Source organism: Nonomuraea sp. NPDC048881 (assembly GCF_040649795.1).
GTDB lineage: Bacteria > Actinomycetota > Actinomycetes > Streptosporangiales > Streptosporangiaceae > Nonomuraea.
In genome coordinates this window covers 167962-225393 of sequence record NZ_JBEZGC010000003.1, presented here as the reverse complement: position 1 = coordinate 225393, position 57432 = coordinate 167962, and the positions used below count along the sequence as shown (strand labels likewise).

Genomic DNA, 57432 nt, shown 5'->3' with positions numbered 1-57432 from the left:
GCAACCCGCCCCCGCCCCCGCCGAGCAGCGAGCCGCCGAGCGACAACCCGACCGAGACGGACAGAAGCGGTTCGTGGCTCTTGGCGGGCGGCTTCGCGGAGGGCTCCGGGGCGGGGGCGCTCGTGGCGGGCGGCTTGGGAACCGGGCCGCCGGTGGCGGACTGCCGGGTGGACGTCGGCGACGACCGCGTGGGCGGCCCCGAAGGCGCCCCGGACTTCGGCAGCTCGGATTTCTGGGGCCCGGACTCCGACGGCCCGCTGGTCGGCCTCGGCGGCCGGCTGTTCGGGGCCCTCGTGGCGGGCGGCGCGGACGACGCGGGCCCGGCGGTCGGCACGCCGGGCACAGTCGGCATGGCCGGCACAGTCGGCTGCCCGCTGGCCCCGGCGGTGGCCGTCACAGGCGGCGAGACCGTCCCTGACCCGCTCGGCACGGGCAGCTCCGGATCCGGCGAGACGGGCGGCGTCACGAACGAGCTCTCCGCGGACTCCGGCGGCATCGCGATGCCGCTGTCCGGCGAGGGCGAGCCGCTCCAGATCACGAACGTCGAGGCCACCGCCGCCGCCGTCGCCAGCACCAGTCCGCCGGTCACCCCCAGCTTGGCCGGCGGCCCCAGCGAACTGCGCACCACGCTGGTGCCCGTCGCGACGCCGTGCTCCGGACCGCTCCTCCCGCTGATCCCTCCGCCGAGGCCCTCGCCCATCCCCCCGCCGGTCCCGGCCGACGGCAGCAGCGCGGCGAACGGCATCGCCAGCACGGCCAGGCCGGACCGCCCGCGCAGCTCCCACCCCGCGCCGTACGTCCCGCGCGCCACCTCCTCCAGCTCGGCCAGGAACGCCTCGGCCGAGGCGGGCCGGTGGGCGGGGTCCTTGGCCAGGCCGTGCTCGACGAGTCCGCGCAGGCGTCCGTCCACGTGCTCCAGCGGGGGCGGCATGTGCTGGTGCTGGAAGGCCAGGGCGGCCAGGTTCGCGGCGGTGAACGGGCGGCGGCCGGTGAGGCATTCGTAGAACACCAGAGCGGCGGCGTACACGTCGCAGGCCGGGCCGGCCGGGGCGTCCTCCCACTGCTCGGGGGACATGTAGGCGGGGGTGCCGGCCAGGGCGCCGGTCTCGCCGAACCGGGCCGCGACGCCGAAGTCGACCAGCTTGCTGTCGCCGTCCGGGGTGACGATGACGTTCTCGGGCTTGAAGTCGCGGTGGGCCACCCCGCGCCGGTGTGCCTCGGCGAGGCCGAGCAGGGCCCCCTTCAGCAGGGTGAGCGCGGCCTCCACGCCGGTGCCGCCCTCGGCGGCGATCAGGCGGCGCAGCGTGACGCCGTCGACCAGCTCCATCACGATCGCGGACGTGCCCCCGGCCTCGACGTAGTCCAGCAGGCGGGCGGTGTGGGGGCTGTCGATCTCGCCGATGACCCCGGCCTCGGCGTGGAACCGGGCGGCGAACTCGCCGTCCGCGCGCAGGGCCTCGGACAGGTGCTTGATCGCGACCGGTAAGCCGTCGGAGTCGCGGACGGCGAGCACGACGCGGCCGGTTCCTCCGTGACCGAGTTCCCGGATCTCCGTGTAACCGGGAACAGCCATGTCGGGCCCTCCTGACCGGATAAAGATCCTTATGTCAGGACGCTAGCCGAAGGTAACACGGCGTGTCGAGCCCCTTCGCGGGAGTAACCGACCCCCTGTCGCAATCGGTATTTTTCCTACTTCCTATAGTAGGTCCGTGGCTCTCACCGATCATCTGCGCGAATGGCTCGGGGCCTGGCCGCCCACGGGAAACCTCGACGTCACGGGCTCGCCGCTGCGTACGCTGCCCGCCTGGGACGGCCGCGTGCACCCGGCCGTCGGCGTCGGCAGTCCGGAGGGGGCGATGTTGTCGGTGCCGCCCGAGCACGTCGCCCGGGTGCGCGCCGCGCGGACGCTCCGGGAGATCCCCGAGCTGATCGGATATGGGGATCGCGGCTGGTTCGACGCCGTCTTCCGGTGGACCACCGAGCCCACGCCCCTGCCCGACGCCGGCGAGTGGGTCCCGGCGACGGACGACGCCGTCCCCGGATGGCTGCGCGTGTTCGGCGGCGAGGTGCTGGTGGCCGTGGACCCCGAGACCGGCCAGCACCTGGCCGGGGTGGGCATCAAACGGCACGACCGGTTCGGCCGGGAGCTGTCGGTGGTGACCGCGCCCGAGGCCCGCGGGCGCGGTCTGGCCAGACGGCTGGTGGCGCAGGCGGCGCGGCGGGTGCTGGACGAGGGGGCGGTGCCGACGTACATGCACGCGGTCAGCAACACCGCCTCGGCCGCCGTCGCCAAAGCGGCGGGCTTCCCCGACCTCGGCTGGACCGCCTTCGGCGTCGCCGAGAACTGACCCCCTGCGCCAAGCCGCGCGCGAAGTAAGGGCAAAGCCACGCAAAGCCACGCAAAGCCACGCGGCCCAAAGCACCGGAAACGAGATCAGGCCCTGGCGCGCGGCCGGGTGGCCGGAATCGCCGGGCGCGAGACCAGACGACCGGGATAGCCGGGCGCGAGGCCAGACGGCCCGAAGCGCCGGACGCGAGGTCAGGCCGCGGGTAGGGGCTGGCGCGGGTCAGGCGGCTGGGACGGCTGGGCGTGGGGTCAGGAGGGCGCGGATGTTGCGGGCGGCGGTGCGGCCCGCGCGGTTGGCGCCGACCGTGCTGGCCGAGGGCCCGTAGCCGACGAGTTGCAGCCGCGGCTCCCGGACGACCCGCGTCCCGTCCACTTTGATGCCGCCGCCCGGCTCCCGCAGGTGCAGCGGCGCGAGGTGGTCGAGCGCCGACCGGAAGCCGGTGGCCCACACGACGACGTCCGCCGCGGTCTGCCGCCCGTCCGCCCACTCCACGCCGTACGGGGTGAGGCGGCGGAACATCGGCAGCCGCTCCAGCGCCCCCTTCGCCATCGCCTCCCGCACGACGACGCTGTAGCCGAGCCCGGTGACGCTGACCACGCTCTGCGGCGGCAACCCGTCCCGCACCCGTGCCTCCACCAGGGCGACGGCCTCGCGCCGGGCGTCCTCGCCGAAGTCGTCGCCCCTGAAGACGGGCGGACGCCGGGTGACCCAGACGGTGCCGGCGGCCACCCCGGCCACCTCCGACAACACGTGCATCGCCGAGGCCCCGCCCCCGACCACGACCACCCGCCGACCGGCGAACGCCGCCGGCCCGCGATAACTTGCGTAGTGCAGCTGCTCGCCCAGGAAGTCGCCGGCCCCCGGGTAGTACGGCCAGTACGGACGCGTCCAGGTGCCGGTCGCGTTGACCACGGCCTTGGCCGCCCACTCCCCCGCGTCCGCCGCCACGACCAGCCGCCCGTCCTCCCCCTCCCGGACGGCCGTCACCTTGACCGGCCGCAGGACCTCCAGCCCCACGCGCCGCTCGTAGTCGCCGTAGTACTCCGGGACGACCTCCGCCGCGGGCCGGTCACCGGCCGCCGCCACCCCGTCCGGCACGCCGGGCAGGTCGAAGATGCCGTGCACCTTGTCCATGGTCAGCGACGGCGACCGGTGCCGCCACGCGCCCCCGGGCCCTGCGGCCGCGTCGAGCACGACCGTCCCGATGCCGAACCGCCGCAGGAAGTACGCGCTGGACAGCCCCGCCTGCCCGGCACCGATCACCACAACCTCGGTCGTCTCCACGGTCGAGTGCAACCCCGCACACCCGCCCGCTCTTCCCACCCTGCCATTCCTGCGGCGACACCCGCCCCGCCCCGCAACGGCGCCGAGCCATTCCCGCGGCGGCGCCCGGCCGGATCAGGCAGCGGCGCCCGGCCGGGTCAGGCGGGGGGGCGGCTCTGTCAGCGCCGTGGCGAACAGGGCGCGGTGGCGCAGGACGTGCTCGCGGTCGGCGCCGTACAACAGGTCGTCGCCGCGGACGATGTGCGCGGCGAAGGCCCGGTCCCCCGCCGCCGCGCGGTCGCGCATGTGCCGTACGAGGTGCGCCAGCCGGTCGGCGACGGTGACGGGCAGCGCCGACCGGTCACCTTCGGCCAGGCCATAGGCGTCGGTGAACAACCGCAGCCTGCGTGCCTGCTCCCCCACCGGATCGGCCCCGTCGTGGCGGGGATCGCTCAGCGGGACGAACCGGTAGGCGGCGTAGGCGACGTCCCACACGCGCGGCCCCGGATGGGCGGTGTCGAAGTCGATCAAAGCCACCGGCCGCCCGTCGCGGAACACGCAGTTGTACGGCGCGACGTCCCCATGGCAGATGACCTCGGCGGGTTCGCGCGGCGGGAAGTACCAGGCGGCCCCGGCGGCGGGCCGGAAACCCTCGGTGGCGTCGTGGTAGCGGCGCAGCAGCCGGGCTACGTCGCCGAGAGCCTGGTCGGAGCGGGCGTAGTCGGGCAACGGATGACCGGGCACCTCGCCGGGGACGAAGTCCAGCACCTCCCGGCCCTGGACGTCGATCCCGTGCCCGGCCGGCGCGCCCGTGAAGCCGCGGGCGGCCAGGTGGGCGAGCAGCGCGTGCACGGCCGGCGTCCACGGGCCGGTCGGGCGGCGCACGGTGGCGCCGACCCGCACCACCTGGTTGACACCGCCCCCGGTCAGCAGCTCCTCAGCACACCCGCCCCCGCTGAGCAGCCCTTCGTCAGGGCCGCCACCGATCACCCGCTCCAAGCCGCCGCCACCACCGGCGAGCACCCCCTCGTCAGGGCCGCCACCGGTCAGCAGTTCCCGGTCACCGCCACCGGTCAGCGACTTGCCGTCACAACAACCGGTCAGCAGTTCCTCGTCATGCTCGGACACGTCCGCCATCCTCGCATCACGCCGCGCACCGGCCGCCGCCGTCGAGCCCGGACCCCGCCGGGAGGCGTCAGCGGGCCCTGAACGCGACCGCGGTCGTGGAGGCGATCGCCGTCACCAGGACCACCATGACCAGGACCGTGCCGAGCGGGTTCTTGCGCCGCGGCGGCGCCTGGAGCTGCTTGACCCGCTTGTGCATCGCGACCGTCGGGGTGGGCTTGGGCGTCGGCGTGACCTCCTGGACGGGCACCCGCACCGGAGGCGCCACGCGCACCGGCCGGGGCGTGGGGTGGTGCACCGGCCTCGGCGTGTGCGGCGGAGTGGATGGCGGCGTGGGACGCGGTGTCGGCCGCGGCGACGAGCGAGGCGGCGGAGGCGGCGGAGGGGACGGGCGGACGTGGCAGTCGCCCACCTCGACGCTGCCGCTCGGCCCGTACACGCACACCGACCCGGGGCCGATCGACACGCGCGGCACAGGGGCGCCGGTCCGTGGCGCCCGCCCGCCGGGCCGCGTCGACACCGACGCGTGGGGCTCCGGGGCGTCCCAGATCTGCGCACCCGGAACCGACACCACCGGCTCCGGATCGTCCCAGATCTGCGCACCCGGAACCGACACCACCGGCCCGGTGCGGCCGTCGCGCCCCCGCCCGCCGTGGATCGTGATCCCCGGGCTCGGGAGCTGCGACGGACGCACGCGCACGGTGCCGGGCACCGGGGATTGCAGGTCGGCCGCCGCCGGGCCGGCCGCGCTCGCGGCGAGCAGAGCGGCGGCCAGCAGCAGCGGCGCACGCCTGACGCCCACGGTCACATTCCCCCGGCGATGCGGGAGAACTCCTGCAGTGCGCCCTGGAACGCCTGCGGCCCGACCGCCAGCGGCCCGGCGAAGGCGTGGGAGATGTCCCAGGTCAGATAGGTGCCGAAGCCGAGCATCGCGGCCATCGCGAGCAGCGGCAGGACGGCCAGGCCGCGTGGCCGCGCGCCGGCCAGGTAGGGGAAGACGACGACCAGCAGGCCGGTGAGCACGGTCAGCAGCAGCAGCCCCTGGGGCGGGGTGGCGGCGGCGTCCATCGAGCGCTGGGAACGGGCGGCGGCGATCGCGGCGACGCGTTCGAGCACGGCGTCGCGGGCGTCCTTGTCGTCGTCGGTCTTGGCGTCGACGGCGCTCACCCGGCTGCGCATGGCGTCGAGCCGGGCGGCGCCGACCGGGTCCATCCGGCCCTCGGCCATCAGCGGCCACTCGTCTCTGACCACGAAGGTGACGTAGTCGCGCAGCGCGGTGCGGACCGTCTGCTGAGCGGTGCCGGGCAGGTCGGCCGCGGCCCAGTAGGCGTCGATCGCGGCCTGGCTCTCGGCCTGGGCGTTCTGGCGGGCGGCGTCGGCGGTGGTCCACGGCACGATGATCGCGATCGCGAACACCAGCAGGAACAGGGCCGACAACATCGACCCGGAGTGACCGGCCGAGACCCCGTCGGGCTCGGCGTCCTCGCTGCCCTTCTTCGTGAGCCGGAACACCAGCGCGGTGAGCGCCACCACGCCCACGGCCGCCACGATCGAGAGCGTGTACGCCAGCATGAAGATCTCCCAAATCTTCTCGAATACACAGTGTTACATGACTATCACACTATGCAACGCTGGTGTCAGCTACCGGCAAGTAAAGTCGCGGCAAGCGTGTCGGCCGCCGAGGGAGCGGCGCCGGGCGGCACCGGAGACGTCGAGAACCTGCTCGCGCAGGGATCCGGGGCGGCGCCGTCGCTGGACGGATCGTTGATCATGACCGGGTGTTCTGACCAAACGTCCAGCCGGTCGGTGATGATCCAGAAAAATGGTGACTATGGACGGCGTGAATCTCAACGGCCGTAAATTCGTGATGGTGAGCTCGACGGCGAGCGCGGTGGACCCCGACAGCCCGACGGAGTTCCTGTACTGGGAGGCCGACGGCGTGGTGTGGGGCAGCTACACGGGCGACACCGTGACCCACGGCCGCTTCGTCGGGACGCGCGACGGCGCAGACGTCTCCATCTCCTACGCCCACGCGCTCAAGGCGGGCGGCAAGGCGGGCGGCCAGAGCAGCAGCCGCGTCGAGCAGGGCGAGGACGGGCTGCTGCGCCTGGTCGAGGAGTTCCGGTTCGACGGCGACGACACGCTGCACGTCAGCGTGTGCGCCGAGGTCCCGGCCTCCTGACCGGCCCTCCGACGGGAAGCCGGAAGGGCGGGAGGCCGATCGGCCGGGAGCGGGCGACACACCGGCCGCCCGGCCGCCCGGCCGCCCGGCCGCTCTCGGCCCAGGGGGCGACGCCCAACCCTGCTCACGGAGGGCGGCGCCCCACCCTCCTCGCGGAGGGACGGCGCCCGACCATGCCGAGGGCGGCGCCCGGCCGTCCTTACGCAGAGCGGTGGCTAGCCGTCCTCGCGCAGAGCGGTGGCTAGCCGTCCTTGCGGAGGGCGGCGCGTCCCTCGGCCGCGCCGACGAAGCGCATCATGCCGAGCGGCACGTCCCCTTGCGTCTCCTGGGGTGTCCGCCGCGCGGGACGGGAGGCGTCCCGGTCGGACGGCAGCACGTACGGCCGCCTGAGCACCTCGTCCAGGATGAACACGGTCTCGGTGGCCTTGACCGCCGGGATGTTGGCCAGGCGGTCGGTCACCATGGCGTGCACGGCGGCCACGTCGGAGACCCGTACCTGGATCATGGCGTCGTGCTGGCCGGTGGTGATCGCGCAGTACTCGACCTCGGGCATCCGGGCCAGTTCGGCCCTGAACTGCTTCCACATCTGCTGGCGCACCGTCACGAAGATCAGCGCGGTGATGCCGAGCCCGGCCCGCACGTGGTCGATCTCCGCGGTGAAGCGCTTGATCGCGCCGTCGGCGCGCAGCGCCTCGAAGCGCGTATAGGCGTTCGCGCGGGAGATGCCCACCCGTTCGGCCAGCGCGGCGACCGAGATCCTGCCGTTCTCGCGCAGGACCTCAAGGATCTTCATATGGACGTCGTCCAGTTCGAGACCGATGCCGATCCGTCCAGGCTGACCGCCGCCGCTGGCACCATTTCTGGAAATATCACTCATCATTACACCTCGACCATTTATATCCGTCTCGTGGACCGCACATGACCTGGACGTTCTGCCGGACAATCCTCGACATCCTTCTCCCGAACGTCCAATTTGGAGGACCCCATGGCGACCCGCTCGCAGACGGCGGCAGTGCTGCTCGCCGGTGCGCTCGCCCTCGCCGCCTGCGGAAGCGGCGGCACCTCGCAGACCCCGGCGGCCTCCGGTGGCGGTGGGAAGACGCTCGTCATCGACACGTCGTTCGACCTCAAGACGGCCGACCCCGGCCGCACCTACGAGCCGACCGGGCTCATCGTCGGCAAGGCCGTCTACGAGACGCTGCTGACCTTCGACGGTTCCGACGTGACCAAGCCGGTCCCGGCGCTGGCCGAGTCCTACGAGCTGAGCGAGGACGGCAAGACGCTGACGCTCAAGCTCAAGAAGGGCCCCACCTTCGCCGATGGCTCGCCGATCACCGCCGACGACGTGGTGTTCTCGCTCAACCGCGTGCGCGACATGAAGGGCACCCCGTCGTTCCTGCTGGACGGCGTCGAGGTGGCCAAGACCGACGACTCGACGATCACGCTGACGTCGAAGGCGCCGAACCCGGCGCTGCCCTACATCCTGCCGAACCCGGCGCTGGGCATCCTCAACAGCAAGGTCGCCAAGGAGCACGGCGCGACGGCCGACGCCCAGGACAAGGCCGAGCAGTACCTGAACGCCTCCTCGGCGGGGTCAGGGCCGTACACGATCGAGTCGTTCAACGTGAGCAGCCAGGTCACGCTCAAGGCGAACCCGAAGTACTACGGCACCAAGCCGGCCTACGACAAGGTCGTCATCCGCAACGTCGAGGCCGCCACGCAGAAGCTCAACGTGCAGCGCGGCGACAGCCAGGTGGCGCTGAACCTGTCCGGTGACCAGGTCACCAACATGCCCTCCACCCTGCAGGTGAAGAAGACCGCCTCGGCGAACGTCATCTTCCTGCTGGCCAACCAGGACTCGGGCGTCAGCAAGACCACGCCGAACGCCAAGTTCGTCGAGGCCGTGCGCAAGGGCGTCGACTACGCGGGCCTGCTGGAGCTGGCCGGCGAGGGCTCGACGCAGGCGCCGGGCGTGATCCCGTCGCAGCTGCTCGGCGCGCTGCCGCCGGAGCAGGCTCCCAAGCGGGACGTCGAGGGCGCCAAGGCGGCCCTGGCGGCCAGCGGCGTGTCGAACCCGACCGTCAAGCTGGAGTTCCCGAGCGAGCTGACCGTCAACGGCCTGTCGTTCCAGCCGCTGGCCGAGCGCATCCAGGCCAACCTCAAGGAGGTCGGCATCACGGTGGACCTCCAGCCCGCGCCGGTGACGACCGCGCTGGACAACTACCGCAACGGCAAGGAGGAGATGGGCCTGTGGTACTGGGGCCCGGACTACCCGGACCCGAGCGACTACCTGGCCTTCGCCCCCGGCAAGACCGTGGGCCTGCGGGCCGGCTGGAAGGAAGGCGCGGCCAAGGAGATCGAGGCGGCCGCTGACAAGGCCGCGACCGCGATCGGCGACGAGGCCCGCAAGACGGCCTACGCCGACCTGCAGACCAAGCTCAACACCTCCGGCCCGTTCGTGCCGCTGATCCAGCCGAGCCAGAACATCGTGTCGGCCGCGTCCGTGACGGGCCTGGAGTACCACCCGGTCTGGACCGTGGACGTCGCCGACCTCGGCGCGAAGTAAGGAGACCGTCAGGTGTCCGACAACCCGGGCGCGGCGGGCTCGCCGCCGCGCCCCGGCGCCGGCTCCCCGGTCGAGGCGGCCGCCGCGGGCACGCGGCGGCGGGGTGTGCACCCGCTGGCGCGCTTCCTCATCCGGCGCATCCTCATCGCCGTGCTGCTGGCCTGGGGCATCACGCTCGTCACGTTCCTGCTGACGAACCTGGTGCCCGGCGACCCGGTGGCCGCCAACCTGGGCCAGCGGGCCCTGGGCGACCCGGCCATCGTGGCGCAGTGGCGCTCCGAGCACGGCCTGGACAAGCCACTGTGGCAGCAGTACGGGATCTATCTGCAGGGCCTGGTCCAGGGGGACCTGGGCATGAGCCAGCAGAGCCACCGCCCGGTCAGCCAGGACCTGGCCGAGTTCGTCCCGGCGACGCTGGAGCTGGCGGGCGCGGCGATCCTGATCTCGCTGGTGCTGGGCGTGGCCTTCGGCGTGGTCGCCGCGCTGCGCAGGGACCGGCTGTCCGACCACGTGCTGCGGCTGGTCAGCCTGATCGGCATCTCGGTGCCGACGTTCTGGCTGGCGCTGGTGGCGTTCTACGTGTTCTTCTTCCGGTTGCAGATCACGCCGGGCAGCGGTCGCGTGGACGCGGCGCTCGGCTCGGCGCCGGCGGTGACCGGGCTGCAGACGGTCGACGCGCTGCTGGCGGGCCGGTGGGACATCTTCACCTCCGCCGTCGGCCATCTGATCACGCCCGCGCTGGTGCTGGCGCTGTACACGATCGGCCTGCTGACCCGCTTCACCCGTTCGGCGGTGCTGGAGGTGCTGGGCCAGGACTACGTCCGGGCGGCCCGCGCCAAGGGGCTGCCGGGCCGGGTGATCCTGTTCAGGTACGTGCTGCGTTCGGCGCTGGTCCCGATCATCACCGTGGCCGGTCTGGCCTTCGGCAGCCTGCTGTCCGGCACCGTCCTGGTCGAGGCGATCTTCGCCTGGCCCGGCGTCGGCCAGTACGCCTACAAGAGCGCCACCAGCCTCGACCTGCCCGCCGTGATGGGCGTCGGCCTGGTCGTGGGCGTGGTCTACCTGGTCATCAACCTGATCGTGGACGTGCTGTACGGCGTCATCGATCCCCGAGTGAGGCTGCAATGAGAGGCAAGGGTCTGCTGGGCAGGCTGCCCGAGGCGTGGCGGCAGCCGCTGGCCGTCGCGGGCGCCGTCCTGGCCGTGGCCTGGCTGGTGATCGCGCTGGCCGCGCCGTGGCTGGCGCCGCACGACCCGCTGGCCCAGGACCTGCCGCGGCTGGCGCCCCCGGGGCCCGGCCACTGGTTCGGCACCGACCAGCTCGGACGCGACATCCTGAGCCGCGTCATGTACGGCGCGCGGGTGTCGATCCCGCTGACGTTGCTGCTGGTCGTGCTGTCGGTGCTGGTCGGCGGCCTGCTGGGGGCGTGCGCCGGGTACTTCGGCAAGTGGGTCGGCGAGACGATCATGCGGATCGCGGACCTGGTGTTCGCGTTCCCGACCGTGATCCTGGCCATGGTGGTGGCCGCGGCGCTGGGCGCGAGCCTGGGCAACGCCGTGCTGGCCGTGCTGGTGGTGGCCTGGCCCGCCTACGCCCGCGTCACCCGCGGGCTGGTGCTGGGCGTGCGCGAGCGGGAGTTCGTGCTGAGCGGGCGGCTGCTGGGCTTCTCGGTGTGGCGCTCGCTGCGGGTGGACGTGCTGCCGAACGTGACCGGCCCGATCCTGGTGCTTGCCACGCTCGACATCGGCACGGCGCTGCTGCTGCTGTCCGGCCTGTCGTTCCTGGGCCTGGGCGCCAAGCCGCCGTCCCCCGAGTGGGGCGCGATGGTGGCCTCCGGCGTGGAGGTCTTCGACAGCTGGTGGGTGGCGACCTTCCCCGGCCTGGCGATCCTGACCGTGGTGCTGGCGTTCAACTTCCTCGGCGACACGCTGCGGGACGCGCTCGACCCGCGGACGGCCCGCGCGATCAAGGAGCGTGCGTTGTGACGCTGGACATCACCGGCCTGAAGGTGTCGATCCACGGCAAGGAGATCCTGCGCGGCGTCGACCTGAAGCTGGCCGCCGGGCGCGTGCACGGCCTGGCCGGCGAGAGCGGGTCGGGCAAGACGATGACCGGCCTGGCCGTGCTGGGGTTGCTGCCGCACGGCGCGCGCGTCTCGGGCCGGATCGGGCTCGGCGAGCGGGACCTGCTCACGCTGCCGCCCAAGGAGCTCAACCAGGTGCGCGGCGGCGAGGTCGCCATGGTCTTCCAGGACCCGGCGACCAGCCTGCACCCGATGCTCACCATCGGCCGGCAGCTCACCGAGCACATGCGCCACCACCTGGGCCTGGGCAAGGCCGAGGCGAAGGCGCGGGCGGTCGAGCTGCTGGGCAAGGTACGCATCCCGGGCGCCGAGGAGGCGTACGGGCGCTTCCCGCACCAGTTCTCCGGCGGCATGCGCCAGCGCATCGCGATCGCCGTCGCGCTGGCCTGCTCGCCCAAGGTGCTGATCGCCGACGAGCCGACCACGGCGCTGGACGTGACCGTGCAGGCGGGCGTGCTGCGGCTGCTGCGCGGGCTCTGCGACGAGCTGGGCCTGGCCGTGCTGCTGGTCACGCACGACCTGGGCGTCATGTCGGCGGTCGCGGACGAGGTGAGCGTGATGAAGGACGGCCTGGTCGTGGAGACCGGGCCGCGCGGACGGGTGCTGCGCGACCCCGAGCACCCCTACACCCGCGCGCTGCTGGACTCGCTGCCTGATTCTTCTGTGCCTGATTCTTCTGTGCCTGATTCTGCTTCGGACGTGGAGGGCTGATGCTGGACATCGAGGACCTGGTCGTCGAGCACCGCTCCCCCGGGCGTCCGGTGGTGCGGGCGGTGGCGGGGGCCAGCCTGACCGTACGGGCGGGCGAGGTCGTGGGCCTGGTCGGCGAGTCGGGGTGCGGCAAGTCCACCCTGGCGCGGGCGGTCTGCGGGCTGAACCCGGTCACCCACGGGTCGATCGCGTTCGAGGGGCAGCAGGTCACGCCGCTCGGCCTGCGGCGCAGGAAGCTCACGGGCATCCAGATGGTGTTCCAGGACCCGTACGCGTCGCTGAACCCGCGGCGCCGGGTGGGCGACCAGATCGCCGACGGCCTGCGCACCGCGGGCGACACCCGTACCGACCCGGCCGACCTGCTGGAGCGGGTGGGCCTGCCGCGCGAGTTCGCCGGACGGCACCCCCACGAGTTCTCCGGCGGCCAGCGGCAGCGCATCGCGATCGCCAGGGCGCTGGCGGCCCGGCCGCGGCTGCTCATCGGCGACGAGCCGATCTCCGCGCTGGACGCCTCCGCCCAGGCCCAGGTGGCCCGGCTGATGCGCGACCTCGCGGTGGACTCCGGGGCCGGGCTGCTGTTCATCAGCCACGACCTGTCGGTGGTGCGGCTGATCGCCGACCGGATCGCCGTCATGTACCTCGGCAAGATCGTCGAGGTGGGCGAGACGGCCGAGGTGTGGGACGACCCGAAACATCCGTACACGAAGGCGTTGCTGGGGGCCATCCCCAAGCCGGACGGCATGGGCGTGCTGCCCGCCGAGCTGGCCGGGGACGTGCCCGATCCGGCGAACCCGCCGGGCGGGTGCCGGTTCAACCCGCGTTGCCCGCTGGTGATGGAGGTGTGCCGCGAGAAGGAGCCGGACTTCGGGCCGGTCGCCTGCTGGCTGCACGAGCCGGCGTGAGCCGGCGGCACGCCGCGCGGGTGGCGGCCGTGCGGCGGGCGATGGCCCAGGAGGGCATCGACGTGCTGGTGTTGCGGCCCTCGCCCGACTTCCGGTTCCTGAGCGCCTCCCCCGAAACCACCTTCCCTGAGGGCGCCGAACCGGAGGACGGCTCGCCGGACGGCGGCGCCGGGCCGGGCGTGTTCCTCGTGGTGACGGCCGACGCGATCGTCGAGACCCGCGACCCGGCGGGCCTGGTGCCCGCCTCCGCGCGCCGGGTCGGGGTGGACCCGGAGATGCGGGCGAGCGAGCTGTTCCGGCTGGCGATCGCCGCCGAGCTGGTGCCCGCCTCCGCGGTGCTGGCGCCGTTGCGGCTGCGCAAGGACCCGGCCGAGCTGACGGCGCTCGGCCGGGCGGTCGCGGCGGCGGAGGCGGTGCTGGCGCAGGCGGCCGAGCTGGCCTGGTTCGGCGCGACCGAGCGGGCGATGGCGCGCCGGCTGCGGCTGCTGGCCGTGGAGTCGGGCTGCGAGGAGGTGATCTCGCTGCGCGTGTCGGCGGGCGAGCACACCGCGCGGCCCGAGCACGTGCCCGGCGGGCGCGTGATCAACCCGGGCGACGCGCTGCTGGTGTCGGTGTGCGGCCGCTGGGACGGCTACTGCGCCGAGGCGGGCCGGGTGTTCGCCGTCGCCGAGCCGCCGGAGGACTACGAGGCGATGTACTCGGTGGTGCTGGCCGCCCACCGCGCGGCGCTGGCGGCGCTGCGGCCGTCCGTGCCGTTCGCGGAGCTGGCCAGGACGGTGCACGAGGTCATCGACGCCAGCGGGTACGGCCGCTTCGCCGCCCCGCACGTGGGCCGCGGCGTGGGCCTCGGCCACGACGAGGGGCCGCGGGCCGGCGAGGACGCGGTGTTCGCCCCCGGGATGACGGTCTGCCTGGAGCCGGCCATCTACGTGCCCGACCTGTTCGGCGCCCGGGTGGCCGATGTGGTGGCGTGCACGGCCGCCGAGCCGGTGCCGCTGGGCACGCGGCCGCACACCCTGCACGTCCTCGACCGCTGAGGCGGCCTGCGCTTACGCTGGGTGACGACGATCACCGGGGGGCGTCGTGGACCAGTTCGTGCTGCTCATGCTGGTGCTGCTGGGCGCGCTGGTCACAGTTCCGCTGGGTGAGCGGCTGGGGCTGCCCGCGCCGGTGCTGATGACGCTGCTGGGCATCCTGCTGGCGGTGCTGCCGTTCGTGCCGAACGTGGACATCCCGCCGGCCATCGTGCTGCCGCTGCTGCTGCCGCCGTTGTTGTACGCGGCGGCGCGGCGTACGTCCTGGCGGCAGTTCGCGGCGAACTGGCAGCCGATCTTCCTGCTCGCGGTGGCGCTGGTGTTCGTGACGACGGCGGCCGTGGCGGCCACGGCGCACGCGCTCGTCCCCGGCCTGCCGCTGGCGGCGGCGGTGGCGCTGGGCGCGCTGGTAGCGCCGCCCGACCCGGTGGCGGCCACGGCGGTGGCCGGGCGGCTGGGCCTGCCGCGGCGCATGGTGTCGCTGCTGGAGGGCGAGGGCCTGTTCAACGACGTGACCGCGATCGTGCTCTACCACGTGGCGGTCGCGGCGGTCGTCACCGGCGTGTTCTCCTGGCCGGGAGCGCTGGGCGAGTTCGTGTTGTCGGCCGGGGTGGCCGTGGCGGCGGGGTTCGCGCTGGGCTGGGCGGCCGGGAAGCTGATGGCGCTGCTGGGCGACGCGACGCTGCAGGTGGGCCTGTCGCTGGTGGTGCCGTTCGTGAGCTACGCGGTGGCCGACGAGCTGCGCGGGTCCGGCGTGCTGGCCGTGCTGACCACCGCCTTCTACCTCAGCGACCGCATGTGGGACGCCGACGACGTGTTCGGCAGGTTCGCCTCGTCCACGTTCTGGCAGGTGGTGGACACGCTGGTGACCGGGGTCGCGTTCGGGCTGATCGGGCTGGAGCTGCACACGGTGTTCGGCACGGTCCACGGGCGGTTCGGCGAGGTGCTGTGGTGGAGCGCCGCCGTGGTGGGCGTCGTCGTGGTCGTGCGGCTGCTGTGGCTGCTGCCGGCCGCGTGGCTGGCCAAGAAGGGGCGGCGCGAGGACACCGAGGTGCCGATGAGCTGGCGCGAGACCGTCGTCATGTGGTGGGCGGGCATGCGCGGCGTGGCGTCCGTGGCGCTGGCGCTGGCCATCCCGCTGCGCATCCACGACGGGCGGCCGTTCCCGCAGCGGCCGGTGATCGTGTTCATAGCGTTCGCGGTCATCCTGGTGACGCTGGTGGTGCAGGGGCTGACGCTGCCGTGGCTGGTGGCGCGGCTCGGCGTCAAGGCCGACACGGCGGCCGAGCGCGACCTGGAGAAGCGCCTGGCGATCCGGGCCGCCCACGCGGCCAAGCGGCGGCTGCGGGAGATCGACGAGGCCGAGGACCTGCCCGAGGAGGTGGTCGAGCTGCTGGGCCGGCGCATGATGGACCTCGGGCTGCGGATCAGCCCCGAGGCCGCCGACGACGAGCGGCGCGAGGCGTTCGAGCAGCGGGCGCGGCGGGCCCGGCTGGTGCGGCGGGTGCAGGAGGAGATGATGTCGGCCGCCCGGCAGGCCGTGCTGGACGCCCGCCGCGACCCGCGGGCCGACCCCCAGGTGGTCTCCCGGGTGCTGCGCGCCCTCGACGCCCGGAGCATGCGCTGACCAGCCCGGATCCGCCGTCCGGAGGGTTGACGGTGTGTGACCGGGGGCCGCAGAGGGTAGTCATTTCCTTATGCTGCGGATCGGCACGCTGGGCGCCGCCCCGTCGGTCGGCGTCGTGGCCTGTGGCTGGCACGACAGCGGTCCGGGCCCCTTCACCACCGGCATCAAGCTGATCTACACGCTCGGCGGGCCGCTGCCCGAGCTGCCCGGCCTGCGGATCGGGTCCGGGGCGCTCAGGGGCGCCGAACAGATCGCCGCCGCGCTGCTCCAGGGGCTCGACGTGGTGATCACCGAGCCCGCCTGCCCGGCCGCGCCCGTGGTGGCGGCCGGCATGTGGCACTACGGCTGGACCAGGCGCGACGTGTCCGCCCTGGCCGGGGCGACGGTGGCCGGTCTGGCGCTGGCCACGCAGCCGGGCGCGTGCGTGGCGGAGATCGGGCGCGACGGCGCCGGCTCCATCGACGGGCAGATGCCGGCCGAGTCGGTACGGGCCCGCGTGGCGGCGGCGTTCTCCGGCGGCCGGTACCGCACGCCGGAGGTGACGGTGCCGCTGGAGGCGGTGCGGTTCAGCCAGGACACGCCGTGCCGGATCCGGATCGCCCGCACCCCCGGCCTCGTCGTCTGAGGCCGTCCTGGCTATGGGCCTCGGCGACGAAGAACCGCCGGCCTTTGGTCGCCTGGCACGAACCCCTGATGTCACCCCATGTCGTACGGTCGCCAGGGAGCACCTGCGCGCCGACCGAGTTGGAGAGAGTGTGAAGATCACAGGAGTAGAGCTGCGCCGGATCGCGATGCCGTTGGTGGCGCCGTTCCGCACGTCGTTCGGCACCGAGACCGCCCGGGACGTCCTGCTGGTCAGGGTGGTGGCCCCCGACGCCGAGGGGTGGGGCGAGTGCGTGGCCATGTCCGAGCCGCTCTACTCCAGCGAGTACGTCGACGGCGCCGCCGAGGTGATCCGCCGGTTCCTGCTGCCCTCCCTGCCGGCGACCCTGGACGCGTACGGCGTCGGCCGCGCGCTCGAACCGATCAAGGGCCACCGCATGGCCAAGGCCGCGCTGGAGACCGCCGTGCTGGACGCGCAGCTGCGGGCCTCCGGCGAGTCGTTCGGCCATTTCCTGGGCGCGGCCCGCGACCGGGTGCCCTGCGGGGTGTCGGTGGGCATCATGGACTCGATCCCGCAGCTCCTCGACGCCGTGGCGGGCTATGTCGAGGAGGGGTACGTCCGCATCAAGCTGAAGATCGAGCCCGGCTGGGACGTCGAGCCGGTGCGCGCGGTGCGCGAGCGCTTCGGCGACGACCTGCTGCTCCAGGTGGACGCGAACGCGGCGTACTCGCTGGCCGACGCCCGCCGGCTGGCCCGGCTCGACGCGTTCGACCTGCTGCTGATCGAGCAGCCGCTGGCCAACGACGACCTCGTCCAGCACGCCCGGCTGGCCCGCCAGTTGCGCACCCCGATCTGCCTGGACGAGTCCATCGAGTCGGCCGAGCACGCGGCGGCCGCCATCGCGCTCGGCTCGTGCTCGATCATCAACATCAAGCCGGGCCGCATCGGCGGCTACCTGGAGGCGCGGCGCATCCACGACCTGTGCCGGGCCAACGGCATCGCGGTGTGGTGCGGCGGCATGCTGGAGACCGGCCTCGGCCGGGCCGCCAACGTGGCGCTCGCGGCGCTGCCCGGGTTCACGCTGCCGGGCGACACCTCGGGGTCGCGCCGCTACTTCGCGACCGACGTGACCGAGCCGTTCGAGCTGGTGGACGGCCATCTGGAGGTGCCGACGGGGCCGGGGCTCGGCGTCGAGCCGATCCCGTCCATCCTGGAGGAGGTCACGACCGCCACGGAGTGGATCCCGCTGTAGGGCGCCCGTCCTGGAGGGCGGCCCGGCCGGGGTCGCGGGACCCCGGCCGGTGCCCTGCGGGGTCAGGACCGGGTGAAGCGCAGGCGCAGGGTGGCCGGGGCGGCGTGCAGCTCGTAGCGGGGCAGGGCGCCGGGGCCGCAGGTGGCGGTGCCGATGCCCTGGTGGGCGAGGTCCAGGTGGAGGTGGACGTGGTCGCCGGGCACCAGGTCGGGGCGGTGCCGGGCGGCCGCCAGCTCGGCGGTGCTCCACCGGCGGGCGGTCAGGCCGAACATCGGGTCGCCGTGGACCCTGAACCCGCCCGGCCCCGTCCCGCCGAACTCGGCCCACCGCACGGCGGCCCGGTGCCCGTTCTCCTGAGGGCGGACGTACGGCGTCTGGAGGTCGTCGATCGCGGCGTGCCAGCGGCCGACGCGGGCGGCCATCCCGGTGTCCGGGTACGCCTCCCCCGGCCCCCGGCCGAACCAGGTGACGTGGCCGAGCTCCCCGGGCAGCAGCAGGTGCAGGCCCAGCCGCGGGATCGGCGCGGGCCACTCGCCCTCCGGCTCGACGTCCACGGACAGGTTCAGTGAGCCGGACGTGGACGTCCACGTCCAGGTGACGCGCATGCCGAGGTCGGTGGCGGCGGGGGCGACCCTGGTGCGGACGGTGATGCCGTCGCCCGTCTCGATCCCGGCCACGCGGTGGGTGAGGCGATGCAGCCCGAGCTGCCGCCACTTCCGGTCCAGCCCGCCGTAGCGGTCGTTGTCGGTGGGCGCGCGGTACAGGTCGAGCCGCGGACCTTCGACGTCGAGGCCGAACAGGCGCAGCAGGCCGCCGGTGCGCGGGTCGAACTCGCCGCCGCCCAGCCTCAGCCGCCCGCCGGACGTCTGCGGCCGGACTCCCGCACCGGCGGCGGCGGGAAGGGCGGGGCTCGGCAGGCGGGTCTGGGACCAGGCGAGCTCGTGGCCCGCGGCGGCCCACGGCTGGTCGCCGGTCAGGGTGGCGCGGACGGTGAGCCAACGTTCCCCGGCGCCGTCCGGCGGCGGAGGCAGGGCGGGCAGCTGCACCTCGCCGCCGGACGGCGGCACCGCCAGCGGGAACCGCGCGACTTCGAGCCCGTCGTCCTCGACGACGGCCTCGAAGGCGAGGTGGGCCAGGTCGCGGAAGTCGTGCCGGTTGACCACCCGCACGACGCCGTCGCCGAACTCGAACCGCACCGGCTCGAAGACCTTCTTCAGGTCCAGCAGGCCGGGCGAGGGCGTGCGGTCGGGGAACACCAGGCCGTCGATGACGAAATTTCCGTCATGGACGGATTCGCCGTAGTCGCCGCCGTAGGCGTACTCGTGGCGAGGATCGGTCAGGCCGTGGTCGATCCACTCCCACACGAACCCGCCGGCCAGCCTCGGGAACCGTTCGAACAACTCCTGGTACTCGGCCAGGCCGCCGGGCCCGTTGCCCATGGCGTGGGCGTACTCGCACTGCAGGAACGGCATCGCGCGCCGCCGCGCGTCCAGGGCGGAGTCGTCGAGCGGGTCCTCCTCGCCGCGGCCGATGGCCTCGACCTCGGCGTGGGTGGCGTACATGCGCGAGTAGACGTCGGTGTGGGCGCACGACCAGTCACCCTCGTAGTGCAGCGGCCTGGACGGGTCGCGCTCGCGCGTCCAGCCGGCCATGACGGCGAGGTTGCGGCCGACGCCCGCCTCGTTGCCGAGCGACCACATGATGACGCTGGGGTGGTTCTTGTCCCGTTCGACCATGCGGCGCATGCGGTCGAGCAGGGCGTCGGCCCAGCGCGGGTCGTCGGTGGGGTTGCCCCGCCAGCCGACCTGGCCGAAGCCGTGCGTCTCCAGGTCGCATTCGTCGACGACCCACAGGCCCAGCTCGTCGCACAGGTCCAGGAAGGCGGGGTGCGGCGGGTAGTGGCTGGTCCTGACGGCGTTGACGTTGTGCCGCTTCATGAGCAGCACGTCCTCGCGCATGGTCTCGTACGGGACCGCGCGGCCGTGGTCCGGATGGAACTCGTGCCGGTTGACGCCCTTGAGCAGCAGCGGGCGGCCGTTGGCCAGGAGCACGCCGTCCTCGACGGAGACGGTGCGGAAGCCGACGCGCAGCCGTGCGGTCTCGTGCGGGGTGGTGAGGACGGCCTCGTACAGGCGGGGCGTCTCGGCGGTCCACGGTTCGGCCTCGACGGTGATCTCGACGCCGGGCGCCAGGTCGCGCACGCCGAGCTCGGGGATGCTCAGCAGGCCCTCGGCGGCCTCGAAGGACAGCCGGCCGTCGTGGGCGGCGTGCACGAACACGTCGGCGGCCGACCGGGTGAGGGTGACGTCCCGGAAGATGCCGGGCAGCCACCACATGTCCTGGTCCTCCAGGTAGCTGGCGGCCGACCACTGGTGCACGCGCACGGCCAGCACGTTGCGTCCCGGACGCAGCCACGGCCCGGCGTCGAACTCGACGGGCAGCCTGCTGCCGGTGGAGAAGCCCAGCTCGTGTCCGTTCAGCCAGACCCTGGCGAAGGAGTCGACGCCGTCGAAGCGAAGCCTGCCGCCGTGCCAGCCGTCCGGCAGGTCGAAGGCGCGCCGGTAGTCGCCGGTCGGGTTCTCGTCCGGGACGTGCGGCGGGTCCACGGGGAAGGGATAGGAGACGTTGGTGTAGGCGGGGGCGCCGTGGCCGTGCAGGGGCCAATGGGCCGGCACCCGCAGCTCGTCCCAGGCGGAGTCGTCGAAGCCGGGCCGGGCGAAGTCGTCGGGCGCGTCGGCCACGGGTGAGAGGCGGAAGCGCCACAGGCCGCCGAGGTCGAGGGCGGGGGCGTCGGAGCGGAGTGCCGCGCGGGGTTCGAGACGGCCCGAACCGGGGGCGAAGGTTTCGAGATCCATCCCTTCCGACAGTAGGGGTTGATGGTGGTTCCGTCAGCGATGCCCCGTCTGGGGTGCTTGGACTTCCCTGCCGTGGTTGTTGGAGGAATGGCGCCGGCAGGGCCCGGTCTCAGGCGTTCCTGGAGAACAGGAGCCCGTTCGCGCCGGCCGGGCCGGGCAGCGCGGAGGCGGCCGCGAGGTAGCCGGCCAGCAGGCTCTCGGCCACCGCGCCCACGGCCGCGTCGCCGGGCAGGAACTCGGGGGTGTGCAGGCCGGCGGCGGTGTCCACGCCGACGAACATCATGAGCGACGGCGCCACCGAGGCGTAGTGGGAGAAGTCGTCGGCCCCGCACGAGCGCAGCCCGCCGTCCACGGTCCAGCCGTGGCCGCGCAGCAGCCCGCCGGCGCGCACGGCCAGCCCGGTGTCGTTGACCAGCACCGGCTCGCCCGGCAGGATCGTCACCTCGGCCACGCAGCCGCACGCCCTGGCGACGTCCTCGACCACCTGGGTGAAACGTTCGTGCAGCTCCTGGCGCCAGTTCTCGGACATGGCCCGGAGGGTCCCCCTGGCCACGGCCTCGCCCGGGACGGCGTTGGGCGCGGTGCCGGCGTTGACCGTGCCGAAGGTGACCACGGTGGGCGTCATCGGGTCGGCGACCCGGCTGACGACCTGCTGGGCGGTGACGATGACCTGCGCCATGGCCACCACCGGGTCCCTGGTGAGGTGGGGGTAGGCGGCGTGGCCCTCCGCTCCCCTGACGACCACCCTGAACTCGTCGGAGGAGGCGTTGACCGCCCCCGGCACGGAGGCGACCGTGCCCTCCGCCAGCAGGGGCTGCACGTGCGCGCCGATCATGGCGCCGACCTTGTGGCGGTGCAGCGCGCCCGACCCCACGACGTCGGAGGCGCCGGAGGGGAAGCCCTCCTCGCGCGGTTGCAGCACGACCAGCAGGGGCGGGTCGGCGCCGAGCCGGTCGAGGGTCCTGGCCAGGGCGACCACGGCCGCCATGTGCACGTCGTGGCCGCAGGCGTGCATCGCGCCCTCGGGGGCGGCCCACTCGACGCCGGTGCGCTCGGTCAGCGGCAGGGCGTCGAGCTCGCCGCGTACGCCGACCGCCGGGCCGGGACCGCCGATGCGCAGGACCGCGCCCGTGCCTGCGACGTGCTCGACCTCCCCGGCGGGCAGCGCGCCGAGCAGCCGGTCCCGCGTCGGGCCCTCCTGGCCGGACAGGCAGGGCTCCGCGTGCAGCTCGCGGCGCAGCGCCTGCGCCGCGGGCAGCTCCCGCAGCAGGCCCTCCCGCAGCGCCGCGTAGGCGGCGCTCTCCACGCCGCCGGTCCCGATGACGGCTCCGTCGACGGGCCTGTTGATCGTACGGCCCCCGAAGTCGTTCACCCCGTGCTCTCCTCCCGTGTTCCCAGTCCGTAGACGCGTCGCGCGTTGTCCGCCCCGACCATCGCCGCCACCCGCATCGCCTGCCCGGCCGACCACTCGCCGTCCAGCACGAGCCGGCCGAGCACCCGCGCCATCGCCCGCCGCCACAACACCGCGCCGAGGTGGTGCAGCTCGGCCGGTCCCCATCCGTCGGACGAGAACATGATCTTGGCGAACGGCGCCAGCTCCAGGCTCTCGGCCACCAGCGCCACGCTGCGGGCCCCGGTGTAGGTCACGCCGAGCCCCACGTCGAAGTAGACGTTGGGATAGGCCTGCGCGAGGAACCCCGCGTGCCGCTGGAAGGGGTAGCAGTGCAGCAGCACCAGCGGCACCCCGGTCGGCTCCGCGCGCTCGACGAGGCCGCGCAGCAGCAGCGGATCGGCCCGGCGCAGGTCGAGGTCGGGATCGCCGAGGCCGGTATGGAACTGGATCGGCAACCCTCGCTCGATCCCGGCCCAGATCACGTGCCGCAGCAGCACCGGCTCCGTCAGCTTACCGCCGCCGGACCCGAGCCAGCGCCCGGCCGCCTCGGTGACCTCGGCCCGGCTCGGCGGCTCGGGGTCGAGGTCGAGGCCGTGGCGGTAGGCGGCGACGCTCTTGAGCCCGCGCGCGCCGCCGGTGCGCTCCCACAGCTCCCGCGCGAACGCGTCGGCGAAGGAGGACGCGTCGCAGCCGCCGGCCGCGACCTGCTCGGCCACCGTCTCCAGCCGCACCACCTCGTCGGCGGGCGCGCCGGTGAGCTCGGCCATGCCGGACGGGCCCACGAGCTCGTCGCCCCGGTAGCCGGTCTCGACCAGGTAGTGGGCCACGTTCGTGGCGCCCAGCAGCAGCCGGTTCACCTCGCCGGCGCCCAGCCGGGCCCTCCTGGCCAGGTACTCCTCCGGCGTGCAGTGCGGCTCCAGGCCGAGGACGGGCGCGCAGTGGCGCAGGATGGCGTACCCCGTCTGGGAGTCGAACTGCGTCATCCACTCCGGCACCGGCCGGTCGGACTCGGTGATCAGCTCCTCGAACGCGGTGCGCGACAGGTCGCGCGGCACCACGCCGTGGACGTGGTGGTCGACCAGCGGCAGCTCCTCGATGGCCCGGACGAACCCGGCCGGAGCGAGGTCGAGGTCTGCGGCGGTGGCGTACAGGTCGGTCACGGAGAGATCTACTCCCCCGTGGGCGCGCGGACGAACCACCCCGCCCCGATCCGGCGCCTCGATCAGGGGGCCGCGGCGGGCACCGCGAGCTGCTGGACCAGCCACGGCAGCGCCTGCGGCAGCTCCCGGTTCCAGGTGTTGAAGTTGTGGCCGCCGCTGGGCAGGATCAGCGACGAGGCCCGCATGGGCGCTTTGACGGCGTTCAGGAAGCGCTCGGTCGGCAGGTAGTCGGCCTCGCCCTTCCTGCTGCTCGTGACGAGCACGGCCACGGGCGGCGCGGGCAGCCGGGCCAGGCGCCACATCAGGTCGTTGCGGTCGGCGAGCGCCTTGTCGCCGTGGAACAGGTCGCCGGTGGTGCCATCCACGATCGTCTTGTAGTAGCCCGACAGGGAGACGGCGGCGGAGAACGCGTCAGGGCGGCTCATCGCCAGCTTCAGCGCGCAGTAGCCGCCGGTCGAGCCGCCGAGCACGCCCCAGGAGTCGCGGCCGGCCGCCGCCCGGTAGTGCGCGGTCACGGCCTGCCGGACGTCGGTGGCGAAGTACGTCAGCGCCTGCGGGCCGCCCGGCACGTCCACGCACTCGGTGTCGCGCGGCAACACCACGCTCGGCCGCATCATGACCAGGACGGCCGGCTCGACCTGGTGCAGGGCGATGGCGTGGGCCAGCCGTCCGGGCAGGTCGAGGCGGGTCATGAGGTTGCGCGGGTCGCCGGGGTAGCCGGTCAGGGCGAGGATCGCGGGGAACCTGCGCCGCGGGTCCTTGAAGTAGGCCGAGGGCAGGAACACGTACGCCTCCTCGCTCAGGCGCGTGGTCGCGCCCGGCAGGACGACCTCCTCGATCCGCCCGCCCGGCACCGCCCGGCTGTCCAGCACCCGCAGCCCGGCCGCGGCCCCGGCGACGGTGATCTGGGCGGCGCCGGTGTCGGCGCCGAGCAGGTCGGCCCAGGAGGAGTAGAAGCCGAAGTAGTAGTTGACCAGCAGCGCGAGCGCCGCCACGGTGAGCGCCTGGCAGCCCGCCAGCAGGCCGGCCCGGCCCAGCACCGGCGGCAGGCCCCGCCCGGCCAGCCGCGGCCACACCCAGACGGTGGCCGCGAGCCCGGCCACCGCGAGCACCGCGGTGGTCACCAGCAGCGCGATCGAGGTCAGTCCCATGAACAGCAGGAATATCCCGGCCGGCGTAAGCGCGTGGTTAACGGCGAGATTAACCGGCAGGAGCTTCAATCGGTATTTGTGAAGCGTCCTTGGATCCCCGCGCTGGCGGGTTACGCGTCGCTGGTCATCGGCCTGCTGGACATCGCCAAGGCCGTGGCGCCGCGGCTGGAGCACACGCGGATGGGCCAGTGGTCGGATCTGCTGCCCGGGACGGTGACGACCGTGGCGCGGGCGACGTCGCTGGTGGTCGGCATCATGCTGGTGATGATCGCGCACGCGCTGCGCCGGGGGAAGGTGCGGGCCTGGCGGGCGGTGGTGGTGCTGCTGCCGGTGAGCGCCGTCATGGGCGTGCTGCACCTGCGGCCGGTGACCGCCGCGATCAGCGTCGTGCTGCTGGCCGTGCTGGTGGCCGGCCGGCGGGAGTTCACGGCGCTGCCCGACCCGCGCTCGCGCTGGCGGGCGTTGTGGAACCTGCTCGTGCTCGGCGCGATCGACATGGGGCTCGGCTATCTGATCGTGAGCGTCCGGCCGGGCGCGCTGGTGGGCCGTCCGGGCGTGGCCGAGCGGCTGGAGCACGTGGCGCTGGGGCTGGCGGGCATCGAGGGGCCGGTCACGTTCACCGTGGAACGCGTCTCCGACCTGGTCTACTTCTCCCTCGTCGCGCTGGGCGCGCTGACCGCCGTGACGACGCTCTACCTGGCGCTGCGTCCGGAACGGCCGGCCGCCGAGCTGACCGCCGACGACGAACGCCGTCTGCGCGCCCTGCTGGACGTCCACGGCGAGCGCGACTCGCTCGGCTACTTCGCGCTGCGCCGGGACAAGAGCGTGATCTTCTCGCCGTCGGGCAAGGCGGCCGTGGCCTACCGGGTCGTCTCCGGCGTGATGCTGGCCAGCGGCGACCCGATCGGCGACCGCGAGGCGTGGCCGGCCGCGATCGCCGCTTTCATGGCCGAGGCGCGGCGGCACGCCTGGGTGCCCGCCGTCATCGGCTGCGGCGAGACGGGCGGCGAGGTCTGGACGAAGGTGGCGGGGCTGTCCGCGCTGGAGATCGGCGACGAGGCGATCGTCGAGGTCGACGGCTTCACGCTGGAGGGCCGTGCGATGCGCAACGTGCGGCAGATGGTCAACCGCACCCGCCGCGCCGGGTACGTCTGCCGGGTGCGCCGCGCCCGTGACGTGCCCGATGAGGAGAAGGAGCGCATCCGCCGGGCCGCCGGGCTGTGGCGCGGCACCCAGACCGAGCGCGGCTACTCGATGGCGCTCGGCCGGTTCGGCGACCCCGCCGACGCCGAGTGCCTGGTGGCCACCGCCTGCCGGGACGGCGACCTCAAGGCCGTGCTGCACTTCGTGCCGTGGGGCGCCCGGGGCGTCTCGCTGGACCTGATGCGCCGCGACCGCGACGCCGACCCGGGCCTGAACGAGCTGCTGATCGCCGAGACGCTGCAGGCCGCGCCATCGCTGGGGATCACGCAGGTGTCGCTCAACTTCGCGATGTTCCGCTCGACGCTGGCCCGCGGCGACCGGCTCGGCGCGGGGCCGGTGCTGCGGGCCTGGCGGTCGGTGCTGGTCTTCCTGTCGCACTGGTTCCAGATCGAGTCGCTGTACCGGTTCAACGCCAAGTTCCGGCCGATCTGGGAGCCGCGCTTCGTCGTCTACCCGAACGCCCGCGACCTGCCGAGGATCGGCGTCGCGGCGCTCCAGGCCGAGGCGTTCATCCCGTCGGGCCTGCCGCTGCGCGCCCGCCTGCGCCTCCCCCGGCCCTTCACCCACGACCGCGCCGCCGCCGCTCCCCAGACCCCGTGAACCGCGCGGTTCACGGGGAGGCGGCGGTGCCGGTGGCGGGCCACATGGTGTTGAGGCGGTCAGCGGTGGCCTGGTAGGCGCGCTCGGCCTCCGGCGTCAGGACGACGTCGGCGCCCGGCCCGGCGGCGGCCAGCCGTTCGCGCAGGACGATGGAGTCGGCGGTGTCGGCCAGGTCGAGCAGCCCGGTGAACCGGGCGGCGGACGACACCAGCTCGGTGGCGGGCAGGCCGGTGCACACGGCGTCGAGGGCCTGGCGGACCACGCCCCTGCCGACCGCGCCGAGGCCGAGCGCCACCGCGGCGGCCGACAGGGTGGCCACGTCGAGCGGGTCGACGTCGACCAGGCGTAGTGGCACGTGCTCGACCTGGCCGCCTGGGGCGTACAGGCGACCGGCGAGGCGGGCGGCGGCGGCGCGCCTGCCCTGCGTGGGGCCGATCGCGCGCCAGAGCCGGCGCAGCGCGGTCAGCGCGATCCCGCCGGCCAGCGGGCCGGGCAGCGGCGAGCCCACGGACTCGGCGGCGCGCAGCACCAGCAGCAGCCTCTCCAGCTCGCCCACCGCGCGGGCCAGGTCTTCGCCCAGGTCGGGGACGAGGACCGCGCGCGGGCCGAGGCCGGTCATGTGCGGCTCCTCACGGAGCCCTCGTCGTCGAGCGGTCGTCAGGCGGCGGAGCAGTCAACCGGAGGGTCACAACCGGAGCGTACGCCGCCCCGGCCACGCCGCACACCCCACCGATGAGCACCCCGCCCCCAGCCCGCGCCCACCCCACCGATGAGCACCCCGTCCCCAGGCCGCGCGCCCACCCGACTCCCCCCTCCCCCAGCCCGACGCCCACCCCGCGCACCCGTGCGGAGCGGGCGAGCCGGGCGTGTGGGAGGATCTGGCCTCGATGGGTCCATGGTCGTTGGTGCGGTGGCTGCGTGCGGCGAGCTTCGCCGGCACGTGTGCCGCGCTGGCCGCGCTCGCCCACCTGGCGGGCGGCGGCTGCTTCGACCCCGGGGCGCTGCTGGCGGGGTTCCTGCTGGTCCTCGCGCCGGCCCTGGCGCTGACCGGGCGTGAGCGCACGCTGCCCGCCATCGTGCCCGCCACGGGCGCCTCGCAGGTCGTCCTGCACCTGCTGCTCTCCCTGAGCTGCGACCATCCCGCACCCGTCGCCGCCCCCGCGAGCGTGCTCCACGCGCACGACACGGGCGCCCCGGGGTTCGGGATGCTGCTCGTGCACGCGGCGAGCGTGCTGCTGACGTCGGTCTGGCTGCGCTGGGTGGAGTCGGGGCTGTGCGCCCTGGTCCGCGAGCTGGCCGGGTGGGTGCTGCGCCCGCTGCTGGTGCTGTTCCTCGTCGTGGCCGGGTGGGCCGCGCCGGCGCGCACACCGGTGGGCGGGCGCGACGACGTCACGGCGCGCGTGCGGCTGTTCCTGCGGCACGTGCTGGTGCTGCGGGGGCCGCCCGCGGGTGGACCGGAGCCGCGATGGCCGGTCCGTCCGACGGTCGTGGGCCTGCCCGCCTAGGCGCGCCCGCGGTCCTTCGCGCGCCCGTCCGCCGCGGTTCCTCCGACGACAATCCCGGCTCACCGCCGTGCCCGCCCCCGCCGTGGGGCCGGTCCGGCGTGCGCGCCTCCGGACTCGACTCAGAGGACATCACCCATGAGACCTTCCCGTACCCGCCGGGCCTCGGCGGTCGCGCTCGTGCTGCTGGCCGCCGCCTGCGGCACGCCCGCGGCGACCGGCACCGAGGCGGCCACAGAGGCGGCCACAGAGGCCGCCACAGAGGCGGCCACCGCGGCCGCCTCCGCCGGCCGGACCGTCTACCCCCTCGCCTTCGACAACTGCGGCACGCGGGTCACCTTCCGCCGCCCGCCGCAGCGCGTCCTGATCCTGAACGGCACCAGCGTCGGCGAGGTGGAGAGCTTCCTGCTGCTCGGGCTGGAGCGCAGCATCCTGGCCAACGCCCAGAGCTACGGCGTGTCCGACGACCCCTCCATGACGGCCCGCATCAAGGCGCTGCCGACCGGCGGGCTGACCATGAACAAGAACTTCGACGTGCCCGCCGAGCAGGTGCTCAAGCTCAAGCCGGACCTGGTGGTCTCCACCTGGTCCGGCGGGTTCGACCCCGCCCGCGGCTTCGCCACCCGCGAGCAGCTCGCCGCGGCCGGCATCACCTCGCTGGTCAACCCGGTCAACTGCGCGATGGGCAAGCCGGAGGCCACCGAGCAGGAGAAGCGCGCCTACCGCAACCAGTCGATCAACTCCTCCCTGGAGTTCCTCAGCCTGCTCGGGCGGGTGTTCGACGTGCAGCGCGAGGCGTTCGACCTGATCGGGCGGCTGCGGGCGCGGGTGGAGTCGGTACGGGCCCGCGTCGCGGCGCTGCCGCCCAGGAAGGTGCTGATCGCCTATCCCGGCATGGCCATGATGAACGCCAACGGCCTGCCCGCCGTGATGACCGGCGGCATCTACGACGACGTCATCAGGGCGGCCGGCGGGGTCAACGCCTTCGCCGGCCAGACCGCCGACATGACGCGCACCCTCAACCGCGAGCAGCTCGCCACCGCCGAGGTGGACGTGCTGGTCGTCGGGCTGTTCACGCCCGAGGAGAAGGGCGAGGAGGCGGCGGCGAAGCTGTTCGCCGCCTACCCCCACTGGGCCGCGGCCAGGTCCAGGAGCTACACGGTCGTCTCCGACGGCGTCTATCTCGGGCCGCTGAACGCCTGGGCCGTGGAGAAGATCTCCAAGGTGGTGCATCCCGGTGGCTGACACGCTGACCGCGCCGCCGCGCCGCGCCGTCCCCGTCCCGCCGCGGCGGCCGCACGCGGTGTCCGGGCGGGCGACCGGGTTGCTGCTGGTCGGGCTCGGGGCCGCGCTGGTGGTGGCCCTGGTGATCGGCATCTCCGCCGGGTCGGTGAACCTGCCGCCGGACCAGGTGTGGGGGGTGGTGTGGGCGTACCTGACCGGGCGGGGCGAGCAGGCCGATCCGCTGCTCGCGCAGGTCGTGTGGGAGATCCGCACGCCCCGGGCGCTGCTGGCCGCGCTGGCCGGGGCCGCGTTGTCGGTGGCGGGGGTCGCGTTGCAGGCGCTGGTCCGCAACCCGCTCGCCGACCCGTACGTGCTGGGTGTGTCGTCGGCGGCGTCGCTGGGGGCCGTGCTGGTGCCCGCGCTCGGGGGCGGCGCGCTGGCCGGGCTGACCGGCGCGCTCGGCGTCACGGGGGCCGCCTTCGCCGCCGCGCTGCTGTCGGCGCTGGTGGTGTACGTCCTGTCCCAGCGTTCCGGCAGGCTGCTGGACTCGTGGCTGGTGCTGACCGGCGTGGCCGTCGGTTACCTGTGCTCGGCGGCCACCACGTTCGTGCAGCTCCAGCTCAACCCGACCGAGCTGCAGGGCATGATGTTCTGGCTGATGGGCAGCGTCGCCGGGGCGTCGTGGGCGGATCTGGGCGTGCCCGCGCTGCTCGTCGTGTGCTGCGTGGCCTGGCTGTCCTCGCAGGCGCGGGCGCTCAACGCGCTGCTGGCCGGCGAGGAGTCCGCGGTCGCGATCGGCGTGCCGGTCGCGGCGCTGCGGATCGGGCTGCTGGCGGCCGGGTCGCTGCTGACGGCGACGGTGGTCAGCGTGGTCGGCGGCATCGGGTTCATCGGGCTGATGGTCCCGCACATGGTCCGGTTCGTGGTCGGGGCCGACCACCGCCGGGTGCTGCCGGTCTCGCTGCTGGCCGGCGCGGTGTTCCTGGTGCTGGTCGACCTGGCGGCGCGGATCGCCGACCGGCCGAACGAGCTGCCGGTGGGCATCTTCACCACGGGGCTCGGCGTGCCGTTCTTCCTGTGGCTGCTGCGCAGGCGGCGGGCGGGAGGCGGCGGCGATGCGGCTTGACCTCGCGGGCGTCAGCGCGAGCATCGACGCGCGGCCCATCGTCACCGACGTCACGCTGAGCGCCGGGCCCGGCGAGTTCGTGGCACTGGTCGGGCCGAACGGCAGCGGCAAGTCCACGCTGCTGCGCACGGTCTACCGGTCGCTGCGCCCGTCGGGCGGCGTCGTCCGGCTGGACGGCGACGACCTGTGGCGGATGCGGCCCCGGCACGCCGCGCGGCGGCGGGCGGTCCTGCCGCAGCACAACCCGGCCGGAGAGGGGTTCTCCGTGGCCGAGGTCGTCGCGGCCGGGCGGCACAGCCACAAGCGGGCGCTGGACCGGGAGAGCGCGGGCGACCGGGCGGTGGTCGCCACGGCCCTGGAACGGGTCGGCATGGACTGGGCGGCCGACCGGCTGATGACCACGCTGTCCGGCGGCGAGCGGCAGCGCGTGCTGCTGGCCCGCGCGCTGGCCCAGGAGGCGCCGCTGCTGATCCTGGACGAGCCGGGCAACCACCTGGACGTCGGGTCCCAGCTGCTGCTGCTGGACCTGATCCGCTCGCTCGGCCTGACGCTGCTGGCCGCCCTGCACGACCTGGACCAGGCCGCCGCCTACGCCGACCGGATCGTCGTGCTGCGCGAGGGCCGGGTCGCCGGGCAGGGGCCGCCCCTGGAGGTGCTGACCCCGGCCTTCATCGAGGAGGTCTTCGGCGTCCTGGCGCATGTGGGGCCGCATCCGATCACCGGGCGGCCGCACGTCGCGGTGGCGTCCAGGGCGGGAGGTAAGCGCCTGCCCTAGGGCCGGTCAGCACTCGTCCCCCGGTGCGGAGCCGTGCCCGGCGCCGTCCGTCCGGCCGGTTATAAACGGAGCGGAGTGGATCTTCGTGGTGAAGGGGCCGGGGACCGTGTCGATCAGCAAAGCAGGACGAATGGCCGCCGGTGTCGGCCTGCTCGCGGCGGTGTGCGTGCCGGAGCGGGCCGTCGCCGTCCCGGCCCCTCCCCCGGTGGCGCCCCCGGTCGCGGCGCCGGTGCCCGCGCGGGCGCCGGTGCTGGACCTGGTGCTGGACGGCGGCCGGTTCGCGCTGCGGGACGCCTTCGCGATCCTGGCCGGCCGTCCCGTGCTCGCACGGGTGTCGGACGCCGCGCGAGCCCGCATGGCGCAGTCGCGGGCGGGAGCGCTGGCGGCCCTGAGCAGCCAGCGGGTGTACGGCTGGAACCAGGCGCTCGGCCCGCTGAAGGACCGCCCGCTCTCGCCGGAGGAGGCCGAGCAGTTCCAGCGCAACGTGCTGCGCTCGCACGCGGCGGGCGTCGGCCCGGCCTTCCCCGACGACGTGGTCAGGCTGGCCCTGGTCCTCAAGGCCAACCAGATGGCCAGGGGGAAGATGGGCGTCCGGCCCGAGGTGCCGCAGCGGCTGCTGTCCCTGGTGAACGCCGGGGTCGTGCCGGTGATGCCGCAGATCGGCTCGCTCGGCACCGGCGACCTGCAGCCGCAGGCGGCGGCCGGGCTGGCCGCGCTGGGCGAGGACGCGCCGGTGCACTACCAGGGCGAGACCGGGCCGGCCTCGCGGATGTTGCCGCGGGCCGGGCTGCCCGCGAGCTTCACCTTCGAGGCCGGGGAGGCGCTGCCGATCGTCAGCGGCAGCACGGTGCTGGCCGCCACGCTGATGCACGCCGTGCACCGGGCCACGGTGCTCGCCGACCAGGCGGAGGGGGCCTTCGCCCTGTTCATGGAGGCCACCAGGGCCGAGCGCGGCTCGCTGGACGCGCGCACGCACCGCGAGCGGCACATCCCGGAGGAGGACGCGGTCGCGGCGCGGCTGCGGACCATGGTCGCCGGTTCGGGCTGGATGACCGAGGAGGGCCGCAGGCGGCTCGACCCGGCGAACTACGAGCCGCGGGTGCAGGACGCAGTCTCGGTGCGCGCGGCCCCGCACATCATGGCCGGGCTGCGGCAGGTGCTCGCCGCCACCCGCCGGACGCTGGCGCGCGAGGCCAACTCCTCGGCCTCCAACCCGCTGGTCTTCCGGCGCGAGCGCGGCCCCGGCTACGAGTTCGTGATGGGCGGCAACTGGGACGGCTCGATCATGGGCCATCTCGCCGACAGCCTGAACGCCGAGATCACCGACCTCGGCGTCCTGTCGCAGGAGTTGTCCGGACGCCTGCTGTCACCCCGCTGGAGCTATGGCCTGCCGGCGAACCTGGCCGGCGGGAGCGTCGGCCTCAACTCCGGGATGGTGCAGGCGCAGTCGGTGACCGCGGCGGTGGTCCCGGAGATGCAGGTCAGGGCCCATCCGGCGGGCACGTTGTCGCGTCCGGTCAAGGACGGCCAGGAGGACCACAACACGATGGCCATGGCCTCGGCCCGCGACCTGCACGCCAACCTCGACCGCCTGGAGATCGTGCTGGCGGTGCAGTACCTGATGGCGGCGCAGGGCATCGACCTGATCGCGGCGAAGATGGCCGGCCTGCCGCTCGGGACGGCGACCCGCGCCCTGCACGACGAGCTCAGGCGATACGTCGCGCCGCTGGGCGACGACCGTTACCTGACCCCCGACCTGGAACGGACGATCTCGCTGGTGCACGCGGGCGGCCTGACGCCGTCCGTCGCCCCCTGAGACGGCCCGTCCGGGGCTCACCTGGCGGGCGGGGGCAGCAGGCGGACCGCGTCCAGGGCCAGCGCGAGGTCCACGATGTCCCGCGGGCGGGTGAGCGAGCGGCCGGTGAGCTGCTCGATCCGGCGGACCCGGTTGATGATCGTGTTGCGGTGGCAGAACAGCCGGCCGGCGGCCCTGGCGGCCGAGCCGTCGCAGGCCAGCCAGGTCTCCAGGGTGGTCAGCAGCGTGTCGCGGTCGGCCGGGTCGAGGGCGAGCAGCCGGCCGAGCGCGCCTTCGACGAGGTGGCCGGTGACGCCGGGCCGGCTGATCATCAGCACGGCCGGCACGCGCTCGTCCAGGCGGGCGATCTCGGGGCCGCCGTCGGCGCAGGTGCGCATGGCGAGGGAGGCCAGCTCGTGCGCGGTGCCCAGCTCGTCCAGGCCGGTGACGACGGGGCTGACGCCGGCCACGCCGCTGACGATGAGGCTCAGCTCCTGGCACAGGTCGTCCAGGGTGGCCCGGCCGAGCGCGACGACGGCGACCTCGTGGCCGGTGCGCATGCGCCACAGCAGCCGCAGCGCGCCCAGAGTCGCGGGCAGCCGGACGTCGTCGTGGTGGCGTCCGCCGGGGAAGCGCACGGTGACGACGGCGTAGCGGGCGCGTTCGGGCAGGCCGAGCGAGTCGGCGGCGGCGCGCACCACCCCCGCGTCGGCGGTGCCGTCGAGCAGGGCGTCCAGCAGCGCGTTGACGCGTTCCTTGCTGCGGCCGAGGATCTCCTGCTCGCGCCGGCCGTAGACGTCGCAGGCCACCAGCGACTGCCGGTCGATCGCGTGCCAGACGTGGCTGGCGGCGCGGACCAGGACGTCGAGGCGGTCGGGGCGCTCGCGTTCCATGTGGTCCACGATCGCCGACCAGGTCACCTGGCCGGCCAGCCGGTACATGCGCAGCAGCGACTCCAGCGGAAGGCCCTGCTCGGCCCTGCGCTGGGCCATCGACCGGGTGAAGACCAGGTCGCGCCGCTCGGACGGCTCCTGCAGGATCGCGGTCAGGCCCAGGCGCACGCCTTCGAGGGTGCTCTTCCAGTGCTCGTCGTAGGGGACGCAGGCGCTGTAGACGTCGTCGCCGCCGCGCGTCCTGGCGACCAGCTCGCCGGTCAGTTCGGGCAGGCGTTCGAGCAGTGCCCTGGCTGCGGTGCGTAACGTCTGGCGGACGTCCTCGTCCACGACCGTAGGGGGACGCATTCCCCGAGGCTGCCACCGGCCGCCGTTCCAGAACAAGGCTCTGTAGCGTTTTGTGACCTCGCGTTGTGCGGCTGCACAACGGGCCCCCGGCCGCGGTGGGCAGCGAGCCCGACTTCGCCGCCGCATCTGGACGGCGGCCCCGCCCGCCGGTTTGGGTGGGCCGCCATGGGGTCCTGTGAGGAAGACGAATGGCCGAGCTGAGCGTGGACGGTCTCGTGGTGGACTACGGTCCCGTCCGGGCGCTGGACGGCGTGTCACTGAGCGTGCCGTCCGGGGCGGTGGTGGCCGTGCTGGGCGCGAACGGCGCCGGGAAGACGACGTTGCTGCGGGCGGTCTCGGGAACGCTCCGGTTCCACCGGGGCCGGATCGCGGCGGGCGGCGTCAGCGTGGCCGGGGCGCGGATGGACGGGCAGCCGGCCGCGGCCGTGGTGCGGCGCGGCGTCACGCACGTGCCCGAGGGCCGCCGCGTGTTCGCCCGCATGACGGTGGAGGAGAACCTGCGGGCCGGCGGCCTGGGCACGCCGCGCGCGGCCGCCGTCCGGGCCGGGCGGCGGGTGCGCGAGCTGTTCCCGGTCCTGGCCGAGCGCGCGCACCAGCGCGCCGGGCTGCTGTCGGGCGGCGAGCAGCAGATGCTGGCCATCGGCCGGGCGCTGATGGCCGAGCCGTCGGTGCTGCTGCTGGACGAGCCGACGCTCGGCCTGGCCCCGCGGGCGGCCGCCACGATCGCCGCCACGATCAGGGCGATCAACGCCGCCGGCACCTCGATCCTGCTCGTCGAGCAGAACGTCGCCACGGCCCTGTCGCTGGCCTCCCACGCGTACGTGCTGGAGGTCGGCGCGGTCGCGCTGGCCGGGCCCGCGGCCGAGCTGGCCGCCGGTGACGAGGTGCGCCGCCGCTACCTCGGCGTGGACGACGGGACCCCGGCCCCGCAGGCGAGGGCCGGATTGCCGAGGTGGTCCGCGTGACCCCGACATACCAACCGGATGGTATGCCCGCCCTGGAGGTGCGCGACGTGACCGTCCGCTTCGCCGGACTGACGGCGCTGGACGGCGTCGGCTTCACGGTCGCGCCCGGCACCGTGCACGCGCTCATCGGCCCCAACGGCGCGGGCAAGTCCACCTGCTTCAACGTGCTGTCCGGCGTCTGCCGGGCCGCCTCGGGCAGCGTCCGGTTCGGCGCGAGCGAGCTGACCGCGCTGCGCCCGCACCGGATCGCCGCGCTCGGCGTCGCCCGCACGTTCCAGAACATCGCGCTCTCCCCGCACCAGCCGGTGCGGGACAACCTGCTGCTGGGCCGCCACCGGCTCACCCGGGCCGGGTTCGTCTCCGCGGGGCTCGGCCTGCCGGGCGCGCGCCGCGAGCAGCGCGCGCACGCCGCCAGGATCGCCGAGATCGCGGCCTTCGCCGGGCTCGCCGCGGTGCTGGACACGCCGGTCGGGCTGCTCCCGTACGGCGTGCAGAAGCGGGTCGAGCTGGCCAGGGCCCTGGCCATGGAGCCACGCCTGCTCCTGCTGGACGAGCCGGTCGCCGGGATGAACGGCGGCGAGCGGCTGGAGATGGCCGGGCTGATCAGGTCGGTACGGGAGAGCCTGGGCGTCTCCGTCCTGCTGGTCGAGCACGACATGGGCATGGTCATGCGGCTGGCCGACCGGGTGACCGTCCTGGACTTCGGCCGCCGCATCGCCGACGGGCCGCCCGCCGAGGTGCAGAACGACCCGGCGGTCATCGGCGCGTATCTGGGCGTGGAGGAGACGGAGTGATCACTTTTGTGGAGCTGCTCGTCAACGGGGTCTCGCTGGGGGCCGTCTACGCGCTGATCGCGCTGGGCTTCGTCGTCATCTTCAAGGCGACCGAGGTGGTGAACTTCGCGCACGCCTCGCTGCTGCTGGCCGGCGGGTACGTGGTGGCGCGGCTGCATCCGCACCTCGGCTTCTGGCCCGCCCTGCTGGCCGGGGTCGCGGCGGCGGCGGTCATCGGGGCGCTGGTGGAGTTCCTGGTCATCCGCCGCTCGAAGGCCGGTTCGCACAGCGTGCTGGCCATCGTCACCATCGGCGTGGACATCGTGCTGACCACCGAGCTCACCCGGCGGATCGGCACGGAGGTGCTGGCCATGGGCGACCCGTGGGGCTCGCGGGTGCTGCGCCTCGGGCCGGTCACGGTCGCCGAGACCCGGGTCGTCGCGCTGGTCGTGGCCGGGGTGCTGATCGCGGCGTTCCTGCTGGCGTTCAAGTACACCGGGTGGGGGGTGGCGATGCGGGCCACCGCCGAGGACCCCGAGACGGCCGCGCTCATGGGCGTGCGGCTCGGCCGGGTCTCGGTCAGCGCGTGGGCCGTGGCCGGGGCGCTGGCCGCGGTGGCCGCGCTGTTCCTGTGCGTCTTCCCCACGCCCGGCCTGGACCGCGGCTCCTCGCTGGCCGCGCTGAAGGCCTTCCCCGCCGCGATACTCGGCGGCCTGGACTCCACCACGGGCGCGCTGGCCGGCGGCCTGATCGTCGGCGTCACCGAGGCCCTGACCACCGGCTACCAGAACGACCTGGCCTTCCTCGGCCGCGGGATCGGCGACGTGGCGCCGTTCCTCGTCATGGTCGTGGTGCTGCTGCTGCGGCCCGCCGGGCTGTTCGGGACGCGGGAGCGGGCCCGTGTCTAGAACCGTCGGGTCACTGGTGGCCCTGGCCGTCTTCGTCGCCGTGCCGTTCTACCTGGAGGGGTTCTGGCTGCAGGCGGGCCTCTTCGCGATGGCGGCCGCGATCGGCGCGATCGGCGTCAACCTGCTGACCGGGGCGACCGGGCAGTTGTCCATGGGCCACGCCTTCTTCCTGGCCGTCGGCGCCTACGCCTACGTCTACCTGGCCGCCGAGCCCACCGCGTCGCTGGGCGGCCTGGGCCTGCCGACGCCGGTGGCCGCCATGCTCGCGGTGGCGCTGGCCGGGGTCGCGGGCGGGCTGTTCAGCCCGATCGCGGGCCGGCTCAAGGGCGCCTACCTGGGCATCGCCACGCTGGCGCTGATCTTCGGCGGGCAGCATCTGCTGTTCAACGCCGGGCCGGTCACCGGCGGGTTCAACGGGCGTGCCGTGCCGGCGATGGAGGTCTTCGGGTTCGCCTTCGCCGACGGGCCGGAGCTGGTCGTCATGAACGTGCCGTTCGGCGCGCTGGAGCGGCTGTGGTTCCTGGGCGGCCTGGCGCTGCTGGGAGCGGCGCTGTTCGCCCGCGGCGTGCTGCGCGGGCGGCCCGGCAGGGCGCTGAACACGATCCGCGACCACGAGATCGCGGCCGGGGTGATGGGCGTGCCCGTCACCCGCTACCGGGCCGGCGTCTTCGTGTTGTCGTCCATGTACGGCGGCCTGGCCGGCGTGCTGCTGGCCCTGGTCTTCCAGCGGACCGTGCCCGACTACTTCGGCATGCTGCTCTCCCTCGACTACCTCGCGATGATCGTCATCGGCGGCCTGGGCTCGGTGGGCGGCGCGGTGCTCGGCGCCGTCTTCGTCTCCCTGCTGCCGCAGCTGCTGACCCGTTACGGCGACGCCATCCCCCTGGTGTCGCCGTCCGGCTCCGGCGGCGGCCTGTCCCCCGCCGAGGCCGCCCGCATCATGTACGGCGCCGCCGTCGTCGCCGTCGTCCTCTTCCTCCCGGGCGGCCTGCTCGGCCTGCCGCGCGTCCTGCGCCGCCGGTCACCGGGGCGCCGCCCGTCCGCTTCACCGTCACCGGATCCGTCCCCGAAGACCAGGAGCTCACATGTCCCGTAACCGCACGGCCGTCCTGGCCGCGCTGCTGGCGCTGGGGCTGGCGGCCACCGCCTGCGCCAGCGGCAAGGCCACCGGCGGCGGCCAGGCGACCGCCACCGCCGCCGGCGGCGACGGCGTCAGGACCGGCCCCGGCGTCACCGCCGACACGATCACGCTCAGCCTGCTCACCGATCTGACCGGCCCCTACGCGTCGCTGGGCAAGAGCCTCACCCAGGCGCAGCAGCTCTACTTCGAGCAGGTCAACCAGAGCGGCGGCGTCTGCGGCAGGAAGATCGAGACCATCGTCCGCGACCACGGTTACGACGCGCAGAAGGCGATGGCCGCCTACGCCGAGGTCGCGCCGAAGACGGCCGCGATCCCGCAGTTCATCGGCTCGCCGATGGTCACCGCGCTCAAGGACCGGATCACCGCGGACAAGATCCTCACCCTGCCCATGGCGTGGGCCACCGGCCTGCTCGGCAGCGAGGCCATCCAGGTCACCGGCACCACCTACGACGTGGACATGATCAACGCCGTCGACTTCCTGGTGAAGGAGAAGGGCGTCAAGGCCGGCGACCGGATCGGCCACCTGTACTTCGAGGGCGACTACGGCGAGAGCGCCCTCGCCGGGTCCAAGTACGCCGCCGGCGAGCTGGGGCTCACGCTGGTCGAGCAGAAGATCAAGGCGACCGACCAGGACATGACCGCGCAGGTGGCGGCGTTCAAGAAGGCGGGCGTGCGGGCCGTGCTGGTCTCGGTCGGCCCGCGCCAGGCGGCCTCGCTGGTCGGCGTGGCCCTGGCCGCCGGGATGGACGTGCCGTTCGTCGGCAGCAACTCGGCCTACAGCCCGCAGCTCCTGGCCACCCCGGCCGCGCCGGCGCTGCTGAAGGACTTCTTCTACGTGACCGCGGGCGCCCCGATCAGCGCGCCGCTGCCCGCCTACGCCAAGCTCATCGCCGACTATCAGGCCAAGTACGCCGGCCAGCCCCTGGACAGCGGCGTGGCGGCCGGCTGGACCGCGGCGATCATCGTCGGCGACGCGCTGCGCAAGGCGTGCCAGGCCAAGGACCTCAGCCGGGCGGGCATCGTCGCGGCCCACCGGTCGCAGAAGTCGTGGGAGGCCGGGCTGGGCGGCACGCCGATGGACTTCAGCGTCTTCGACCGGCCCGCCTCGCGCGCCTCCTACGTGGTCAAGCCCGACAAGCAGGCGGTGGGCGGCGCCGTCATCCTCAAGGAGGCGGCGGTGTCGGAGCTGGCCGGGAAGTACACCGTGCCGGCGGCCGGCTGACCGGCGGCCGCGCCACCGGCGCCCACCACCGGCGCGCACCACCGGCGGGGTCACCGCCCGGCGGGCTCGCCGGTGAGCCCCGCCGGGCGGGGGGCGGCCAGCATGCGGCGGTAGACCGCCTCGTAGGCCGCGGCCATCGCGCTCACGCCGAAGTGCCGCTCGACGTGGGCGCGGCAGGCCCGCGGGTCGAGCCGCCCGGCCGCCTCGATCGCCGCGGGCAGCTCGGCCGGCTCCCGCAGGACGAACCCCGTCACGCCGTCCACCACGATCTCCGGCACCGCGCCCCGGCCGATGGCGACGACGGGCGTGCCGCAGGCCATGGCCTCGATCACCACCATGCCGAACGGCTCCTCCCACTGGATGGGGAAGACCATGCAGCGGGCGGCGGCCAGCAGCTCGCGCTTGCGCCCGGCGTCGGCCTCGCCGAGATAGGTGACGCCGGGGCCGAGCCGCGGCCGTACGTGCTCGTCGAAGTAGACGTGCTCGCACGGCTCGGTGAGCTTGCCGGCCAGCACGATGCGGCGGCCCGCGGCGCGGGCGGCGTCGATGGCCAGGTGCGGGCCCTTGCTGTGGCTGAAGCGGCCCAGCCACAGCACCCAGTCCTCCTTGTGCTCCCGGAAGGGGAAGGAGGCGGTGTCGAGCGCGTTGTGCACGGTGGCGATCCAGTTGAGGTCGGGAGCGTCGGCGCGCTGGGCGTCGGAGACGGCGATCAGGTTGACGTGCTCGCCGAGCGCCCGGTACACCTCGCCCAGCTCGCCGCCGGCATCGCCGTGGCAGGTGACCACGGTCGGGGTCGCCCGGCCGAGGGCGGTGAGCGGCCCGGCCAGCGAATGGTCGTGCACGATGTCGGCGGGCAGCCCTTCCAGCGCCCGCCAGGCCTGGGCGGCGTGCAACACCTCGGGCAGCCCCTCGCCGATCCGCTCCGAGGGCGCCTCGGGGTAGGTGACCAGGAACTTGGCCGGGAGACCGGTGCTGCCCGCGCCGATCAGCGTCACCTCGTGGCCGCGGGCGGACAGGCCCGTGATCAGGTCGGCGAGCATCTGCTCGATCCCGCCGTAGGCCCGCGGCGGGACCTCCTCCCAAGGCGGAGCGACCATCACGATGCGCAGCGCGCCTTCCCAGTCGTCCTCGGAATCCGTCGTCATCCCAGCACCTCCCCCGTGTCGGTCCGGTCGTCACAACGCCGGCAGGCCGTGCGCCCTGCGGGCGGGGCCGGAGCGGCAGGCGCCGCTGATCGGGCAGCGCGGTTCGGTGACCAGCTCGACGCCGTCGGGCAGGCCGGACACCAGCGGCGTGCCGTCCTCGCCCCTGACGCGGATGCCGACCCTGGAGTCGCCCACCGGCATGCCCTTGATCGTCACCTCCCCGAACCCCTCGGGCAGCGCCGGGACCAGCCACATCTTCCCGTACGGCACCCACGGGTCCAGCCGCAGCAGCGTGCGCAGGAGCTGGATGGGCGCGGCGGCGGCCCACGCCTGCGGCGAGCACGACGTCGGGTACGGCACCGGCCGCCCGTACTCCTCCTTGCCGAACCCGCAGAACAGCTCCGGCAGCCGCCCCCCGAAGGCGTGCGCGGCCTCCAGCAGCCCGACGGCGATGCGCTGGGCCTCCTCGACGTGGCCGTAGCGCATCAGCCCGGCGGCGATGATCGCGCTGTCGTGCGGCCACACCGAGCCGTTGTGGTAGCTCATCGGGTTGTAGGCCCCCATGGACGAGGCCAGCGTGCGCACCCCGAACCCGGTGAACATCTCCGGCGAGAGCAGGTGGCGGGCCACCTGCCGGGCCTTGTCCTCGTCGGCGATGCCGGCCCACAGGCAGTGGCCCATGTTGGAGCCGAGGCCGTCGATGGGCCGGCCGCGCCCGTCCAGGCCCATGGCGTAGTAGCCGGGGCCGGGCAGCCAGAACCGTTCGTTGAACGCCTCCCTGATCTCGCGCGCCCGCTGCACGTAGCGCCGCTCGGCGGCCTCGTCGCCCTGCTGGCAGGCGAAGTGGGCGCGGGCGAGGTAGGCGGCGTAGACGTAGCCCTGCACCTCGGCCAGGGCGATCGGCGGGCGGGCGATGGTGCCGTCGGCGAAGTTGACGCCGTCGAAGGAGTCCTTCCAGCCCTGGTTGACCAGGCCGCGGTCGGTCTTGCGCTGGTACCAGACGAAGCCGTCGCGGCTGGCGTACTCCTCGATCCAGGCCAGGGCGGCGTCGGCGTGCGGCAGCAGCTCCTCGACCGCCTCGCGGTGCACGCCCCAGCGGCGCAGCTCGCCGAGCAGCATGACGAACAGCGGGGTGGCGTCCACCGAGCCGTAGTAGGCCCGCCCGCCGTACGGCGAGGAGCCGTCCTGGACGCCGAAGCGCAGCTCGTGCATGATCTTGCCGGGCTCCTCCTCCGACAGCGCGTCGACCTTGGCGCCCTGGAGCCGGGCCAGCCGGCGCAAGGTGCCGAGGGCGAGCGTCTGGTCCAGCGGCAGCGCCATCCAGGAGGTCAGCAGCGAGTCGCGGCCGAACAGCGTCATGAACCAGGGCGCGCCGGCGGCGATCGCGGGCGGCTCGTCGGGATGGTCGCGGTCGAACAGGCGCAGGCTGCCCAGGTCCTCGCGGGAGCGGGCCAGGGCCTCGACGAGAGCGGCGTTCGTGCTCTCCAGGACGGGGGTGCTGGCGGTCCACTCGGCCAGGCGGCGGGCCGGCTCGGCGTGGTGGGGGGGATGGGCGACCGGGAACCGGGCCGAGGACTCCTCGCCCTCGTGGACCGGCGTCACCAGCACGGTGACGCGCCATTCGCCGCGGGCGGGCACCACGACGTCGAAGGTGAGCAGGCCCGGCGCGGTGACGACCGGCGTGCCGGGCGGTTCGACGGCGATCCTGGCGCCGCGGGCGCGGCTGGGCGAGTAGACCTCGATGCCGCGTTCGCCGGGGTTCATCTCGACGTCCTCGGCGGGCCAGCTGCGTTCGGACTTCACCTCGAACAGGTCGGCCAGGTCGGCGCCGGCCTGCACGCACACGACGCAGCCCGCGGCCTCCTCGGACATGTTGCGCAGCGTGAGGTCCTCGCGCAGCCCGCCGCCGATGTACCGGTCGCGCACCACGAGCAGCGTGCTCTCCGCCCATCCGGGACGCGGCCGGGCCTTGCCGAGGAAGGTGGCGTGGTAGGGCTCGCCCATGATGACCTGCAGCGGCTCGACGGGATGGTCGTCCACGCGCAGCATCCAGCGGGACAGCAGACGGGTGTCGGCGTGGTAGACGCCCTGCGCGCCGCCGGGGACGATGTCGCCGCCGTGCTGGCACACGCAGAACGAGCCGCCCTCCACGAGCGTGACCGTGTCGCCCAGCGCGCCGGGTTGTCCCTCGAAGGTCCATGCGTTCACCGACGAACCCCCAGTCCTTCCCCCGGTCCCGCGCCTTGCGGGGGCAGGTCCCCGCACGTCAGGAGTGCTATCCGGAGGAAGAAGGGGAAATCCCATGACTGCCTAGATTCTTAACCCCTCATCCCGATATTTCGGTATCTGGGAGGGGTTTCGGCCGGGGAGGGTGGTTCCTCCCCGGCCGGGGGCCTCAGGCGGCGGCCTTGGCGGTGAGCGCCACGGTCGCCTGGCGGGTGACCCCGCTGACGGTGACCGCGACCGTCACCTGTCCCGTCCGCAGGGCCGTGATCGTGCCGGTGCCCGGGTCGAGCACCGCCACGTGCCACGGCTTGGCCGTCTGGCGGGTGCCGACGTGCAGGTTGGGCGAGCCGGACCAGGTGACCGAGACCGGGTAGGCGGCCGGGACGGCCCGGTCGTCCTGCCGGATCGCCGCCGTGACCGGCGCGGGCGCGCCGACGGCGACGGTCGCGGGCGCGGTCAGCGTCAGCTCGTCCACGTGCGGCCGCACCTGCGTGCCGATCCAGTCGGGCGCGTCGGTGAACCAGTTGCGCCGGACGTGCTCGGCCTCGGCGGGCGTCACGGGGTCCACGCCCCACAGCGACCAGCCGGTGAAGCCGCCGTCCTCGGGGGCGGTGGCCGGGTTCTTGCCGGAGTTGCCGTTGATGAAGTACGGCACCGCGTCCACGCGCGAGGCGTTGAACGTGCCCACGTGCCCGCCGATGAAGGCCGCGCCCTTGCCGGTGTCGCGCTGGAAGCCGGCCAGCCAGCCCTCGACCAGCGCGGCCTCCTTCCGGTCGCCGAGCTGGCTGCCCTTGCCCGGCGTGGGGTCGCGCGGCGGCACGTGGAACAGCACGGCGACGGATCCGACGGAGGCGTCCTTCGCCGCCTTGTCGAGCTCGGAGCGGAGCATCGCGACCTGGTCGTAGCCGCCGCCGCGCAGGTTCAGGCGGGAGGTGTCCAGGGTGACGAAGCGGGTGCCCTTGTGGTCGAAGGTGCCGTACGTGTCGCCGAAGACGGCCTTGAAGTTGTCGATCTTGCCGCCCATGACCTCATGGTTGCCGGGGATGTAGTGATATTTCAGCTCTCCTCCCAGCTCCTCGTCGAGGATCTTCTTCGCCAGCGCGAAGTCCTCCGGCGACGCCTCGTCCACCAGGTCGCCGTTGATCAGCAGGAAGTCGGGCTTGGCGGCCTTGATCTCCTTGAGCGTGCGGCGGGCGTTCCTGACGATGTCGCTGTCGGGGTTCCTGGCCACGAACTGGGCGTCCGACATGACCGCGAACCGCCAGGGCGCCTTGGCCACGTCCGCCTTGACCACCGGGTCGGCGACCTTGGGCACGGCGGGCGCGGTGATCGACGGCGGCACCTTGGCCACCAGGCCGTCGATCAGGATGTCGTTGCTGTACTTGGCGTCGGCCCGGGTCTCGGCCACGTAGAAGCGCCGGAGCTTGAGCGGGTAGTTGACCCCGGCGGGCACCGGGAACTCGACGTACTGCCAGCCGGTCCACGTCATGTACGGCCCGCGCAGGATCTGCGACTGGCCGAGCGCGTCGTAGAACTCCAGGCTGGGCCACTCCCCCTTGCCGGTGGAGTTGATCCACAGCCCGAACGCCTGCGGCTGCCCGTCCACCACGATCTGCTGCGGCGGACTGGCGTACGCGGCCCGGGTGGCGGTCGAGGTGGTGAAGTCGTAGGACAGCTTGAGCCCGCCGCCGCTCTGGCCCGGCGCGGCCGACAGCGAGCCGGTGGCGCGGGCGGCGGCGAAGGTCCACTTGGCCGCGTCCTCGAAGTCGGCGACCGGCTTGGACTCGAAGCCGACCGTCACCGGCACGGCCGTGGTGATCTTGCCGACCTTGGCGGTGATCAGCCCGGAGCCGGTGGCCTGCCGGGCCTTGACGGTGAAGTAGCCGTGCTCGGCCGGGGTGACCTCGAACAGGTTCCGGTCGTAGTCGAGGGTGAGGTCGTCCGGCTCGATGGGCGCGGAGTTGCCGTTGTGGTCGTAACCGACGACGCCGAAGGCGGCGCTGCCGTCGGCGCCCGAGATGCCGAGCCGGTCGGCCGTGGCGCCGAGCCGCTGCAGCGGCTGGAGCACGGTCAGGCCGATCGTGCCCTTGGCACCGCCGCGCGCGGCGGTGACCGTGGTCTGGCCGGGCACCAGGGCGTGGAACCTGCCGTTCCTGATCACGCCGTGCACGGCCGGGTTGGCCCGCCAGGACGGCGTGCCGGCCGCGGGGCCGTACGTCTCGTCGTAGCCGGCGGCGGTCAGCCGCCTGGTCAGGCCGGGGAAGACGCGGTCGGGACGGCCGCCCGCGACCGGGCCGACGCCGGGCGCCTTGGCCGGGTCGCTCGCGGTCTCCAGCCAGAAGCCCTTGAGCTTGCCGCTGCCCTCGGGCGCGTACAGCGCCAGGCCGTTGGGCACGTGGCGCTCGCCGCCGTCGGAGGGGCTGTTCTCCACCTGCACCTCGGCCGAGCCGGGCTCGCGCGCCAGCAGGGTGGAGGAGCCGCCGCCGTCGAGGTTGAGCGCGTTGGCCGCGCCCAGGTCCACCATCATGGCGGCCAGCTCGTTGAGCGTGACGCCGCGGCTGTCGGCCTGGCGGCCGTCCACGGTCAGCAGGTACATCTTCCTGCCGTCGGCGGAGAAGCCCACGGCGGTGCGCGGGTGCGCGGCCGGGTCACCGCTGTTCTGCACGACGCCGTCCTTGACCAGGACGTAGTTGCCGCCGACGGCCGCCTTGACGGCGGCGCCGTCCGACGCCTTCGGCTGGTACTTCACGTCCACGCGGTCGCCGGCCTTCAGGGCCGACAGGGCGGCGGCGCCGGCGTCCCGGCCGAGCAGGATCGTGGTGCCGGCCGGGATGGGCCCGGTGCCGGCGGCGTTGCGCACCTCGGTGACCACGCCGTCCACCAGCACGACCTCGGCGACCGTGGCGGCGCCCTCGACGGCGCGGGCCCGGCTGTAGGAGCCCCACAGCGGCGTGAACAGGCCGACGCCGCCGTTCTGCACCATCTGGTTGAACTGGGTGAGCGCGATCGGCACGCCGCCGGAGGGCGTGGCGGTGCCCTCGAAGTACATCTTGAGCACCCGCCCGACGCCGTCGCCGCTGACGGCGACCGCGTTGTCGTGCCCGGCGGCCGGCGACTGGACCAGCGTGCCGTCCTGCACGCCGATGCCCTGGGCGGCGCCGGAGTTGTTGATGTCGAAGAAGTCGCCGTTGACCGCCGCCACCGCGCGGGAGCGCCCGGCGGGGCCGGACAGCGGCTCGGTCTTGGTCACCTCGCCGGAGAAGACGTAGTCGGCCCTGGGGCCGCCCTTGCCGCCGCCGAGGTCGGCGGTCAGCGCGTCGGCGCGCAGCCAGCCCAGCGCGTCGTAGGTGTCGAACGAGGTGAGCGAGAGGCCCGGCGCGACCGGCCGGGTCCTCTTGGCCGTCTCCAGCCGGGGCTGCCCGGCGGTGGCCTGGCTGATCAGCGTGGAGGGCGGCGGGTAGGAGGACGCCTTCAGCGCGTCCTCGGCGGGCGGGGCGGGGTCGGCCTGCGCGGGCGCGCTCAGGGCCACCGGCCCTAACACGAGCGCGGCGGCGGCCAGGAAACGGAGGGTCTGCACGACCGAACTCAATCGTTCGTGGATATAAGTTTCAAGACTTCGGAGTGAACTAAAAGAAAATTTCAGATCTTGTGGCGTCCCGGGCCACGCCGGACGATGGGACGCGTGGATCGACAGGCGCTCTACCGCGACCCGTACCCGCTCTACGCCCGCGCCCGCGCCGCCCCCGGGCTCACCTTCGTCGAGGAGCTGGACGCCTGGCTGGTGGCCCGGCACGACGACGTGCGCGAGGCGCTGTCCAGGCCGGACGACTTCTCCTCCCAGGGCGCCCTGCGGCCCGACGTGATCCCGAGCCCGCGGGCCTTCGCCGAGCTGGCCGGGGTGCCGGGCGGCGCGCCCGTGGTGCTGAGCACCGACGGCGAGGCGCACCGGCGCTACCGCAGGCCGCTCACCCGCGGCCTGTCGCCCACCCGGGTGGCCGCCGCCCTGCCGTTCGTCACCGCCACGGCCGCCGACCTGGTCACCGCGTTCGTCAAGGCGGGCGGGGGCGAGTGGATGTCCCGCTACGCCAGGCCGCTGCCCGCCGCCGTGATCGGCCACCTGCTGGGCCTGGACGCGGCCGACGTGCCCACCGCGATCAGGGGCGGCTTCCGGGCCGAGGACCTGTTGTTCACCCCGATGCCCGAGGACGAGCAGATCGCCGCCGCCCGCGACGTGGCCGCGCTGCGGCGGCTGCTGGCCGCCCACGCCGCCCGTTCAGGCGAATCCGCCGACCTGACCGGCGAGGTGGTGCGAGGTCTGGCGCCCGGCCCCGGCGAGCCGACGCCCGTCCAGCGCGACGAGATCGCCTCCAACGTGGAGAACGTCATGCTCGCCGGGCATCTCACCACGACCGCGCTGCTCGGCTCGGTCGTGCACCGCCTGCTGCGCGACCGCCGCCAGTGGGAGCTGCTGTGCGCGAGCCCGGCCGAGCTGATCCCGGCCGCGATCGAGGAGGCCGCCCGGTACGAGGCGCCCGTCCAGGGCTTCCGTCGCCGCGTCACCAGGCCGCTGACGCTGGCCGGCACGCCTTTGGACGAGGGCTCGACGGTCTTCGTCTCCTTCGCCTCGGCCGGCCGCGACGAGGCGGTGCACGAGCGGCCCGACGTCTTCGACATCACCCGGCCGCGCGCCCGTCATCTGGCGTTCGGCCATGGCGTGCACGGCTGCCCCGGCGCGTTCCTGGCCCGCGAGCAGCTCCGGGTGACGCTGGAGCTGCTGGTGGCCGAGCTGCCCGGCCTCCGGCTGGCCCGCACGGACGTCGTGATGGCCGCCACGCTCATCCACCGCGCGCCCGAGGAGCTTCATCTGACCTGGTGAGCCGGGCCAGGGTCTCCTCGTAGGCCGGGTCGAGCCAGTAGTCGGAGTGCCAGCGCGCCTCGGGCAGCGGCTCGCCCGGCCCCGGCTGGAGCGGGTCCCAGCAGAACCGGTCGACGGTCTGCTCCCCCTCGCCCGCCGGACGCGGCCCGAACGGGTCGACCCGGCGGAAGACCGGCCCCCCGATGGGGTCGCTGAGCCGGTACAGGTTCGTCCAGCGGACGGCGTCGCGCATCGCCGACAGGCCGGGGGTGCCGAAGTAGGCGGGGAAGAAGGCGGCGTACAGGCGGCGCAGCGGCGAGCCGTGGGTGAGCAGCCGGACGCGGGGCCGCAGCTCGGGCCGTACCTGGAGGACGAGCGCGGCGGTGAGCACGCTGCCCTGGCTGTGGCCGGACAGCACCACCTCGTCGTCGGCGGTCCTGGTCAGGGTCTTGACCCGGGCGAGCAGCTCGGGGATCACCCGTTCGGTGTAGCAGGGCGGCGCCAGCGGGTGGATGGCCCTGGGCCAGAAGGTCGAGACGTCCCACAGGATGCCGACCGTGCGGCGCAGCCGCGTGTCGCTGTACGTGCGGCGGCCCAGCAGGACCAGGCCCACGACGATCGCCGTCATGGCCCAGCTCCCGATCGAGGCCAGCAGCCCGGCCAGCCCGCCCACCGGGGCGAACAGGTGGAACCGGTAGATCACTGTCACCGCGCCGGAACCGGCCACGCCGATGCCGGTGAGCACGGCCAGCACGAGCCCGGCGCGGTCGGTGAGGGCGGCCAGCGCCCACTTGCCGGCCACGTCCCGGTCGTAGGCGCCGTAGTAGGGGGTCAGCTTCGGGGTGAGCGCGGCGGCGGCCGACCCGCGGGCCAGCCACAGCTCGGCCGCCACGGCGACGAACCCGATCACCAGCAGCGGCACGAGCGCGGCCGTCCACCAGACCGGGTCGTCGAGGTAGAGCCGGCGGTCGACCGGCCCCGGCTCGGCGACCGAGGCGGGCACGCCGAAGAACGTGGCGGTCCAGAACAGCAGGCCGAGGGCGAGCACGTTGGCGCTGCCGGCCGCCACCATCAGCGTGAACCAGGCCGCCATGCCGCACATCGCCCGCCGCTCGATCGGGTCGCCGGTCTCGGCCGGCCGGTCCATGCGCGCCAGGACGAACGTCGCCACCAGGATGAACAGCCCGAGCCCGACAGTCAGCGCGAACTGGAACGCTCCAACGCCGATGCCGGGCAGCTGCCGCCCCGGCAGCGCGGGCGACATCCCGGCCAGGGCGGCGGCGATCGTGGCCACGAAGGCCAGCGGCCCGGCCACCCGCAGCGCCCGGCACGCGCCGGTGAGCCAGGGCGGGACCGCCTCGCCGGGGGCCAGCCGCCTGGCGATGCCGGGCAGCGCCGCCAGCACGGCGGCGGCGACCTGGACGGCGGCGTTGGCGGCCGTCAGCGCCAGCCCCCGCGGGTCGCCCACGAACGGCGCCGACACCGCCAGGCCGATCGACCCCAGCGCGAAGGCGACGTGCACGGCCCGCAACCGCCACACGGGCGCGCCGCCGTGCCACAACCGCGGCCGGGCCAGCAACGGCCCGGGACGCGAGCCGCCGTCGTGCGGGATGCCGGTCTGCTCGTCGCGCTCCCAGGTGCGCCGCGCCAGCCACCACAGCAGCACGACCACCGCGAACGGCGCCAGCGCGGCGACCGCCAGCCGCCGGGACGGGTCGGCGCCCCACAACTCGCTCATCCAGTGGACCCAGGCGGGCGCGCTCTCGCGGGCGCAGGCCCGGCCGGCCGCGGTGCACTGCCAGCCGACGAGGTCGACGCTCGCCCGGGTGACCGCGCCCACGAGGGTGCCGGTGAGCAGCAGCGCGAACAGCCGCTGCGCCGCCTCGGCCACGTGCCGCAGGCGGGCGCCGGCCGGAGGTCTGGGGAGCATGAAGTAGGACAGGTTGGCCAGGGAGAAGGGCAGCAGGAGCAGCCAGAGCGCGATGGTCCTGCCGCCGGAGGTGAGACCGCCCCAGGCGTAGGCCTCGCGGTGGCGGACGCCGGGCAGGTCGTCCTGCTCGCCGTCGGGCCGGCCGCCGGGCCACCAGCGGCGGTAGAAGCCGGTGGTGGCGTCGCCGGCGATCTGGCGGGGGTGGGGATGGTTGAGGATGCTCGCCGGCGGGGTGCCGGAGACGCCGTGCACACGTAGTTCGGTCATGCCTCCGCAGGTGGGGTCCAGGAATCCGTCCATGAGCCCAGGATCACGCAAAGTCACTGATTACGCAAAGTAATGACACGGTCACGAAAACAGAGACGTGTTCTCCGGACCTCTCCTGGCGGCCAGAGCCCTGCGGGGAAAGCCGCATTTCACGGTCGCCGCCGGGAGGACGTCGCCGCCAAGGCGTGCTCCTTCGGCGGCCACGGCCGGGCGGACGCCGAATACGCCTGCACGGCCATGCTGATGCCCGACGGCGCCGACGTCACCGAGAGCCAGGGCCTGCGCCCGTCCCCCGGCCGAGTTGCGCCGCCCGGCGCGGCGTCCTCGCATGGGCCGCCGCCGGGCGGGCACCATGATCTACGTGACCGCGATCGGCGACGGCGAGGCGCGGGCCCACTGGATCGACAGGGAGACGGTCGTCTGGACGGTGGATCCGTCGCTGACGCACGCGCTGGCCTGTGCCCCGGCCGGCGGCATCGCCTGCCACGACGGCCAACTGACCGGCCATGCCGTGACCGTCCCGCTCACGCCGGGCGCGCTGGACGAGGTTCGGCGGCGGGCGTGGCCGCACCTGGCCGGCGGCACCGTGCTCAAGCTGCGCCCCGAGGACGCCGGGCTGGTGAAGGAGGCGCTGCGCGGCCAGGTGGTGGCCGTGGCCCGCGACGGCTCGGGCGCGGTGGCCGCGGCGACCGGCGTGCAGATCCCGGGCGTGCTCGACGACGTCTACGCCGGGGCCGTGCGCGCCGGGCTCGGGCCGTCCGGACGGCTGCTGCCCCGGCTGGCCCTCTGGGCCCCCACCGCACGGCGGGTGGAGCTGGCGCTCGGCGGCCGCCGGCACACGATGCGGCTGGACGAGGAGACCGGCGTGTGGTCGATCCGCGGCCTGCCCACCTGGTACGGCAAGGACTACACCTACCGCGTCACCGTCTACTCCCCCGCCGCGGGAGGCGTCGTCACGAACGAGGTCACCGACCCCTACAGCCTGGCCGCCGCGCCCGACGGGGTGCGCAGCAGGCTGGTGAGCCTGGACGACCCCGCGCTCAAGCCGTCCGGCTGGGACCGGCTGGCCAAGCCCGCCCCGGTCCCGCTGGACCGCGCGGTCATCTACGAGCTGCACGTACGCGACTTCTCCGCCTCCGACGCCACCGTGCCCGAGGAGCTGCGCGGCACGTACGCGGCCTTCCGCCACGACGGCGACGGCATGCGCGAGCTGCGCGCGCTGGCCGCGGACGGGCTCACCCACGTGCACCTGCTGCCGGTGTTCGACGTGGCCACGATCCCCGAGCGCCGGTCGGACCGCACCGAGCCCGGCTGCGACCTCGCCGCCCTGCCGCCCGACTCCGAACGGCAGCAGGAGATCGTGGCGCTCACCGCGGACCGCGACTCCTTCAACTGGGGCTACGACCCGCTGCACTACACCGTCCCGGAAGGCTCGTACGCGACCGACCCGGACGAGCGGATCAGGGAGTTCCGCGCCATGGTCGCCGCGCTGAACGAGGCCGGGCTGCGCGTGGTCATGGACGTGGTCTACAACCACACCCACTCGGCGGACGTGCTGGACCCGATCGTGCCCGGCTACTACCACCGCCTGCTGGAGGACGGCTCCCTGGCGACCTCCACCTGCTGCGCCAACACCGCGCCCGAGCACGCCATGATGGGCCGGCTGGTGGTCGACTCGGTGCGCACCTGGGCCAGGCAGTACAAGGTGGACGGCTTCCGCTTCGACCTCATGGGCCACCACCCGAAGGCCAACATCCTGGCCGTGCGCGCCGCCCTCGACGCGCTCACCCCCGAGCGCGACGGCGTGGACGGCCGCTCGATCATCCTGTACGGCGAGGGCTGGAGCTTCGGCGAGGTGGCCGGCGACGCCAGGTTCGAGCAGGCCACGCAGGCCAACATGGCCGGCACCGGCATCGGCACGTTCGACGACCGGCTGCGGGACGCGGTGCGCGGCGGCGGCCCGTTCGACGCCGACCCGCGCGTGCAGGGGTACGGCTCCGGCCTGGCCGGCGCGCCCAACGGCGCGCCCGTCAACGGCTCGGCGGAGCAGCAGCGCGAGCGCCTGCGCCACTGCACCGAGCTGGTCATGCTGGGCCTGACCGGCGGCCTGCGCGACTACGTGCTGCCCTCGGGCCGCGCGGGCTCGGAGGTCGATCACAACGGCGCCGCCGCCGGTTACGCCGCCCGGCCGGACGACGTCGTGTCGTACGTGGACGCGCACGACAACGAGACGCTGTTCGACGCGCTGGCCTACAAGCTGCCCGCGGGCACGTCGATGGCCGACCGGGTGCGCATGCAGGTGCTGTCGCTGGCCACGGTGCTGCTGGGGCAGGGGGCGGCGTTCGTGCACGCGGGCAGCGAGCGGCTGCGCTCGAAGTCGCTCGACCGCAACTCCTACGACTCCGGCGACTGGTTCAACCGGCTGCTGTGGGACTGCTCGGCGGGCAACGGGTTCGGCGCGGGCCTGCCGCCGCGGGCGGACAACGAGGCCGCCTGGCCGTACGCCCGGCCGCTGCTGGCCGACCCGGCGCTGCGTCCCGGCTGCGCGGCGATCGGGGCGGCGCGGGCGGCGTTCGGGGAGCTGCTGCGGATCAGGGCCTCGACCCCGGCGTTCGCGCTGGGCACGGCGGAGGAGGTGCGGCGGCGGCTGTCGTTCCCGGCCGGCGGCGAGGGCGTGATCGTGATGCGGGTGGACACCGCGGGGCTGGACCCGCGCTGGGACGCGGTGGTCGTGGTGCTCAACCCCACCCCGTCGCCCTGCACGCGGGCGCCGGGGGCGCCGCCGGGCCGCCGGGTGGGGCTGCACCCGGTGCAGGCGGCGTCGGCGGACGGGGTGGTCAGGCGGTCGTCCTACGACCCGGCGGCCGGCACGCTGACGGTTCCGGCCCGTACGGCCGCTGTTTTCGTCATAAATGCCGAAAAATCCTCATAAATTAAATTCTTTGGTGCCATAACCATGAATAGCGGTTGAGGAATGATCGCATCGCCTGAGGGAACCATTCCTGTGGAAGATGCCCGATCACTGGCTTTGACGCGCCCGACAGCGCAAACTGGCTGGACGGCGATCGCGTGGAGCATGGAGCACCCCGTGGACAATCACCTTGATCACATGCCGGTCCTGTCCCGCGGCAGGCATCGCAACCCGAAGCGCGGCGCCTGTTTCATGGAACTGGCGTCCTACCTGGCCGGCGAGCGGTGGAGCGACCACCCGGCCTGCACCCATCCGCTGCTGGCCGCGCTCGCCCGCCTGGTCAACGACAACACCGGCGACGAGAGCCGCGCCCAGCTGGTCGGGCTCGTGCCGTCCATCATCGGGCTGGCCGGCGACGACCTGCGGATCGACGCGCACATCGCGCTGCGCTGCGCGACCACGGCCCTGCCCGTCGCCGCCGCCGAGCGCCAGCTCGCGCTCGCGGTGTCGGTGCTGGCGGCCGAGGAGATGCTGGCCAGGCTCGACGGCGCGCCGTCCGGCCGGCTGAGCGAGCTGAGCCGCAGGGCGATGGAGCAGGTGCCGCACGCGGCCGAGCAGGCCAGGCGCTTCAGCCGGGCCGCCAAGATCACCGAGAAGGGTTTCCGCCGGTACGCGGCGCCCAACGCGGTGCAGCTCGCCGTGGTCGGCATCGTCCAGGCGTGCATCAAGGATCCCGACGCGCTGCTGCGCAGGCTGCTGGAGGACGCGATCGCCGACTGCGACGCGCTCGTCAACGGCCCGAGGGCCGCCCGATCCGGCGCCGCCCAGCCTGGTTCCGCTCAGCCTGATCCCGCTGAGCCGGCTTCCGCCAGCCCGGCGCACGCCTGACCCCGTCCGCGTCCCTCCGGCTCCCGCGCGCCGCGGGCTCCGGGGGGACGTTCGCGTTTCCGCCCCCGGGCACGTGGTCGCGCGCGCACGGGCGGTGACGCAGCGCGAAAACCGCAGATCAGGCTAGCCTCTCCTTCGTTGCGGATCATGCCGGAAGGGCCTAGATTCCGTGACGAACTGCCAATAAGGGGAGGATTGTCATGACCATTGAGCTTGCCCGGCCCTACTCTCCTGAGAAGCACCACAGCCACCGTGACGTCACCGGCGGCTGGTTGCGCCCGGCGGTGTTCGGGGCGATGGACGGCCTGGTCTCCAACGTGGCGCTCATCGCCGGCGTCGTGGGCGCCGCGGGCGCGGGGCGCGGCGCGGTGCTCGCCGGGTTCGCCGGCCTGGTCGCGGGGGCCTGCTCGATGGCGGCGGGCGAGTACACGTCGGTGCGCTCCCAGACCGAGCTGATGCGGGCCGAGATCGCCGTGGAGCGGCGGGAGCTGGCCCGCAACCCCGACGGCGAGCGGGCCGAGCTGGCCGCCCTCTACCGGTCGCGCGGCCTGGACGCCGACCTCGCCCGCCGGGTCGCCGAAGGGCTGTCGGCCGACCCGGAGCAGGCGTTGCGCGTGCACGTGCGCGAGGAGCTGGGCGTCGACCCCGACGACCTGCCCTCGCCCTACCTGGCGGCCGGCTCGTCGTTCCTCGCCTTCGCCGCGGGGGCGCTGGTGCCGCTGGCGCCGTTCCTGTTCGGGGCGTCGGGGCTGTTCCTGGCGCTGGCACTGAGCATGGTGGCGCTGTTCGGGTTCGGCGCGGCGGTGGCCGTGATGACCGCGCGGCCGTGGTGGCTGGGCGGCCTGCGCCAGCTCGGGCTGGGCGCGGGCGCCGCCGCCGTCACCTTCGGCCTCGGCCACCTGCTCGGCGTCGCCGTCTCCTGACGCGGCCGCGCACCGCTCGTGGCCGGGCCGTCTCCCGACGCGGCCGCGCGCTGTTCATGGCCGGGCCGTCGGGGCCGGTCAAGGGCGGCCGGCGACGGCCAGGTTGACGCCGAGGCCGATGAGCGCGGCGCCGGTCAGCCCGTCCACGGCCTTGCGCACGCCGGGCCGGGCGAACACCCGGCGCAGCGTGCTCACCACGTTCGCCACCGTGAGGAACCAGACCATCGTGCCGCCCAGCGCGACCGCCGACAGCAGCAGCGTGTCGCCGAACGCGGCCCCCTCGCTCACGAAGTTCGGCACCAGGGCCACGAAGAACAGCGCGGCCTTGGGGTTGAGCACGTTGGTCAGAAGCCCCTCGGCGAAGGCCGCCCACGGGCCGCGGTCGGCGGGAGCGGGCAGGCCGAGGTCGAGCGCACCGCCCGTGCGCAGGGCCGCGCGCAGCGCCTTGGCCCCCAGGTAGAGCAGGTAGGCGGCGCCGACGATCTTGACCACGGTGAAGGCCGTGGCCGAGGCCGCCAGCAGCGCGGCCACGCCGGTGCCGGCGGCCATCACCCAGACGGCCACGCCCACGGCGATCCCGGCCGCCGCCGCCATGCCGTGCCCGCGGCCGGACAGCGCCGAGCGGCGGACCACGACCGCGAAGTCGGGGCCGGGCGACATCGCCCCGAGCAGCACCAGGGCGCCGAATCCCACGAACTGCGTCAAAGAGGTCATCATGGCGTCCACCTTACGAGGACCCGGCCCTCGGGGATCAAGGTGGACAGCTCCCACGTCCAGCTCGGCACCGTGATCATCTCGGCCGGATGGTCGAGCGGGACGGGCGTGTCCAGCAGCACGGAGTGCGACGTGAGCGGCAGCCCGCCTTCGGGGACGACGACGCTCACCAGCGGGGTGCGCAGGCTGGGCCCGTCGGGCTCGTCCAGGTCGCTGGACACCCAGGTGGGCTCGCCGTCGAAGAACGTGCACACCAGCGCCCCCGCCGGCGCCGCGCCGGAGTGGCGCAGGGCGCCGGCGGGCAGCCAGGCGTGGTCCCCCGGCAGGTACGCCACCCCTGACACCCGCAGCTCGCCCTCCAGCAGCACGAACTCCTCCCCCGCCAGGTAGTGGCCGCGGCCGGGACGGCTCCACCGGGGCGGGAAGCGGACCAGCGACGTGCCGCCGCCCAGCGGGGCGACCCGCACCGGCAGGTTGGAGCCGGGCAGCAGCGCCTCGTGGCCGGGCAGCCCCGCGTCGAGCAGATCGATGAGCACGTCAGATGATGTGCCCCCGTTACCTCCTGTGACGCCACTTCTTGAAGATGGTCCGGATCGTCAGCACCAGGGCGAGGCCGACGATCTGGCCGCCGAGCACGATCCGGTTGACGTCGACGGCCGGACGCCACTGCACGTCGCCGTCCTTGACGACGAACACCCCGGCGGGGGTGGCGCTGTAGCCGAAGCCGCCACCGCCGCCGCTGCCGAGCTCCTCCCCCTTCTCGTCCCGGCCCTGCCCCTGACCGGCCCCGCCGCCCTGGGCGACCCGGGCGACGGGGATGACCAGGACGTCGCCGTGGTGGATCGGCTCACCGAAGACGCGCCTGACGGTGACGGCGTCCTTCGACTGCTCCAACAGCTCCTTGATGTCCATGGGCCCATCGTTCACCCGGATCGGCCGCTAGTCGAACGTGGTGGAGATCTCGTGCCAGCCGCCCGGCGGGATCTTCTCAGCCGGTTCCGGCCCCCAGGTGCCCTTCTCGTACGGCAGCGGCTGGTCGGGCAGGTCGAGCAGCCGGCCCACGATCCGCCACGACTCCTCCACCAGGTCGAACCGGGCGAACCGCCGCGGGTCGCCGCTGACGGCGTCGGTCAGGATGCGCTCGTAGGCGGCCTCCATCGGCCCGAGCACCTTGGTGAAGTCGACGCTCACCGGCACCGGGATCGTCCGCTGCCGGCCGGGCTCCTTGGCCAGCACGTCGAAGGTCACCCCGGCGTCGGGCTGCAGCCGGAACCTGATGAGGTTGGGCCCCGGCGGCACGTCGCCGCCGCGGAACATCGTCACCGGCGGCTTGCGCAGCTCGGCCACGATCTCCAGGTCGGTGGTGGGCAGCGCCTTGCCCGAACGGATGCACCAGGGCACGCCCGCCCACCGCCAGCTGTCGATGTAGAGCCGCATGGCGACGAACGTCTCGGTGGTGGAGCCGGGCCGGACGCCGGGGGTGTCGAGGTAGCCGTCGTACTGGCCGCGCACGACGTGGGCCGGGTCGACGGCCTGGACGGCGCGCAGCACCCGCCACTTCTCGTCGAGCTGGGCGCGGGCGTCCATGGACGGCGGCGGGTCCATCGCCAGGATGGCCAGCAGTTGCAGCAGGTGGTTCTGGACCACGTCGCGGACCGTGCCGTTGGCGTCGTAGAAGCCGCCTCGGTCGGCGACGTCGAAGTCCTCGGCCATGGTGATCTGCACGCTGCGCACGTAGTTCCGGTTCCACAGCGGTTCGAGCAGCATGTTGGCGAACCGGAACACCATGAGGTCCTCGACCGGCTCCTTGCCCAGGAAGTGGTCGACCCGCCGCAGGTGGTCCTCGTCGAAGTACTTCAGCAGCTCGTCGTTGAGCCTGCGCGCGGAGTCGAGGTCGTGCCCGAACGGCTTCTCCACCACGAGCCTGGCCTCGTCGTTGAGCCCGGCGCCGGCCAGCCCCTCGGCGACGACGGAGAACAGCGCGGGCGGCACCGCCAGGTAGTGGACGAGGAACCCCTTGCCCTCGACCTCCTGCCGCAGCTTCGCGAACGTCCCGGGGTCGCGGTAGTCGCCCGCCACCAGCCGCAGGTTGCCGGCCAGCTTCTCGAACGCCGCGTCCTGGACGCCACCGCACGCCTCGCGGGCGTGCTCGCGCAGCGCGTCGAGGTCCATGTCGGTCTTGGCGACGCCGATGATCGGCAGATCGAGCCTGCCGTCGGCGGTCAGGTGGTAGAGCGCGGGGAGCAGCATCTTGCGCGCGAGGTCGCCCGTGACGCCGAACAGGACCAGCGCGCCCGCCCGCCCCATCTCTAGGCCCGCCTTCCGCGCAGCTCGCGGTACCTGCGCACGAGTTGTTCGGTCGAGGAGTCGGGGAAGGTCTGCGGCGGCTCGTCGGAGGTGAGCGCGGGCGCCACGTCGAGCGCCATCTTCTTGCCCAGCTCGACGCCCCACTGGTCGAAGGAGTCGACGCCCCAGATCGTGCCCTCGACGAACACGATGTGCTCGTAGAGCGCGACGAGCTGGCCCAGTGTGGACGGCGTGAGCTTGGTCGCCAGGATCGTCGAGGTGGGCCGGTTGCCCGGCATCACCTTGTGCGGCACGATCTCCGGCGGCGTGCCCTCGCCCGCGATCTCCTCGGCGGTCTTGCCGAAGGCCAGCGCGCTGGTCTGGGCGAGCAGGTTGGCGGTGAGCTGGTCGTGCATGCCCTCGCGGTCCTCGAACGGCTCGGCGAAGCCGATGAAGTCGGCCGGGACGAGCCGGGTGCCCTGGTGCAGGAGCTGGTAGAAGGCGTGCTGGCCGTTGGTGCCCGGCTCGCCCCAGAAGATCTCGCCGGTCGGGACGG

At 74.0% G+C, this 57432-nt stretch carries 48 protein-coding genes (2 of these 48 cut by a window edge); 27 read left to right on the top strand and 21 right to left on the bottom strand.

Translation table 11 applies throughout. The annotated features are described in order from the left end of the window. Positions 1-1573, bottom strand: the 5' portion of a protein-coding gene (locus tag AB0C33_RS11875) for a protein kinase (RefSeq protein WP_358286365.1). It extends 131 nt beyond the left edge of the window; only the first 1573 of its 1704 coding nucleotides appear in the window; its start codon is at positions 1571-1573; the stop codon falls past the left edge of the window. A gap of 136 nt (positions 1574-1709) precedes the next feature. On the opposite strand from AB0C33_RS11875, the gene AB0C33_RS11870 reads away from it, so the two are divergent. After that, entirely contained in the window at positions 1710-2348 is a 639-nt protein-coding gene (locus AB0C33_RS11870; RefSeq protein WP_358286363.1) for a GNAT family N-acetyltransferase, read from the top strand. A gap of 219 nt (positions 2349-2567) precedes the next feature. Here the strand turns inward: AB0C33_RS11870 and AB0C33_RS11865 are convergent, their stop codons facing one another. The 4 genes from AB0C33_RS11865 to AB0C33_RS11850 all read right to left on the bottom strand — a co-directional run bounded on the left by AB0C33_RS11865 (position 2568) and on the right by AB0C33_RS11850 (position 6308). Next, a complete protein-coding gene (locus AB0C33_RS11865) occupies positions 2568-3632 on the bottom strand; it encodes an NAD(P)-binding domain-containing protein (RefSeq protein ID WP_358286361.1) in 1065 nt (354 codons plus the stop codon). A gap of 114 nt (positions 3633-3746) precedes the next feature. Next, a complete protein-coding gene (locus AB0C33_RS11860; protein WP_358286359.1) occupies positions 3747-4739 on the bottom strand; it encodes an aminoglycoside phosphotransferase family protein in 993 nt (330 codons plus the stop codon). 67 nt (positions 4740-4806) lie between these two features. Continuing rightward, entirely contained in the window at positions 4807-5538 is a 732-nt protein-coding gene (locus AB0C33_RS11855; RefSeq protein ID WP_358286357.1) for a hypothetical protein, read from the bottom strand. Between the two features lie 2 nt (positions 5539-5540). Then, positions 5541-6308 carry a hypothetical protein gene (locus AB0C33_RS11850; RefSeq protein ID WP_358286355.1) on the bottom strand — a complete coding sequence of 256 codons (768 nt, stop codon included), beginning with the start codon at positions 6306-6308 and terminating at the stop codon, positions 5541-5543. A gap of 259 nt (positions 6309-6567) precedes the next feature. On the opposite strand from AB0C33_RS11850, the gene AB0C33_RS11845 reads away from it, so the two are divergent. Further along, positions 6568-6918 carry a hypothetical protein gene (locus AB0C33_RS11845; protein WP_358286353.1) on the top strand — a complete coding sequence of 117 codons (351 nt, stop codon included), beginning with the start codon at positions 6568-6570 and terminating at the stop codon, positions 6916-6918. A gap of 241 nt (positions 6919-7159) precedes the next feature. Here AB0C33_RS11845 and AB0C33_RS11840 read toward each other — a convergent pair whose 3' ends face one another. Then, positions 7160-7711 (bottom strand): Lrp/AsnC family transcriptional regulator, encoded by a 552-nt coding sequence (locus AB0C33_RS11840; RefSeq protein WP_352351036.1) that lies wholly within the window; start codon positions 7709-7711, stop codon positions 7160-7162. Between AB0C33_RS11840 and AB0C33_RS11835 the strand changes: the two genes are divergently transcribed. The 10 genes from AB0C33_RS11835 to menC all read left to right on the top strand — a co-directional run bounded on the left by AB0C33_RS11835 (position 7712) and on the right by menC (position 17697). Next, the gene (locus tag AB0C33_RS11835) at positions 7712-7840 is read left to right on the top strand and encodes a hypothetical protein (RefSeq protein ID WP_358286351.1); all 129 of its coding nucleotides are present in this window, start codon (positions 7712-7714) and stop codon (positions 7838-7840) included. It begins immediately after the preceding gene. 63 nt (positions 7841-7903) lie between these two features. After that, positions 7904-9484, top strand: coding sequence for an ABC transporter substrate-binding protein (locus AB0C33_RS11830; protein ID WP_352351040.1), 1581 nt, complete (start codon positions 7904-7906; stop codon positions 9482-9484). A 12-nt stretch (positions 9485-9496) separates the two neighbouring features. Further along, positions 9497-10612 (top strand): ABC transporter permease, encoded by a 1116-nt coding sequence (locus AB0C33_RS11825; protein ID WP_358286349.1) that lies wholly within the window; start codon positions 9497-9499, stop codon positions 10610-10612. After that, positions 10609-11469 (top strand): ABC transporter permease, encoded by an 861-nt coding sequence (locus tag AB0C33_RS11820; protein WP_352328927.1) that lies wholly within the window; start codon positions 10609-10611, stop codon positions 11467-11469. Before AB0C33_RS11825 ends, AB0C33_RS11820 begins: the two co-directional genes overlap by 4 nt. Next, the gene (locus AB0C33_RS11815; protein WP_358286347.1) at positions 11466-12278 is read left to right on the top strand and encodes an ABC transporter ATP-binding protein; all 813 of its coding nucleotides are present in this window, start codon (positions 11466-11468) and stop codon (positions 12276-12278) included. The genes AB0C33_RS11820 and AB0C33_RS11815 overlap by 4 nt, the downstream gene beginning before the upstream one ends. Next, entirely contained in the window at positions 12278-13180 is a 903-nt protein-coding gene (locus AB0C33_RS11810; protein ID WP_358286345.1) for an ABC transporter ATP-binding protein, read from the top strand. Before AB0C33_RS11815 ends, AB0C33_RS11810 begins: the two co-directional genes overlap by 1 nt. Further along, positions 13177-14217, top strand: a complete 1041-nt coding sequence (locus AB0C33_RS11805) for a M24 family metallopeptidase (protein ID WP_358286344.1) — start codon at positions 13177-13179, stop codon at positions 14215-14217. The genes AB0C33_RS11810 and AB0C33_RS11805 overlap by 4 nt, the downstream gene beginning before the upstream one ends. A gap of 46 nt (positions 14218-14263) precedes the next feature. Continuing rightward, a complete protein-coding gene (locus AB0C33_RS11800) occupies positions 14264-15841 on the top strand; it encodes a Na+/H+ antiporter (protein WP_358286343.1) in 1578 nt (525 codons plus the stop codon). 70 nt (positions 15842-15911) lie between these two features. After that, a complete protein-coding gene (locus tag AB0C33_RS11795; RefSeq protein WP_358286342.1) occupies positions 15912-16466 on the top strand; it encodes an acyclic terpene utilization AtuA family protein in 555 nt (184 codons plus the stop codon). Positions 16467-16596: 130 nt separating this feature from the next. Beyond that, complete coding sequence (gene menC / locus AB0C33_RS11790) at positions 16597-17697, top strand: o-succinylbenzoate synthase (RefSeq protein ID WP_358286340.1); 1101 nt, start codon at positions 16597-16599, stop codon at positions 17695-17697. A 62-nt stretch (positions 17698-17759) separates the two neighbouring features. Here the strand turns inward: menC and AB0C33_RS11785 are convergent, their stop codons facing one another. The 4 genes from AB0C33_RS11785 to AB0C33_RS11770 all read right to left on the bottom strand — a co-directional run bounded on the left by AB0C33_RS11785 (position 17760) and on the right by AB0C33_RS11770 (position 24256). Next, on the bottom strand, positions 17760-20552 hold the full coding sequence (locus AB0C33_RS11785; protein WP_358286338.1) for a glycoside hydrolase family 2 TIM barrel-domain containing protein: 2793 nt from the start codon (positions 20550-20552) through the stop codon (positions 17760-17762). Between the two features lie 109 nt (positions 20553-20661). Continuing rightward, positions 20662-21924 (bottom strand): M20 family metallopeptidase, encoded by a 1263-nt coding sequence (locus AB0C33_RS11780; RefSeq protein ID WP_358286336.1) that lies wholly within the window; start codon positions 21922-21924, stop codon positions 20662-20664. Then, positions 21921-23105: an amidohydrolase family protein gene (locus AB0C33_RS11775; RefSeq protein WP_358286334.1), complete on the bottom strand. Its 1185-nt coding sequence runs from the start codon at positions 23103-23105 to the stop codon at positions 21921-21923. Before AB0C33_RS11775 ends, AB0C33_RS11780 begins: the two co-directional genes overlap by 4 nt. Before the next feature lie 62 nt (positions 23106-23167). Further along, complete coding sequence (locus AB0C33_RS11770) at positions 23168-24256, bottom strand: alpha/beta hydrolase-fold protein (RefSeq protein WP_358286332.1); 1089 nt, start codon at positions 24254-24256, stop codon at positions 23168-23170. A gap of 78 nt (positions 24257-24334) precedes the next feature. Here AB0C33_RS11770 and AB0C33_RS11765 point away from each other — a divergent pair, with 78 nt between their 5' ends. After that, positions 24335-26059 (top strand): phosphatidylglycerol lysyltransferase domain-containing protein, encoded by a 1725-nt coding sequence (locus AB0C33_RS11765; protein WP_358286330.1) that lies wholly within the window; start codon positions 24335-24337, stop codon positions 26057-26059. Between the two features lie 10 nt (positions 26060-26069). On the opposite strand, the gene AB0C33_RS11760 is transcribed toward AB0C33_RS11765, so the two are convergent. After that, positions 26070-26678, bottom strand: a complete 609-nt coding sequence (locus AB0C33_RS11760) for a hypothetical protein (RefSeq protein ID WP_358286328.1) — start codon at positions 26676-26678, stop codon at positions 26070-26072. 286 nt (positions 26679-26964) lie between these two features. On the opposite strand from AB0C33_RS11760, the gene AB0C33_RS11755 reads away from it, so the two are divergent. The 5 genes from AB0C33_RS11755 to AB0C33_RS11735 all read left to right on the top strand — a co-directional run bounded on the left by AB0C33_RS11755 (position 26965) and on the right by AB0C33_RS11735 (position 32502). Beyond that, positions 26965-27564, top strand: a complete 600-nt coding sequence (locus tag AB0C33_RS11755) for a hypothetical protein (protein ID WP_358286326.1) — start codon at positions 26965-26967, stop codon at positions 27562-27564. A gap of 135 nt (positions 27565-27699) precedes the next feature. Further along, the gene (locus AB0C33_RS11750; protein ID WP_358286324.1) at positions 27700-28806 is read left to right on the top strand and encodes an ABC transporter substrate-binding protein; all 1107 of its coding nucleotides are present in this window, start codon (positions 27700-27702) and stop codon (positions 28804-28806) included. After that, entirely contained in the window at positions 28799-29911 is a 1113-nt protein-coding gene (locus tag AB0C33_RS11745; protein ID WP_358286322.1) for an iron ABC transporter permease, read from the top strand. The genes AB0C33_RS11750 and AB0C33_RS11745 overlap by 8 nt, the downstream gene beginning before the upstream one ends. Then, complete coding sequence (locus AB0C33_RS11740) at positions 29901-30686, top strand: ABC transporter ATP-binding protein (protein WP_357976647.1); 786 nt, start codon at positions 29901-29903, stop codon at positions 30684-30686. The genes AB0C33_RS11745 and AB0C33_RS11740 overlap by 11 nt, the downstream gene beginning before the upstream one ends. A gap of 130 nt (positions 30687-30816) precedes the next feature. Continuing rightward, positions 30817-32502 carry an aromatic amino acid ammonia-lyase gene (locus AB0C33_RS11735; protein ID WP_358286320.1) on the top strand — a complete coding sequence of 562 codons (1686 nt, stop codon included), beginning with the start codon at positions 30817-30819 and terminating at the stop codon, positions 32500-32502. A gap of 17 nt (positions 32503-32519) precedes the next feature. Here AB0C33_RS11735 and AB0C33_RS11730 read toward each other — a convergent pair whose 3' ends face one another. Further along, the gene (locus tag AB0C33_RS11730) at positions 32520-33722 is read right to left on the bottom strand and encodes a helix-turn-helix domain-containing protein (protein WP_358286318.1); all 1203 of its coding nucleotides are present in this window, start codon (positions 33720-33722) and stop codon (positions 32520-32522) included. Positions 33723-33910: 188 nt separating this feature from the next. Here AB0C33_RS11730 and AB0C33_RS11725 point away from each other — a divergent pair, with 188 nt between their 5' ends. Genes AB0C33_RS11725 through AB0C33_RS11705 form a run of 5 tightly spaced genes read left to right on the top strand, consistent with a single transcriptional unit; the run spans position 33911 to position 38731 of the window. Beyond that, complete coding sequence (locus AB0C33_RS11725; protein ID WP_358286316.1) at positions 33911-34687, top strand: ABC transporter ATP-binding protein; 777 nt, start codon at positions 33911-33913, stop codon at positions 34685-34687. A 23-nt stretch (positions 34688-34710) separates the two neighbouring features. Further along, the gene (locus AB0C33_RS11720; RefSeq protein ID WP_358286315.1) at positions 34711-35481 is read left to right on the top strand and encodes an ABC transporter ATP-binding protein; all 771 of its coding nucleotides are present in this window, start codon (positions 34711-34713) and stop codon (positions 35479-35481) included. Further along, the gene (locus AB0C33_RS11715; RefSeq protein WP_358286314.1) at positions 35478-36368 is read left to right on the top strand and encodes a branched-chain amino acid ABC transporter permease; all 891 of its coding nucleotides are present in this window, start codon (positions 35478-35480) and stop codon (positions 36366-36368) included. The genes AB0C33_RS11720 and AB0C33_RS11715 overlap by 4 nt, the downstream gene beginning before the upstream one ends. Continuing rightward, complete coding sequence (locus tag AB0C33_RS11710) at positions 36361-37464, top strand: branched-chain amino acid ABC transporter permease (RefSeq protein ID WP_358286312.1); 1104 nt, start codon at positions 36361-36363, stop codon at positions 37462-37464. Before AB0C33_RS11715 ends, AB0C33_RS11710 begins: the two co-directional genes overlap by 8 nt. Next, on the top strand, positions 37454-38731 hold the full coding sequence (locus AB0C33_RS11705; RefSeq protein WP_358286310.1) for an ABC transporter substrate-binding protein: 1278 nt from the start codon (positions 37454-37456) through the stop codon (positions 38729-38731). Before AB0C33_RS11710 ends, AB0C33_RS11705 begins: the two co-directional genes overlap by 11 nt. 50 nt (positions 38732-38781) lie before the next feature. On the opposite strand, the gene AB0C33_RS11700 is transcribed toward AB0C33_RS11705, so the two are convergent. From AB0C33_RS11700 to AB0C33_RS11690, 3 genes are all read right to left on the bottom strand, one after another. Further along, positions 38782-39876, bottom strand: a complete 1095-nt coding sequence (locus AB0C33_RS11700; RefSeq protein ID WP_358286308.1) for a glycosyltransferase family 4 protein — start codon at positions 39874-39876, stop codon at positions 38782-38784. Positions 39877-39906: 30 nt separating this feature from the next. Next, the gene (locus AB0C33_RS11695) at positions 39907-42084 is read right to left on the bottom strand and encodes a glycogen debranching N-terminal domain-containing protein (protein WP_358286306.1); all 2178 of its coding nucleotides are present in this window, start codon (positions 42082-42084) and stop codon (positions 39907-39909) included. A gap of 187 nt (positions 42085-42271) precedes the next feature. Beyond that, positions 42272-45679, bottom strand: a complete 3408-nt coding sequence (locus tag AB0C33_RS11690; protein WP_358286304.1) for a phosphodiester glycosidase family protein — start codon at positions 45677-45679, stop codon at positions 42272-42274. Between the two features lie 105 nt (positions 45680-45784). Between AB0C33_RS11690 and AB0C33_RS11685 the strand changes: the two genes are divergently transcribed. Next, positions 45785-46978, top strand: a complete 1194-nt coding sequence (locus AB0C33_RS11685) for a cytochrome P450 (RefSeq protein WP_358286302.1) — start codon at positions 45785-45787, stop codon at positions 46976-46978. Here AB0C33_RS11685 and AB0C33_RS11680 read toward each other — a convergent pair. Then, on the bottom strand, positions 46938-49187 hold the full coding sequence (locus AB0C33_RS11680; protein WP_358286300.1) for a hypothetical protein: 2250 nt from the start codon (positions 49185-49187) through the stop codon (positions 46938-46940). The genes AB0C33_RS11685 and AB0C33_RS11680 overlap by 41 nt on opposite strands. Positions 49188-49506: 319 nt before the next feature. On the opposite strand from AB0C33_RS11680, the gene pulA reads away from it, so the two are divergent. From pulA to AB0C33_RS11665, 3 genes are all read left to right on the top strand, one after another. Then, on the top strand, positions 49507-52086 hold the full coding sequence (pulA, locus tag AB0C33_RS11675; protein WP_358286298.1) for a pullulanase-type alpha-1,6-glucosidase: 2580 nt from the start codon (positions 49507-49509) through the stop codon (positions 52084-52086). A gap of 156 nt (positions 52087-52242) precedes the next feature. After that, on the top strand, positions 52243-52953 hold the full coding sequence (locus AB0C33_RS11670; protein ID WP_358286296.1) for a hypothetical protein: 711 nt from the start codon (positions 52243-52245) through the stop codon (positions 52951-52953). A gap of 200 nt (positions 52954-53153) precedes the next feature. Next, positions 53154-53876: a VIT1/CCC1 transporter family protein gene (locus AB0C33_RS11665; RefSeq protein WP_358010508.1), complete on the top strand. Its 723-nt coding sequence runs from the start codon at positions 53154-53156 to the stop codon at positions 53874-53876. A 78-nt stretch (positions 53877-53954) separates the two neighbouring features. On the opposite strand, the gene AB0C33_RS11660 is transcribed toward AB0C33_RS11665, so the two are convergent. The 5 genes in view from AB0C33_RS11660 to pgi are tightly spaced (at most 27 nt apart) and all read right to left on the bottom strand, a layout consistent with a single transcriptional unit that may run on beyond the window. Next, positions 53955-54593 carry a LysE family translocator gene (locus AB0C33_RS11660; RefSeq protein WP_358286294.1) on the bottom strand — a complete coding sequence of 213 codons (639 nt, stop codon included), beginning with the start codon at positions 54591-54593 and terminating at the stop codon, positions 53955-53957. Then, the gene (locus tag AB0C33_RS11655) at positions 54590-55126 is read right to left on the bottom strand and encodes a hypothetical protein (protein WP_358286292.1); all 537 of its coding nucleotides are present in this window, start codon (positions 55124-55126) and stop codon (positions 54590-54592) included. The genes AB0C33_RS11660 and AB0C33_RS11655 overlap by 4 nt, the downstream gene beginning before the upstream one ends. A gap of 19 nt (positions 55127-55145) precedes the next feature. Then, entirely contained in the window at positions 55146-55502 is a 357-nt protein-coding gene (locus AB0C33_RS11650; RefSeq protein WP_358286290.1) for a spore germination protein GerW family protein, read from the bottom strand. Between the two features lie 27 nt (positions 55503-55529). Continuing rightward, entirely contained in the window at positions 55530-56897 is a 1368-nt protein-coding gene (zwf, locus tag AB0C33_RS11645) for a glucose-6-phosphate dehydrogenase (RefSeq protein WP_358286288.1), read from the bottom strand. Positions 56898-56899: 2 nt separating this feature from the next. Beyond that, on the bottom strand, positions 56900-57432 hold the final stretch of the coding sequence (gene pgi, locus AB0C33_RS11640) for a glucose-6-phosphate isomerase (protein ID WP_358286286.1). 1099 nt of this gene lie beyond the right edge of the window; 533 of the gene's 1632 nt are visible here — the last part of the coding sequence; its start codon lies beyond the right edge, outside the window; it ends in the stop codon at positions 56900-56902.

Excerpts from the sequence above, each read along its gene's own strand:
- AB0C33_RS11850 (WP_358286355.1), bottom strand. The coding sequence starts at position 6,308 with ATGCTGGCGTACACGCTCTCGATCGTGGCGGCCGTGGGCGTGGTGGCG.
- AB0C33_RS11845 (WP_358286353.1), top strand. The coding sequence starts at position 6,568 with ATGGACGGCGTGAATCTCAACGGCCGTAAATTCGTGATGGTGAGCTCG.
- AB0C33_RS11840 (WP_352351036.1), bottom strand. The coding sequence starts at position 7,711 with ATGAAGATCCTTGAGGTCCTGCGCGAGAACGGCAGGATCTCGGTCGCC.
- AB0C33_RS11835 (WP_358286351.1), top strand. The coding sequence starts at position 7,712 with ATGGACGTCGTCCAGTTCGAGACCGATGCCGATCCGTCCAGGCTGACC.
- AB0C33_RS11830 (WP_352351040.1), top strand. The coding sequence starts at position 7,904 with ATGGCGACCCGCTCGCAGACGGCGGCAGTGCTGCTCGCCGGTGCGCTC.
- AB0C33_RS11820 (WP_352328927.1), top strand. The coding sequence starts at position 10,609 with ATGAGAGGCAAGGGTCTGCTGGGCAGGCTGCCCGAGGCGTGGCGGCAG.
- AB0C33_RS11810 (WP_358286345.1), top strand. The coding sequence starts at position 12,278 with ATGCTGGACATCGAGGACCTGGTCGTCGAGCACCGCTCCCCCGGGCGT.
- AB0C33_RS11795 (WP_358286342.1), top strand. The coding sequence starts at position 15,912 with ATGCTGCGGATCGGCACGCTGGGCGCCGCCCCGTCGGTCGGCGTCGTG.
- AB0C33_RS11785 (WP_358286338.1), bottom strand. The coding sequence starts at position 20,552 with ATGGATCTCGAAACCTTCGCCCCCGGTTCGGGCCGTCTCGAACCCCGC.
- AB0C33_RS11770 (WP_358286332.1), bottom strand. The coding sequence starts at position 24,256 with ATGGGACTGACCTCGATCGCGCTGCTGGTGACCACCGCGGTGCTCGCG.
- AB0C33_RS11760 (WP_358286328.1), bottom strand. The coding sequence starts at position 26,678 with ATGACCGGCCTCGGCCCGCGCGCGGTCCTCGTCCCCGACCTGGGCGAA.
- AB0C33_RS11750 (WP_358286324.1), top strand. The coding sequence starts at position 27,700 with ATGAGACCTTCCCGTACCCGCCGGGCCTCGGCGGTCGCGCTCGTGCTG.
- AB0C33_RS11740 (WP_357976647.1), top strand. The coding sequence starts at position 29,901 with ATGCGGCTTGACCTCGCGGGCGTCAGCGCGAGCATCGACGCGCGGCCC.
- AB0C33_RS11735 (WP_358286320.1), top strand. The coding sequence starts at position 30,817 with ATGGCCGCCGGTGTCGGCCTGCTCGCGGCGGTGTGCGTGCCGGAGCGG.
- AB0C33_RS11730 (WP_358286318.1), bottom strand. The coding sequence starts at position 33,722 with ATGCGTCCCCCTACGGTCGTGGACGAGGACGTCCGCCAGACGTTACGC.
- AB0C33_RS11725 (WP_358286316.1), top strand. The coding sequence starts at position 33,911 with ATGGCCGAGCTGAGCGTGGACGGTCTCGTGGTGGACTACGGTCCCGTC.
- AB0C33_RS11720 (WP_358286315.1), top strand. The coding sequence starts at position 34,711 with ATGCCCGCCCTGGAGGTGCGCGACGTGACCGTCCGCTTCGCCGGACTG.
- AB0C33_RS11705 (WP_358286310.1), top strand. The coding sequence starts at position 37,454 with ATGTCCCGTAACCGCACGGCCGTCCTGGCCGCGCTGCTGGCGCTGGGG.
- AB0C33_RS11700 (WP_358286308.1), bottom strand. The coding sequence starts at position 39,876 with ATGACGACGGATTCCGAGGACGACTGGGAAGGCGCGCTGCGCATCGTG.
- AB0C33_RS11680 (WP_358286300.1), bottom strand. The coding sequence starts at position 49,187 with ATGGACGGATTCCTGGACCCCACCTGCGGAGGCATGACCGAACTACGT.
- pulA (WP_358286298.1), top strand. The coding sequence starts at position 49,507 with ATGATCTACGTGACCGCGATCGGCGACGGCGAGGCGCGGGCCCACTGG.
- AB0C33_RS11665 (WP_358010508.1), top strand. The coding sequence starts at position 53,154 with ATGACCATTGAGCTTGCCCGGCCCTACTCTCCTGAGAAGCACCACAGC.
- AB0C33_RS11660 (WP_358286294.1), bottom strand. The coding sequence starts at position 54,593 with ATGATGACCTCTTTGACGCAGTTCGTGGGATTCGGCGCCCTGGTGCTG.
- AB0C33_RS11650 (WP_358286290.1), bottom strand. The coding sequence starts at position 55,502 with ATGGACATCAAGGAGCTGTTGGAGCAGTCGAAGGACGCCGTCACCGTC.
- zwf (WP_358286288.1), bottom strand. The coding sequence starts at position 56,897 with ATGGGGCGGGCGGGCGCGCTGGTCCTGTTCGGCGTCACGGGCGACCTC.